Annotated in this window: 51 protein-coding genes, 1 other RNA gene and 2 pseudogenes (1 of these 54 only partly in view); 20 read left to right on the forward strand and 34 right to left on the reverse strand. The window is 62.1% G+C overall.

Annotated elements, in window-relative coordinates:
* Positions 1-64: 64 nt before the first annotated feature.
* The 6 genes from JV201_RS24230 (at position 65) to JV201_RS24255 (ending at position 6,546) form a co-directional block, all read left to right on the forward strand.
* Positions 65-1,630: an MBOAT family protein gene (locus JV201_RS24230; protein WP_087692834.1), complete on the forward strand. Its 1,566-nt coding sequence runs from the start codon at positions 65-67 to the stop codon at positions 1,628-1,630.
* A gap of 11 nt (positions 1,631-1,641) precedes the next feature.
* Complete coding sequence (locus JV201_RS24235) at positions 1,642-2,829, forward strand: alginate O-acetyltransferase (protein ID WP_177040275.1); 1,188 nt, start codon at positions 1,642-1,644, stop codon at positions 2,827-2,829.
* Between the two features lie 16 nt (positions 2,830-2,845).
* Positions 2,846-3,493: an alginate O-acetyltransferase AlgF gene (locus JV201_RS24240; RefSeq protein ID WP_219406134.1), complete on the forward strand. Its 648-nt coding sequence runs from the start codon at positions 2,846-2,848 to the stop codon at positions 3,491-3,493.
* Positions 3,494-3,642: 149 nt separating this feature from the next.
* Positions 3,643-5,094, forward strand: a complete 1,452-nt coding sequence (locus JV201_RS24245; RefSeq protein WP_003216275.1) for a mannose-1-phosphate guanylyltransferase/mannose-6-phosphate isomerase — start codon at positions 3,643-3,645, stop codon at positions 5,092-5,094.
* Positions 5,095-5,248: 154 nt separating this feature from the next.
* Positions 5,249-5,713: a multidrug transporter gene (locus tag JV201_RS24250; protein WP_219406135.1), complete on the forward strand. Its 465-nt coding sequence runs from the start codon at positions 5,249-5,251 to the stop codon at positions 5,711-5,713.
* Between the two features lie 20 nt (positions 5,714-5,733).
* Complete coding sequence (locus tag JV201_RS24255; protein ID WP_177027778.1) at positions 5,734-6,546, forward strand: SDR family oxidoreductase; 813 nt, start codon at positions 5,734-5,736, stop codon at positions 6,544-6,546.
* 161 nt (positions 6,547-6,707) lie between these two features.
* Here JV201_RS24255 and JV201_RS24260 read toward each other — a convergent pair whose 3' ends face one another.
* Positions 6,708-7,571 (reverse strand): LysR family transcriptional regulator, encoded by an 864-nt coding sequence (locus JV201_RS24260; RefSeq protein ID WP_003216270.1) that lies wholly within the window; start codon positions 7,569-7,571, stop codon positions 6,708-6,710.
* A gap of 111 nt (positions 7,572-7,682) precedes the next feature.
* On the opposite strand from JV201_RS24260, the gene JV201_RS24265 reads away from it, so the two are divergent.
* Entirely contained in the window at positions 7,683-8,873 is a 1,191-nt protein-coding gene (locus JV201_RS24265; protein WP_219406136.1) for an MFS transporter, read from the forward strand.
* Positions 8,870-9,268 (forward strand): DUF4440 domain-containing protein, encoded by a 399-nt coding sequence (locus JV201_RS24270; protein ID WP_102606053.1) that lies wholly within the window; start codon positions 8,870-8,872, stop codon positions 9,266-9,268. The genes JV201_RS24265 and JV201_RS24270 overlap by 4 nt, the downstream gene beginning before the upstream one ends.
* Before the next feature lie 102 nt (positions 9,269-9,370).
* On the opposite strand, the gene JV201_RS24275 is transcribed toward JV201_RS24270, so the two are convergent.
* From JV201_RS24275 to JV201_RS24290, 4 genes are read right to left on the reverse strand one after another with little or no spacing between them, the layout of a single operon-like run.
* Positions 9,371-10,231, reverse strand: coding sequence for an HlyD family secretion protein (locus JV201_RS24275; protein WP_177027781.1), 861 nt, complete (start codon positions 10,229-10,231; stop codon positions 9,371-9,373).
* 10 nt (positions 10,232-10,241) lie between these two features.
* Entirely contained in the window at positions 10,242-10,442 is a 201-nt protein-coding gene (locus JV201_RS24280; protein ID WP_003216262.1) for a DUF1656 domain-containing protein, read from the reverse strand.
* Entirely contained in the window at positions 10,432-12,615 is a 2,184-nt protein-coding gene (locus JV201_RS24285) for an FUSC family protein (protein WP_008434187.1), read from the reverse strand. The genes JV201_RS24280 and JV201_RS24285 overlap by 11 nt, the downstream gene beginning before the upstream one ends.
* A gap of 10 nt (positions 12,616-12,625) precedes the next feature.
* Positions 12,626-14,137 (reverse strand): efflux transporter outer membrane subunit, encoded by a 1,512-nt coding sequence (locus JV201_RS24290; protein ID WP_219406137.1) that lies wholly within the window; start codon positions 14,135-14,137, stop codon positions 12,626-12,628.
* Between the two features lie 182 nt (positions 14,138-14,319).
* Here JV201_RS24290 and JV201_RS24295 point away from each other — a divergent pair, with 182 nt between their 5' ends.
* A complete protein-coding gene (locus JV201_RS24295; protein WP_003216257.1) occupies positions 14,320-15,288 on the forward strand; it encodes a LysR family transcriptional regulator in 969 nt (322 codons plus the stop codon).
* Between the two features lie 14 nt (positions 15,289-15,302).
* Here JV201_RS24295 and JV201_RS24300 read toward each other — a convergent pair whose 3' ends face one another.
* Genes JV201_RS24300 through JV201_RS24315 form a run of 4 tightly spaced genes read right to left on the reverse strand, consistent with a single transcriptional unit; the run spans position 15,303 to position 21,624 of the window.
* Entirely contained in the window at positions 15,303-16,667 is a 1,365-nt protein-coding gene (locus JV201_RS24300; RefSeq protein WP_003216256.1) for a heavy metal sensor histidine kinase, read from the reverse strand.
* Positions 16,657-17,334 carry a heavy metal response regulator transcription factor gene (locus JV201_RS24305; protein WP_003216255.1) on the reverse strand — a complete coding sequence of 226 codons (678 nt, stop codon included), beginning with the start codon at positions 17,332-17,334 and terminating at the stop codon, positions 16,657-16,659. The genes JV201_RS24300 and JV201_RS24305 overlap by 11 nt, the downstream gene beginning before the upstream one ends.
* 31 nt (positions 17,335-17,365) lie before the next feature.
* Positions 17,366-20,461 carry a multidrug efflux RND transporter permease subunit gene (locus JV201_RS24310; RefSeq protein ID WP_008434191.1) on the reverse strand — a complete coding sequence of 1,032 codons (3,096 nt, stop codon included), beginning with the start codon at positions 20,459-20,461 and terminating at the stop codon, positions 17,366-17,368.
* Positions 20,458-21,624 (reverse strand): efflux RND transporter periplasmic adaptor subunit, encoded by a 1,167-nt coding sequence (locus JV201_RS24315; RefSeq protein WP_003216249.1) that lies wholly within the window; start codon positions 21,622-21,624, stop codon positions 20,458-20,460. Before JV201_RS24315 ends, JV201_RS24310 begins: the two co-directional genes overlap by 4 nt.
* A 214-nt stretch (positions 21,625-21,838) precedes the next feature.
* Between JV201_RS24315 and JV201_RS24320 the strand changes: the two genes are divergently transcribed.
* The 4 genes and pseudogenes from JV201_RS24320 (at position 21,839) to JV201_RS24330 (ending at position 24,724) form a co-directional block, all read left to right on the forward strand.
* Complete coding sequence (locus tag JV201_RS24320) at positions 21,839-22,081, forward strand: hypothetical protein (protein ID WP_003216247.1); 243 nt, start codon at positions 21,839-21,841, stop codon at positions 22,079-22,081.
* A 169-nt stretch (positions 22,082-22,250) separates the two neighbouring features.
* Positions 22,251-23,042, forward strand: a complete 792-nt coding sequence (locus tag JV201_RS24325; protein WP_008434195.1) for a transporter substrate-binding domain-containing protein — start codon at positions 22,251-22,253, stop codon at positions 23,040-23,042.
* A 107-nt stretch (positions 23,043-23,149) separates the two neighbouring features.
* A pseudogene (locus tag JV201_RS30275) lies at positions 23,150-23,431 on the forward strand (PAS domain-containing protein); the annotation flags it as partial.
* Positions 23,432-23,677: 246 nt separating this feature from the next.
* The gene (locus JV201_RS24330; RefSeq protein WP_371318530.1) at positions 23,678-24,724 is read left to right on the forward strand and encodes a methyl-accepting chemotaxis protein; all 1,047 of its coding nucleotides are present in this window, start codon (positions 23,678-23,680) and stop codon (positions 24,722-24,724) included.
* 3 nt (positions 24,725-24,727) lie between these two features.
* Here JV201_RS24330 and JV201_RS24335 read toward each other — a convergent pair whose 3' ends face one another.
* From JV201_RS24335 to JV201_RS24350, 5 genes and pseudogenes are all read right to left on the reverse strand, one after another.
* Entirely contained in the window at positions 24,728-25,471 is a 744-nt protein-coding gene (locus JV201_RS24335; protein WP_003216242.1) for a YkgJ family cysteine cluster protein, read from the reverse strand.
* 108 nt (positions 25,472-25,579) lie between these two features.
* Positions 25,580-26,062 (reverse strand): N-acetyltransferase, encoded by a 483-nt coding sequence (locus JV201_RS24340; protein ID WP_003216240.1) that lies wholly within the window; start codon positions 26,060-26,062, stop codon positions 25,580-25,582.
* A 3-nt stretch (positions 26,063-26,065) separates the two neighbouring features.
* Positions 26,066-26,968 (reverse strand): chemotaxis protein CheV, encoded by a 903-nt coding sequence (locus JV201_RS24345; protein WP_102369883.1) that lies wholly within the window; start codon positions 26,966-26,968, stop codon positions 26,066-26,068.
* Positions 26,969-27,019: 51 nt separating this feature from the next.
* Positions 27,020-27,118, reverse strand: a pseudogene (locus JV201_RS29975) (outer membrane lipoprotein carrier protein LolA); the annotation flags it as partial.
* Between the two features lie 28 nt (positions 27,119-27,146).
* Positions 27,147-28,121, reverse strand: coding sequence for a D-glycerate dehydrogenase (locus JV201_RS24350; RefSeq protein WP_219406139.1), 975 nt, complete (start codon positions 28,119-28,121; stop codon positions 27,147-27,149).
* Between the two features lie 351 nt (positions 28,122-28,472).
* Between JV201_RS24350 and JV201_RS24355 the strand changes: the two genes are divergently transcribed.
* The 3 genes from JV201_RS24355 to JV201_RS24365 all read left to right on the forward strand — a co-directional run bounded on the left by JV201_RS24355 (position 28,473) and on the right by JV201_RS24365 (position 32,932).
* Positions 28,473-29,795, forward strand: coding sequence for an OprD family porin (locus tag JV201_RS24355; RefSeq protein WP_219406140.1), 1,323 nt, complete (start codon positions 28,473-28,475; stop codon positions 29,793-29,795).
* A gap of 86 nt (positions 29,796-29,881) precedes the next feature.
* Entirely contained in the window at positions 29,882-31,375 is a 1,494-nt protein-coding gene (locus JV201_RS24360) for a sensor domain-containing diguanylate cyclase (RefSeq protein WP_219406141.1), read from the forward strand.
* 51 nt (positions 31,376-31,426) lie between these two features.
* Positions 31,427-32,932, forward strand: coding sequence for a diguanylate cyclase (locus JV201_RS24365; RefSeq protein ID WP_008434209.1), 1,506 nt, complete (start codon positions 31,427-31,429; stop codon positions 32,930-32,932).
* 103 nt (positions 32,933-33,035) lie between these two features.
* Here JV201_RS24365 and lpxC read toward each other — a convergent pair whose 3' ends face one another.
* The 18 genes from lpxC to rsmI all read right to left on the reverse strand — a co-directional run bounded on the left by lpxC (position 33,036) and on the right by rsmI (position 52,544).
* The gene (gene lpxC, locus JV201_RS24370) at positions 33,036-33,947 is read right to left on the reverse strand and encodes a UDP-3-O-acyl-N-acetylglucosamine deacetylase (protein WP_003216227.1); all 912 of its coding nucleotides are present in this window, start codon (positions 33,945-33,947) and stop codon (positions 33,036-33,038) included.
* Positions 33,948-34,059: 112 nt separating this feature from the next.
* Positions 34,060-35,256, reverse strand: coding sequence for a cell division protein FtsZ (ftsZ, locus tag JV201_RS24375; protein WP_003216225.1), 1,197 nt, complete (start codon positions 35,254-35,256; stop codon positions 34,060-34,062).
* 65 nt (positions 35,257-35,321) lie between these two features.
* On the reverse strand, positions 35,322-36,584 hold the full coding sequence (gene ftsA / locus JV201_RS24380; protein ID WP_003216224.1) for a cell division protein FtsA: 1,263 nt from the start codon (positions 36,582-36,584) through the stop codon (positions 35,322-35,324).
* 15 nt (positions 36,585-36,599) lie between these two features.
* On the reverse strand, positions 36,600-37,466 hold the full coding sequence (locus JV201_RS24385; RefSeq protein ID WP_023659197.1) for a cell division protein FtsQ/DivIB: 867 nt from the start codon (positions 37,464-37,466) through the stop codon (positions 36,600-36,602).
* A 4-nt stretch (positions 37,467-37,470) separates the two neighbouring features.
* On the reverse strand, positions 37,471-38,427 hold the full coding sequence (locus JV201_RS24390) for a D-alanine--D-alanine ligase (RefSeq protein ID WP_003216220.1): 957 nt from the start codon (positions 38,425-38,427) through the stop codon (positions 37,471-37,473).
* Positions 38,424-39,869, reverse strand: coding sequence for a UDP-N-acetylmuramate--L-alanine ligase (gene murC / locus JV201_RS24395; protein ID WP_219406142.1), 1,446 nt, complete (start codon positions 39,867-39,869; stop codon positions 38,424-38,426). The genes JV201_RS24390 and murC overlap by 4 nt, the downstream gene beginning before the upstream one ends.
* On the reverse strand, positions 39,862-40,932 hold the full coding sequence (murG, locus tag JV201_RS24400) for an undecaprenyldiphospho-muramoylpentapeptide beta-N-acetylglucosaminyltransferase (protein ID WP_008434228.1): 1,071 nt from the start codon (positions 40,930-40,932) through the stop codon (positions 39,862-39,864). The genes murC and murG overlap by 8 nt, the downstream gene beginning before the upstream one ends.
* On the reverse strand, positions 40,922-42,145 hold the full coding sequence (gene ftsW, locus JV201_RS24405; RefSeq protein WP_003216215.1) for a putative lipid II flippase FtsW: 1,224 nt from the start codon (positions 42,143-42,145) through the stop codon (positions 40,922-40,924). The genes murG and ftsW overlap by 11 nt, the downstream gene beginning before the upstream one ends.
* Positions 42,142-43,488, reverse strand: coding sequence for a UDP-N-acetylmuramoyl-L-alanine--D-glutamate ligase (murD, locus tag JV201_RS24410; RefSeq protein WP_219406143.1), 1,347 nt, complete (start codon positions 43,486-43,488; stop codon positions 42,142-42,144). Before murD ends, ftsW begins: the two co-directional genes overlap by 4 nt.
* Positions 43,489-43,494: 6 nt before the next feature.
* Complete coding sequence (gene mraY / locus JV201_RS24415; RefSeq protein ID WP_008434230.1) at positions 43,495-44,577, reverse strand: phospho-N-acetylmuramoyl-pentapeptide-transferase; 1,083 nt, start codon at positions 44,575-44,577, stop codon at positions 43,495-43,497.
* Positions 44,577-45,947, reverse strand: a complete 1,371-nt coding sequence (gene murF / locus JV201_RS24420; protein WP_087692849.1) for a UDP-N-acetylmuramoyl-tripeptide--D-alanyl-D-alanine ligase — start codon at positions 45,945-45,947, stop codon at positions 44,577-44,579. Before murF ends, mraY begins: the two co-directional genes overlap by 1 nt.
* Positions 45,940-47,403 (reverse strand): UDP-N-acetylmuramoyl-L-alanyl-D-glutamate--2,6-diaminopimelate ligase, encoded by a 1,464-nt coding sequence (locus tag JV201_RS24425; protein WP_177008738.1) that lies wholly within the window; start codon positions 47,401-47,403, stop codon positions 45,940-45,942. Before JV201_RS24425 ends, murF begins: the two co-directional genes overlap by 8 nt.
* The gene (locus tag JV201_RS24430) at positions 47,403-49,145 is read right to left on the reverse strand and encodes a penicillin-binding protein 2 (protein ID WP_166742205.1); all 1,743 of its coding nucleotides are present in this window, start codon (positions 49,143-49,145) and stop codon (positions 47,403-47,405) included. The genes JV201_RS24425 and JV201_RS24430 overlap by 1 nt, the downstream gene beginning before the upstream one ends.
* Entirely contained in the window at positions 49,145-49,438 is a 294-nt protein-coding gene (ftsL, locus tag JV201_RS24435) for a cell division protein FtsL (RefSeq protein ID WP_003216203.1), read from the reverse strand. Before ftsL ends, JV201_RS24430 begins: the two co-directional genes overlap by 1 nt.
* Complete coding sequence (gene rsmH, locus JV201_RS24440) at positions 49,435-50,382, reverse strand: 16S rRNA (cytosine(1402)-N(4))-methyltransferase RsmH (RefSeq protein ID WP_003216201.1); 948 nt, start codon at positions 50,380-50,382, stop codon at positions 49,435-49,437. The genes ftsL and rsmH overlap by 4 nt, the downstream gene beginning before the upstream one ends.
* Complete coding sequence (gene mraZ / locus JV201_RS24445) at positions 50,379-50,834, reverse strand: division/cell wall cluster transcriptional repressor MraZ (protein ID WP_003171868.1); 456 nt, start codon at positions 50,832-50,834, stop codon at positions 50,379-50,381. Before mraZ ends, rsmH begins: the two co-directional genes overlap by 4 nt.
* Before the next feature lie 355 nt (positions 50,835-51,189).
* Positions 51,190-51,543, reverse strand: an RNA gene (rnpB, locus tag JV201_RS24450) — RNase P RNA component class A.
* Positions 51,544-51,638: 95 nt separating this feature from the next.
* Entirely contained in the window at positions 51,639-52,544 is a 906-nt protein-coding gene (gene rsmI / locus JV201_RS24455) for a 16S rRNA (cytidine(1402)-2'-O)-methyltransferase (protein ID WP_161635740.1), read from the reverse strand.
* A gap of 176 nt (positions 52,545-52,720) precedes the next feature.
* On the opposite strand from rsmI, the gene JV201_RS24460 reads away from it, so the two are divergent.
* The 4 genes from JV201_RS24460 to JV201_RS24475 all read left to right on the forward strand — a co-directional run bounded on the left by JV201_RS24460 (position 52,721) and on the right by JV201_RS24475 (position 56,167).
* On the forward strand, positions 52,721-54,532 hold the full coding sequence (locus tag JV201_RS24460) for a penicillin-binding protein activator (protein WP_008434234.1): 1,812 nt from the start codon (positions 52,721-52,723) through the stop codon (positions 54,530-54,532).
* Positions 54,532-54,903 (forward strand): YraN family protein, encoded by a 372-nt coding sequence (locus tag JV201_RS24465; protein ID WP_076014393.1) that lies wholly within the window; start codon positions 54,532-54,534, stop codon positions 54,901-54,903. The genes JV201_RS24460 and JV201_RS24465 overlap by 1 nt, the downstream gene beginning before the upstream one ends.
* A 92-nt stretch (positions 54,904-54,995) precedes the next feature.
* Positions 54,996-55,589: a phosphoheptose isomerase gene (locus JV201_RS24470; protein ID WP_003216190.1), complete on the forward strand. Its 594-nt coding sequence runs from the start codon at positions 54,996-54,998 to the stop codon at positions 55,587-55,589.
* On the forward strand, positions 55,586-56,167 hold the full coding sequence (locus JV201_RS24475) for a BON domain-containing protein (protein WP_003216188.1): 582 nt from the start codon (positions 55,586-55,588) through the stop codon (positions 56,165-56,167). Before JV201_RS24470 ends, JV201_RS24475 begins: the two co-directional genes overlap by 4 nt.
* 73 nt (positions 56,168-56,240) lie before the next feature.
* On the opposite strand, the gene JV201_RS24480 is transcribed toward JV201_RS24475, so the two are convergent.
* Positions 56,241-57,005 (reverse strand): OmpA family protein, encoded by a 765-nt coding sequence (locus JV201_RS24480; RefSeq protein ID WP_219406144.1) that lies wholly within the window; start codon positions 57,003-57,005, stop codon positions 56,241-56,243.
* Positions 57,006-57,223: 218 nt separating this feature from the next.
* Positions 57,224-57,671, reverse strand: partial view of an MBL fold metallo-hydrolase gene (locus tag JV201_RS24485; protein ID WP_177040264.1) — the 3' portion only. The gene runs 197 nt beyond the window's last position; only the last 448 of its 645 coding nucleotides appear in the window; its start codon lies off the right edge, out of view; it ends in the stop codon at positions 57,224-57,226.

The following is a 57,671-nucleotide window of genomic DNA, read 5'->3' on the forward strand; positions in this document are numbered from 1 at the left end:
TTTCGGTGGGGGGTTTGGGGGGGCCGTTGGCCCTTGACTGTTGGTTAAACATGGAGAGATCGGGATGGTTTTCTCGTCCAATGTGTTCCTGTTCCTGTTCTTGCCGATCTTCCTCGGCTTGTACTACCTGAGCGGGCAACGCTATCGCAATCTGCTGCTGCTGGTTGCCAGTTATGTGTTCTACGCCTGGTGGCGAGTGGACTTCCTGGCGCTGTTCGCCGCCGTGACGCTGTGGAACTACTGGATCGGCCTCAAGGTCGGTGCGGCAGGCGTGCGCACCAGGCCGGCCCAGCGCTGGCTGCTGCTGGGCGTGGCGGTCGATCTGTGCATCCTCGGCTACTTCAAGTACGCCAACTTCGGTGTCGACAGCATCAACCTGATGATGAAGTCGGCCGGCCTTGAGCCTTTCATCCTGACCCACGTGCTGTTGCCGATCGGGATCTCGTTCTACATCTTCGAGTCCATCAGCTACATCATCGACGTGTACCGCGGCGACACCCCGGCCACCCGCAACCTGATCGACTTTGCGGCGTTCGTGGCGATCTTCCCGCACCTGATTGCCGGCCCGGTGTTGCGCTTTCGCGACCTGGCCGACCAGTTCAACAACCGCACCCACACCCTCGATAAATTCTCCGAGGGCTGCACGCGGTTCATGCAGGGTTTCATCAAGAAGGTGTTTATCGCCGACACCCTGGCGGTGGTCGCCGATCATTGCTTCGCCCTGCAAAACCCTACGACGGGTGACGCCTGGCTCGGCGCACTGGCGTACACCGCGCAGCTGTACTTCGACTTCTCCGGCTACAGCGACATGGCCATCGGCCTGGGCTTGATGATGGGTTTTCGCTTCATGGAAAACTTCAAGCAGCCGTACATCAGCCAGTCGATCACCGAGTTCTGGCGGCGCTGGCACATCAGCCTGTCCACCTGGCTGCGTGACTACCTGTACATCACCCTGGGCGGCAACCGTAAAGGCACGCTGACCACCTACCGCAACCTGTTCCTGACCATGCTCCTCGGTGGCCTGTGGCACGGTGCGAACATCACCTACATCGTGTGGGGCGCCTGGCACGGCATGTGGCTGGCGATTGAAAAAGCCATCGGCCTCAACACCGCACCGCGCAGTTTCAACGTTGTGCGCTGGGCCTTCACCTTCCTGCTGGTGGTGATGGGCTGGGTGATCTTCCGCTCGGAAAACCTGCACGTCGCCGGCCGTATGTACGGCGCGATGTTCAGCTTCGGCGAGTGGTCGCTGTCGGAACTCAACCGCGCCAGCCTCACCGGCCTGCAAGTGGCAACCCTGGTGGTGGCGTACGCAACCCTGGCGTTCTTCGGCCTGCGGGACTTCTACAGCAACCGCCCACCGGAAAAAACCAAGCCTGCGGTGAACACCCAGGCCGACGGCCCGGCGACTGCGCAACCGGGCTTGATCAAGGCCGTACCGGGCGACAACCCGGGCAGCATCCATGAGCCCGGCTACACCGTGGGCACCGAGGCCACCGTGCAACCGGCCTACTGGAGCGCCACCTGGCCACGCTACGCCATGCGCGCCGCAGTACTGCTGCTGTTCGTGGCGTCGATTCTCAAACTTTCGGCGCAGAGCTTCTCGCCGTTCCTTTACTTCCAGTTCTGAGGGAGCCGACCATGACCCGTTCATTACGCGTCCTCTACATTGCCTTGTTCCTCGCCGTGCTGCTGGCGTTGGGCGCCTGGTCGATGCGCAGTTTCCTGGGCTTCACCACCAACGCCGACGCCACCGTGCTCAACGGCCGCTGGACCAAGGCCGTCGAGACCCACTACGACGACCAGTTCCCGATCAAGCGCCTGGGCACCAACCTCTGGGCAGCGCTGGACTACAAGCTGTTCAACGAAGGCCGCCCTGGCGTGGTGATTGGCCGCGACCACTGGTTGTACAGCGACGAGGAATTCAACCCCATCGTCAACGAAGACCAGAACCTGCAAGGCAACTACGCCTTGGTGGAAGGCGTGCGCCAGAAGCTCAAGGCCCAGGGTATCCAACTGGTGATGGCGATCGTGCCAGCCAAGGTGCGGCTGTACCCGGAACACCTGGGTGAAGTGCAGCCGGCGAGCATCCGCGCCGGTCTGTACCAGGACTTCCATGCCCGCATGGCCGCCGACAAGATCGTCGCCCCTGACCTGATGGGTCCGCTGCAACAGGCCAAGCTGCACGGCCAACAAGTGTTCCTGCGCACCGACACCCACTGGACCCCGGACGGCGCTGAAGTGGCGGCCAAAGAATTGGCCAAGACAATTGCCAACAAAACGCCCCTGAGCGGCGAGCCTCAACGCTTTGTCACCGAAGCCGAGAAGACCGAGCCACACAAGGGCGACCTGCGCCTGTTCCTGCCGCTGGACCCTCTGTTCGAAAACCTGATGCCGCCCAAGGAGCCACTGCAAAAACGCGTGACGCACCTGGCTGAAACCAAAGGCGACGATGCGCTGTTCACCGACAGTGAAACCCCGGTGGCCCTGGTGGGCACCAGTTACAGCGCCAACCCGAACTGGAACTTTGTCGGCGCGCTGAAGCAAGCCCTGGGCAGCGACGTCATCAACTACTCCGAAGACGGCCACGGCCCGATCCTGCCGATGCTCAGCTACCTGAAAAGCGACGACTTCAAGAACAGCCCGCCACAGGTGCTGATCTGGGAGTTTCCCGAGCGTTATCTGCCTGTGAACAACGAAATCGGTGATGCCGACCCGCAGTGGGTTGCGCAGCTCAAACAAGCCGGTATGCGCCAACAGAACATGGCTATCAACACCCCCACCGTTAAAAACATGAACTCCGAGACGCCCGACCGGGCGCAAAACTGAAAGAGAGGTAACTCACATGACTTTCACTACTCACCTCGCAAAAACTTTTGCCCTCGTCGCCGGCATGAGCGTTGTTTCGATGTCCGCCTTCGCCGGTGGCGACGCCGCCCTCTACGGTCCCGTCGCGCCAAAAGGCTCGAGCTTTGTGCGGGTGTACAACGCCAGCAACCAGGAAGTCAGCGCCACCGTCGGCAGCACCAACCTCAACGAGGTTGCACCGCTGGCCAGCAGTGACTTCAGCTTCATGCCGGGCGGTGACTACAGCGCCAAGGTCGGCAGCCAGACCCTGCCGGTCAAGCTCGCCGCCGACCACTACTACACCCTGGTCAGCAGCGGCGGCGGCCAACCGCAACTGATCGAAGAACCGCCGTTCAAGAACAAGCAGAAATCCCTGGTGCGCGTGCAGAACCTCAGTGACAAGTCGCTGACCCTGAAAACCGCCGATGGCAAGACCGACGTGGTCCAGGCCGTGGCCGCCAAGGGCCGTGGCGAGCGCGAGATCAACCCGGTGAAGGTCAGCCTGGCGCTGTATGAAGGCGATAAAAAAGTCGGCGACGTGAAGCCGGTAGCTCTGGAACGCGGTGAGGCCGCAGTGCTGTACGTCACCGGCACCGGCGCCAACCTGTCGCCAGTGTGGGTGAAACGCCCTGTGTCGACCCGCTGATTAGATTTTCAGATTGACGCTGCCCCCTGTGGGAGCTGGCTTGCCTGCGATGCGGACAACTCGGTGTATCAGGTACACCGAGGTGATGCCATCGCGGGCAAGCCCCGCTCCCACAGGCTCTAACCAAATTTGATTCAAGGAGAAACACCATGATCCCAGTAATCCTTTCCGGTGGTAGCGGCTCACGTCTTTGGCCGCTTTCGCGTAAACAGTTTCCCAAGCAGTTCCTGGCCCTGACCGGCGAGCACACCTTGTTCCAGCAAACCCTGGAGCGCCTGGTGTTCGACGGCATGGACGCGCCCATCGTGGTGTGCAACAAGGACCACCGCTTTATCGTCAACGAGCAACTGGCTGCCCGCAAACTGGAAACCCAGCGCATCCTGATGGAGCCGTTCGGCCGCAATACCGCGCCGGCCGTGGCCCTGACGGCGATGATGCTGGTCAACGAAGGCCGCGACGAGCTGATGCTGGTGCTGCCCGCCGACCATGTGCTGGATGACCAGAAAGCCCTGCAACGCGCCCTGGCCCTGGCCACTGTGGCGGCTGAGCGTGGCGAAATGGTGCTGTTCGGTGTGCCGGCCACCCGTCCGGAGACCGGCTACGGCTATATCAAGTCGACCAACGATTCGCTGCTGCCCGAAGGCGTCAGCCGCGTGCAACAGTTCGTGGAAAAACCCGATGAAAAACGCGCCGCCGAATTCGTCAAGAGCGGTGGTTATTTCTGGAACAGCGGCATGTTCCTGTTCCGTGCCAGCCGCTTCCTCGAAGAGCTGAAAAAACACGACCCGGACATCTACGACACCTGCCTGCTGACCCTGGAACGCAGCAACCAAACCGCCGACACCATCGACATCGACGAATCCACCTTCGCCTGCTGCCCGGACAACTCCATCGACTACGCCGTGATGGAAAAAACCCAACTGGCCTGCGTGGTGCCGTTGACTGCCGGCTGGAGCGACGTGGGTTGCTGGGCATCGCTGTGGGACGTGAATGAAAAAGACGCCAACGGTAACGTCAGCAAGGGCGACGTGGTGATCCAGGACAGCAAGAACTGCATGATCCACGGCAACGGCAAGCTGGTGTCGGTGATTGGCCTGGAAAACATCGTGGTGGTGGAAACCAAGGACGCGATGATGATTGCCCACAAGGACAAGGTCCAGGGCGTCAAGCAGATGGTCAACACCCTCAACGAGCAGGGCCGCAGCGAAACCCAGAACCACTGCGAGGTGTACCGTCCATGGGGCTCGTACGACTCGGTGGATATGGGCGGGCGCTTCCAGGTCAAGCACATCTCGGTGAAACCGGGCGCGTGCCTGTCGTTGCAGATGCACCACCACCGCGCCGAACACTGGATCGTGGTCAGCGGCACCGCCGAAGTCACCTGTGACGAGAACGTGTTCCTGCTCACCGAAAACCAGTCCACCTACATCCCGATTGCCTCGGTGCACCGTTTGCGTAACCCGGGCAAGATTCCATTGGAGATTATCGAGGTGCAGTCCGGCAGCTACCTGGGTGAAGACGATATCGAACGCTTTGAAGATATCTACGGTCGATCCACGCCAATCGAGCGTGGCGTTTCGGTGAAAACCATCGCGCAGTAAACAGAGCAGCACAACAAGCCCCCGCCCCACCGACTGCGTCCCCTATCCGCAGCCGGTGGGCCGGGGGCTTTTTCTTTGGGGCCGGGGAACCCGAAGATGGTCAACTCCACCTACGCTTGGTTAGGATGCCCGTTCCGTTTTCGAGGTTGTTGCCATGTTCTTTGGTGTCTTGCTGATTATCACCTGGCTGATCCTCTTGCTGCGCTACCCCGCCAGGGCGTTGCCGGTTTCCCTCGCGGCCGCCGTCGGCCTGGGCCTGGTGGCGGTATGGGTGGTGTGGCTGGACAACCGCGAGGCCCAGCAATTGGCACGCCTGGAACTGCGTACCGTCTACGCGCCGAAAGAATGCCCCGCAGACCGCCCGCTCAAGCTCACCTTGAACAACGGCAACAACGTACCGCTGACCGAACTGCGTTGGCGCATCGCCGCGTATGCGCCGGGCGATACGGTCAACCTGTCAGACAACGTGTACGCTGCCCCGCGCTATCGCGGCCCCGGCGAACTGCAGGCCGGCGCCACCTGGGAAGACTGCCTGCCAGTGCCGCCGCTGCGCCCCGGCTACCGCCCGCAAACCCTGGAATTTCGTGCCGAGCATTTGCAAGGCAGCTTCTCTGACTGATAACAACAAAGGACTGATCCATGCCCAACGTACTGATCACCGGGTGCTCCAGTGGCATTGGCCGTGCCCTGGCGGACGCCTTCAAGCAAGCCGGCTTTGACGTGTGGGCCAGCGCCCGGCGCAGCGAGGATGTGGCGGCACTTGCCAGCGCCGGCTTTAACGCGGTGCAACTGGACGTCAACGACAGCGCTGCACTGGCGCAGTTGGCCGGGCAGGTGGGCGAGCTGGATGTGCTGATCAACAACGCCGGCTATGGCGCCATGGGTCCGTTGCTCGACGGCGGCACCCAGGCGATGCAGCAGCAATTCGAGACCAACGTATTCTCAGTGGTCGGCGTGACTCAGGCGCTGTTCCCGGCCCTGCGTCGCCGTAAAGGGTTGGTGGTGAATATCGGCAGCGTGTCCGGCGTGTTGGTCACACCGTTCGCCGGTGCGTATTGCGCCTCGAAAGCCGCAGTGCATGCCTTGAGTGATGCGTTGCGCATGGAGCTCGCACCGTTTGACGTGCGGGTGATGGAAGTGCAGCCAGGCGCCATCGATACAAGTTTTGCAAAAAACGCCGGCACCCAGGCCGAACTGTTGATCAATGAAAAGTCGCCCTGGTGGCCACTGCGCGAAAGCATCCGCGCCCGGGCCAAGGCCTCCCAGGATCGGCCTACGCCCGCCAGCCAGTTTGCGGCAGACGTGCTCAAGGCCGTGCAACAGGGCACGCCGCCGCGCCTGTTGCGCTCGGGTAATGGTTGCCGGGCACTGCCGTGGATGGCGGCGCTGTTGCCCAAGGGCTTGCTGGAGACTGTCTTGAAAAAACGCTTTGGCCTGAGCGGCCAGCTCTAAGAGCCCCCGCCTCCCCGTGGCGAGGGAGCTTGCTCCCGCTGGGCTGCGCAGCAGCCCCAAAACCACCCATCCAAGTTTCCTGAAAGAATGCGCTGACCTTTTCAGGGGTGCTTCGCCCCCCAGCGGGAGCAAGCGCCCTCGCCACACGGTTTCTCGGCTGATCAGCCTTTCATGAAATCAATGAAGGCCCGCACTTTCAGGGGCAAATGCCGGGTATCCGGGTACAACGCGTACACCCCCTGCGGCGCAAATCGATACCCCGGCAGCAACCGCACCAAACGCCCCGCATCCAGGTCTTCCTGCACCAGCCACTGGGGCAGGATCGCCACGCCATGCCCGCGCACGGCAAACGCCTGGAGAATCGCGGCACTGTCGGCAACCAGTGAAGCCTTGCCGGGGCCTGGACGGTACAGGTGCTCATGGCCGGCCGGGTCGAGCACCGTCAACTCCGTCAGCCGCCCGTGCCCCAGCTTGGGCAGTTGCTCCAGTTCTTCCAGCGTGGCGACCCCGGCAAACCCCGGTGCAGCCACGGCGAGGATTTCGTAGCTCGACAGCTGCACCGCCCGATGATTGGAGTCGAGCATCCGCCCCAATCGAATAGCCACATCGAAGCGCTCGGAGATCAGGTCGGCGTGGCTGGAGGAGGTGGATAACTGGATGTTCAATTCCGGGTGCAGGCCGCGAAAGGTTTCCACTGCCGGCACCACCACCGCCAATCCGTATTCGACGGTGGTGGTGATCCGCAATGTGCCCTTGAGCTGGCTGTGCTCCGAACGGGCTTCTTCCACCGCCAGGCGCGCTTCTTCCAGCATGCGCGTGCAGCGCAGGTAAAAGCGTTCGCCCGCATCGGTCAGTGCCAGTTGCCGAGTACTGCGGGTCAGCAGGGTCACGCCCAGCTCGGCTTCCAGGCGCTTGAGGTTGAAGCTCACCACCGCTCGCGTCTGCCCGAGGACATCAGCGGCTGCCGTCAACGATCCGGCCTCGACCACGGCCTTGAAGGTGTCGAAACGATCCAGGCTGACCATATGCCACGCGCTCCTTTGTCAAAATATTTTTGACAAACTAACAGTCAAACCGCTGTTTCCCAAGTGCCCGCACCCGCCTACCCTGCCGCCATCCACAGCAGGAACCGCGCAATGACCTATCGCTCGAAAGTCACCTGGATCTTTCTACTGGGCTTCGCCCTCGACCTGGTGAACATGTTTGTCGCCACCATCGCTTACCCGGACATCGCCCGCGAGTTGCACGCCTCGGTCACGCAACTGGCATGGATCGGCAACGCCTACATGCTCGGCCTGACCGTCGTCATTCCCCTGAGTGTTTGGCTGGCGGCGCTGCTGGGTGAGCGCCGGTTGATTGCCGTCAGCCTGTTGCTGTTCGGCGTAGCCTCGGTGCTGGTGGGCCAGGCCGCCTCGATTGAAGCGCTGATCGGCTGGCGCCTGTTGCAGGGCTTGGGTGGCGGCTTGTTGATTCCGGTGGGGCAAGCCTTGGCCTATCGGCATTTTCCGCCGGCAGAACGCAGCCAACTGACAGCCAGGGTCATGCTGGTGGCGCTGCTGATTCCGGCGTTGTCGCCAGCATTGGGCGGCCTGGTGGTGGACAGCGTGTCGTGGCGCTGGATCTTTTTCGCCAACCTGCCGCTGGCGCTGATCACCGTGATGCTGACCTTGCGCTGGCTGGTGGCAGACACGCCCGCGTCCACACGCCCGGCGCTGGAGCTCGGTCACGTATTGGGCCAGGCTCGCCGCCCGATGCTGCGGGTCGCGATGCTGGTTTACCTGTTCATCCCGGGGGTGTTTATCGGCACCAGCCTGGTGGCGATTCTTTATCTGCACGGTCTTGGCTTTACCGCCAGCCTCATCGGCGCGCTGATGCTGCCGTGGGCGCTGGCCTCGGGGCTGGCGATTGCCTTGAGCAAAAAACTGTTCAATCGCTGCGGGCCGAGGCCGCTGCTGCTGGCGGGCATGCTGCTGCAAGCCCTCGGCATCCTGTTGCTGATCGAGCCGCACCCGGTTGTCGTGGTGCTCGCCTTCCTCCTGATGGGCCTGGGTGGCAGCCTGTGCAGCAGCACCGCGCAAACCCTGGCCTTTCTCGACATTCCGGCCGAGCGCATGGGGCATGCCAGCGCCTTGTGGAACATCAATCGGCAATTGAGTTTTTGCCTCGGTGCCGCCGTGCTCAGTGGGGTGCTGGCTGCGCTGGACTCGTTCACCGTCACCTTCGCGATTGCCGCAGCCTTGACCCTGTTTCCGTTATTTGCCGTACTGTGCCTGGATGCGTCCAAGGTACGGACACTGCTTCACCCTGCCAGCGAGCCCACACGATGATTGACTACCGCGATTTTTTTGATGAAGTGATCCAGGCCCATGTCGAGATCGAACAATGGTTTGCCGGCACAGCCCCCGAGGGAACACTGGAGGTTTTGCTGAAGCGTTTTTCGCCGGACTTTTCCATGATCACCCCGGCGGGCAAACAACTGGATTTTGCACTGCTCAACCAGCTGTTCAGCCAGGCTGGCGGCAAGCGGCCCGGGTTCAGGATCAGCCTCAGCGAGTTTGCCGGGATTGACCGACACGCCCGTGGCGCGACGGTAAGTTATCGCGAACAGCAGGTGGATGGCAGCGGTGCCCAAACCGATCGGCGATCGACCGTGGTGTTTGAAAAGCAGGCCAGTGGCGCCCTGCTGTGGCGCCATTTGCACGAGACGTTTCTACAGGCCTGACACGGTAAAAATGTGGGAGCGGGCTTGCTCGCGAATGCGGTGGATCAGTCGATATTTTCGTTGACTGACACACTGCCTTCGCGAGCAAGCCCGCTCCCACATTCAGTTCTGTGTTTGGTTGACGATCACGGTGCAGGTGATCCCCGCCGCCAACAGCACACCTTCCGGCACTTCATCGATATGAATCCGCACCGGCACCCGCTGGGCCAGGCGCACCCAGTTGAACGTCGGGTTCACATCGGCGATCAACTCGCGGCTCTCCGGGTTGTCCCGGTCGTAGATGCCGCGCGAAATGCTTTCCACGTGGCCCTTGAGGGTTTCGCCGCTCATCAACTGCATGTCGGCCTTGTCCCCGACTTTGACGTGGGGCAGCTTGGTTTCTTCGAAGAAGCCGTACACCCAGAACGAGTTCATATCCACCACCGCCATCTTCGCCTCGCCGATGCGTGCATAGTCGCCGCGGTGCACGTTGAGGTTGGTGACGTAGCCGTCCACCGCCGCCACCACCTGGGTGCGCTTGAGGTTGAGTTCGGCCGCTTCCAGTTGCGCCAGCGCATGCTGGTAATCCGCCAGGGCCGAGTCGGCGATATTGCTGGCGTCGTCGCGGTTTTCCTTGGAGATCACCAGGGCGTCGAGGTCGGCGCGGCGGTGGGCGTTGACCTTGCGCATCTCCCAGGTGGCCTTGCGGGAAGCCACCAGGGATTGCGCCTGCTTGACCGCAATCTGGTAATGCTCGGGGTCGATCTGCATCAGCAGGTCGCCCTTTTTCACCAACTGGTTGTCACGCACCGGAACGTTGACCACTTCGCCGGTGACGTCGGCGGCGACGTTGATGATGTCGGCGCGCACCCGGCCATCGCGGGTCCAGGGAGTTTCCATGTAGTGCACCCACAACGTGCGGCCAATCCAGATCGCCAGGGCCAGTACCAGCAAGGTCGCGAGCAGGCTGAAAAACTTTTTCATCGGGGCATTCTCAACGGTAGACGGTCAGCGCCAGGGCGCCGAACAAGCAAGCGAACAGGCTCAGGCGCAGCAGCGCCGGGTGCCAGAAAAAACGGTACAGGTCAAAGCCGGCCAGAAACCGGTCGAGGGCCCAGGCCAGGCCCGCCGCGATCAGAAACATCAGGGTCATGGTGGGCATGTAGACGCCGTGGAAGGCGATTTCACGAGGCATGGGCGGGTCCTTCGGGCTTGAGGGCAGCCAGGGGTGATTGCGGGTCCAGCAATGAGGTGCGGATAAAGTGCAGGTAGCTTTTCACCCGGCGCAGGGCCGAGGTGTCGAAGTGCGGGGCGAACGGTTCGTCGGTGGCCTGCACGCGGCTGATGGCGTGGTCCACGGCGATCAGGCTGCGCTCCAGGTTGCTGGCGCTGGGTTGCAGGAACAGCCGCACCAACGAACGGCCCATCACCCGGATCGCCTGGCGCCACGGCTGGGACTCGGCATACGCCGGGTGCACCGGCAGGATCGCCTGTTCCTTGCGCAACTCGATGATCGCGTGGCCGACTTCCAGCACCACGAACATCCAGCGCAGCAGGTTGCGTTGCACCTGGGGTTGCCCGGCGGCAAAGCCGTAGGCCTGGTGCAGCAGGTCGCGGGTGCGGCTTTCGAAACCCGACGCCAGGCCCTTGAGTTTGCCGCTGATGGCGAACACCACTTGCTCGCGCAAGTCCTGCTCCAGCCGACGCCACAACCAGCGGCTGTTGGGCGGCAGGATGATCGCGCCCGCCGCCGCACACACCAGCATGCCGATGACCATGGCGATGTAGTCGTTGATGAAGGTGTAGGGGTTGTAGATCGTGAGGTTGTCCGGCACCGAGCCGGTGCTGAAGAAGATCAGCAACCCGACGCCGACTCCCGCGTACTGCGGGCGTGAAGCCAGGAACGAACCGAAGATGATCACCGGCGCGAGCATCACGCACAGCAACGGGAAACCGTCGATCCAGGGAAACACGAAGAACATTTCGACAAAGCCCACCAGCGCCCCGATCAAGGTACCGCAAGCCATTTGAAAGGCCATGCGCTTGGGGTTGGGGGTGGCGGCCGACAAACCCACCGTCGCCGCGGCGATCAGGGTCATGGTGGCGCCACTGGGCCAGGCCGTGGCCACCCAGTAACTGCCGAGCACGATCAGGATAAACGAGGCGCGAATCCCCGAGGCGGCGCAGGCCAGCCAGTTGGTTTTTGGGGTGTAGGGTTCGTCCCAGTGTTCGCGCTCGTGGCTGTGATCCGCCAGGGATGCATGGGTCTGGGCGTAGTTGTGCAAGTCGTCGACGAAGCGGTACAGCAGCTCATAGGCGGTGTGAAAGTCCAACAGTTCGGCGTCGCTGGGGGCGCTTTCCTGGAAGCGGGTGCGCAGGCTGCGCACCTTGGCGGGCAGGCCTTCCTTGTAGGCGTTCAACTGATTGGCCAGGCGCGCCGCATCGGGGCTGGTGAGCGCACGGCCGGAGAAACCGTCGAGCAGTTCCGCCAGGTCTTGCAGGCCCGGCTTGATCGCAGCCACCACGTGATCGGCCTCCTGGCTGCGCAGGCGCTCGAGCAATTGGTGCAAGGCGTTGAAGCGCGTGGTGATGCCCATGAACTCGCTGTTCAAGCGCGTCAGCCGGCCATTGCGCCGACGCATGTGCGGGTCTTCGAACACGGTGATGCTGCGCAGCCCTTCCAGGCCCACGGCTTCGGCGATAAAGCGCACGTTGCTGCGTTCAAAGCCTTCGCGCTCGCTGCGACCGCGCAGGCCGTCGGTGACGAACAGCGCGAACACACCGAAGCGCTGGTACAGGGCGTTGCGCATCGCAGCGCTGGAGGTTTGCGGCAGGATCGCGGCGCTGACCAGCGTGGAGCAGACAATCCCCAACGAGATTTCCAGGACTCGCCACACCGCCGCCATAAACGCGCCGTCGGGATGGGCCAGGGCCGGCAAGCCAACCATCGCCGCGGTGTAGCCGGCCAGCACAAAACCGTAGGCGCGAAAGTTGCGATTGCGGGTCGCGCCAGCAGTGCAGATGCCGACCCAGATCGCCAGCGAACCGAGGAACAGTTCAGTGTTCTGCGCAAACAACGCGATCAGGAACACCATCACCGCCGAGCCCGCCAGGGTGCCCAGGAAGCGGTAGAAACTCTTGGCGAACACCTGGCCGCTTTGCGGTTGCATCACGATAAAGACGGTGATCATCGCGGTACGCGGTTGCGGCAATTCCAGGCGCATCGCCAGCCACAGCGTCAGGAAGGCCGCGATCAGCACCTTGAAGATATAGACCCAGGTCACGCCATCACTGCGTGCCCAATCGAAGAAACCACGGCGCCACTCAAGCGAGTGCAACCAGCGCAGCGGTGCAGGCAAGGGAGTCATCGCATCCTACTCAGTGATCAAACACGGCGAGGGCCGCCGGGGTCTTGCTCGGTAAGGTCTGGCTGTCCTGAGGCACATCGCTGCCGGCACCGAGGCCACCGCCCAACGCGGTCACCAGTTCGGCGTGGGCACTCAGGCGTGCAGCCTGGACCTGCTGCTGCACCTGCTGCTGGCGGAACAACAGGCTCTGGGCATTCAGCACGTTGAGGTAGTCGGTGAGGCCGCGCTGGTAGGCGATCATCGCGATGTCATAGGTTTTCTGCGCCGAGGCCACGGATTCGGCGGCGAAGGCTTGCTGCTTGTCCATCGACTCGCGGCGGATCAACTGGTCGCTGATGCCCTTGAGCGCGTTGACCAGGGTCTGGTTGTAGTGCGCGACGGCGATGTCGTAGCCGGCGCTGGCTTCACCCAGTTGCGAGCGCAGGCGGCCACCGTCGAAGATCGGCAGGCTGATGGCAGGGCCGGCGGTGTAGTTGAGTTTCTTGCCGGTCAGGAAACTCAGCATTCCGCCGCCGGTGGCGACGTAGCCGAGGCTGCCCACCAGGTCGACGTTGGGGTAGAAACCGGCGTGGGCCACATCAATGCCACGGGCCTGGGCCGCCACTTGCCAGCGGCTGGCGACCACGTCCGGGCGCTGGCCGAGCAGTTCGGCGGGCAAGCTCGACGGCAGTTTCAGCGGCGCGGCCAGGGACAAGGTGGGCCGCTGCAACTGCGCGCCCGCCCCCGGCCCTTTGCCCGCCAGCGCGGCCAACTGGTTGCGACTCAGGGCGATCTGTTCATCCAGGGCGTCCAGCTGCCGATGGGTTTCCGGCAGCGGCGTCTCAGCCTGGCTGACTTCGAAGTGGGTGCCGATCCCACCATTCAAACGCTTTTGCGCAAGGTCGAGAATCTGTTGTTGCTGGGCCAGGGTGGCGGCCACGATATCGCGCTGGGCGAAGTGCAACGACAGCTGGATATAGGCGCGCACCACGTTGTTCTGCAATTCGAGCTGCGCCTGGCGCGCTTCGGCGGCGCTCATGTGGGCCATGTCCACGGCGCGCTCGGTGGCGTTGCTTTCGCGGCCCCAGAGGTCGAGGGCATAGCTCAAGCCCAGGGACGCGTTGTTGTCCCAGGTGGTGGAATTGTCTAGCGCGCCTGGGCCGTAGAATTGGTCGCTCGGCCAGTTATGGCGCTTGAGCGCGGCGTCGCCATTGATCTGCAACGACTCGGCCGACTCGGCGATCCCGGCCATGGCCCGGGCTTCACGCACACGTGCAGCGGCCATGGCCATGCTCGGGCTGCCTTGCACGGCGAGGTCGATCCAGTGGTTGAGTTGCGGGTCGCCGTAGGCTTGCCACCATTGCGCGGTGGGCCAGTGGGCGTCCTGGGCGGCGCTTTTGATCGCTTCGTCGGTGGCCAATGTATTGGCGACGAGTGACTGGCCTTGAGGGGCGATTCCTCCGGTTCCGATGCAGCCGCTGATTGCTAACGATAAGGCCCAAACACTGAGAGTCTTCAGCTCTCTGCTGATGCGACGCGGCACTGCTGCGAATTCCTGAGAGGGTGTTGCGGGGAAGGTGGCGCAATTCTAAGGGGCGGGCCGGATGGCGATAAGGTGGGATTCTTGTGAATCTTTGTTACCGTTCAGGCGATAATCCGTTCGTAGGGATCACTGGATCCTGCAACTTCGTGTCACAATTTGCCATCTCCCCTGAGAGCACCTTAATGGACACCTTGCAAAACATGCGCGCCTTCAGTTGTGTGGCCGAAGCCGGCAGCTTCACCGCCGCCGCCGTGCAACTGGATACCACCACGGCCAACGTCTCGCGCGCGGTCTCCAACCTTGAGGCCCATCTGCAAACCCGTTTGCTCAACCGCACCACCCGCCGCATCGCCCTGACCGAGGCCGGCAAGCGCTATTTGCTGCGTTGCGAGCAGATCCTGGCGTATGTCGAGGAAGCGGAAGCCGAAGCCAGCGACGCCCACGCCCGCCCCGCCGGGCAGCTGAAAGTGCACACCATGACCGGCATCGGCCAGCACTTCGTGATCGATGCGATTGCCCGCTACCGCCGCACCCACCCGGACGTGACCTTTGACCTGACCATGGCCAACCGCGTGCCGGACCTGCTGGATGAGGGTTACGACGTGTCCATCGTGCTCGCCAGCGAGTTGCCGGATTCGGGGTTTGTCTCGCAGCGCCTGGGGATAACTTACAGCATCGCCTGTGCCTCGCCGGCCTACGTCAAGGCCAACGGCTGCGCGCAACGGCCCAGCGACCTGCTCAACCACGCGTGCCTGCGCCTGGTCAGCCCGGTGATTCAGCTGGATAAATGGTCGTTCAATGGCCCTGAAGGCCAGGAAAGTGTGGCGATCAACAGCTCACCGTTCCTGGTGAACTCGGCGGATGCGATGAAGACCGCGATCACCAGCGGCATGGGCGTTGGCCTGTTGCCGGTGTATGCGGCGATTGAAGGGCTGCGCAACGGCACCCTGGTGCGGGTGATGCCCAACTACCGCTCCCAGGAGCTCAACCTGTACGCCATCTACCCGTCGCGCCAATACCTGGATGCGAAGATCAAGACGTGGGTGGAATACCTGCGCAGCTCCCTGCCGGAAATCATGGCCGCGCATCAGGCGGAACTGGCGGCCTATGAGCTAAGTGGCAGTTTGGGCGGGGTACGACTGAGTAACTGAGGGGGGGGCAGGCGCTACACCGGCAGCGTAATGCCAAAGGTGTTGCCGCCGCCCTCGCTGCGCACAAACACATCTCCGCCGTGCATCAACGCGATCGCCTTGACGATCGCCAGTCCCAACCCGTGATTCGCCCCACTATTGCTGCGGGACGCGTCCACCCGATAGAACCGCTCGAACAACCGGGGCAGGTGCTCGCTGGCAATCTCATCGCCCGGGTTGGTCACCCCGATCGCCACGTGGTCCTCCAGCACTTCGATCTTCACCTCGATCACCTGGCCAGGCGCCGTATGCTGCACCGCATTGCTCAACAGGTTGATCAACGCCCGGCGCAAGTGCGCCTTCTCGATCTGCACCTGGGCATCGCCGGTCACACGCACCTGCACCTGGGCGTCCTCGAGGATAAAGTCCAGGTAATCCAGGGTGGTCGCCACTTCATCCGCCAGCGAACTGGTGATCAGCTTGGTGGCCTTGCTGCCCTGGTCTGCACTGGCCAGGAACAGCATGTCATTGATGATCGAGCGCAGCCGTTCCAGCTCTTCGAGGTTCGATTGCAGCACCTCGAAATAATGCTCGGCCGAACGCCCACGGGTCAGCGCCACCTGGGTCTGGCCGATCAGGTTGGTCAGCGGCGAGCGCAGCTCATGGGCCACATCGGCGTTGAATGACTCCAGGCGCGAATAGGCCTGTTCCACCCGGTCGAGGGTCGAGTTGAAGGAGTTGACGAACTGCTTCAGCTCCGGCGGCAATGGCGACAATTGCAGGCGCCCGGAGAGTTTCGGCGGTGCAAGTTTCTGCGCCTCGTCCGACAGCTTGATCAGCGGCTTGAGACCGATGCGCGCCACCCAGAACCCCAGCAGCGAGGCCAGCAGCACGCCGACAAACGCCAGGCCGATCAGCGCCACCAGCAGTTGATGCTGGGTGGCGCGGAAGTTCTCGGTGTCGACCGCGATCAGGAAACGCAGCGGCGGGCGCTGCTCCTTGGCTGGAAACTGGCTGACCAATACTTTGAACGGGTAGGCATGGCCCGGCAGGCGCAAGTCGCGCTTGCCGGTCGGGCCGGCGGCGAAGGCGCGAATCTGCGCGTCCGGGTTGCCGTATTCGTAGGTCGGGTCGCTGCTCACCACCCAGAAGCGAATGCGCTTGTCTTCCTCTCCCAACAACTTGAGCTTGGCGGTGATCTTCGCCCAATGGTCCGGCGTACCGAAGCGATTGACCGAAGACTCCAGCACGCTGTAGCGCGCATCCAGCTCGGCCCCGGGCAGCAGGCCCAGGCCTTTGTCCACCTGCTGGTACAGCGCGCCGCCGATCAACAGGAAGATCAGCAGCGCCACCAGGGTGAACATGCCGCTCAGGCGCAGGGCGATGGAGTTAGCCGACACTGCGGTTCTCCAGCACGTAACCCATGCCACGGATGGTGTGCAGCAGTTTCTGTTCGAACGGCCCGTCGAGCTTGGCCCGCAGGCGTTTGATCGCTACTTCCACCACATTGGCGTCACTGTCGAAATTGATGTCCCAGACCATTTCCGCAATCGAGGTCTTGGACAGGATTTCACCCTGGCGCCGGGCCAATACGCTGAGCAGCGAGAACTCCTTGGCGGTCAGGTCCAGGCGAACGCCATTGCGACTGGCCTTGCGGCTGATCAGGTCGATCCACAGGTCGGCGATGGTCACCTGCACCGGCTCATGCCCGCCGCTGCGACGGGTCAGCGCTTGCAGGCGCGCCACCAGTTCGAGGAACGAGAACGGCTTGCCGAGGTAATCATCCGCGCCTTCGCGCAGGCCGCGAATACGGTCTTCCACGCGCTCGCGGGCGGTGAGCATGATCACCGGCGTCTGCTTGCGCGCCCGCAGCGCGCGCAATACGCCAAAGCCATCCAGGCCGGGCAGCATCACGTCGAGCACGATGACCGCGTAATCGTTCTCCAGGGCCAGGTGCAACCCTTCGACGCCTTCACGGGCGACGTCGACGGTATAGCCTTGCTCCGTCAGGCCGCGGTGCAGGTAGTCGGCGGTTTTTTCTTCGTCTTCAATAATCAGTACACGCATGAGCCTTTTGTTCCAGGACGGGGCCTCAGCCTCAGTGTGTGATTGCCAGCTGGGGAGCTGGTTTGGGTCTGTGGAAAAACTTCTCGAGGTACAAGTATATGACCGGTGTGGTGAACAGCGTCAGCGCCTGGCTCACCAGCAACCCGCCCACCACAGCGATACCCAGCGGCTGGCGCATTTCCGCGCCGGGGCCGGAGCCCAGCATCAGCGGCACCGCACCCAGCAGGGCAGCCAGGGTGGTCATGATGATCGGCCGGAACCGCGTGACACACGCCTCATAAATCGCTTCCTCGGGCGGCAGGCCGCGTACGCGCTGGGCGTCCAGGGCGAAGTCGATCATCAGGATACCGTTCTTCTTCACGATCCCGATCAGCAGCACCAGGCCGATCAACGCCATGATCGAAAAGTCCTGGCCCATCAGTGACAACATGATCAGCGCCCCCAACCCCGCCGATGGCAAGGTGGAGATGATCGTCAGCGGGTGCACGAAGCTCTCGTACAGCACACCCAGGATAATGTAGACCGCCACCAGTGCCGCGAGGATCAGCCAGGGCTGGCTGGCCAATGAACTCTGGAACGCCTGGGCCGCGCCCTGGAAGTTGCCGATGATAGTGGTCGGCATGCCGATTTCATTCTTCGCCTGGTTGAGCAGGATCACCGCATCGCCCAACGCGACGCCGGGTGCCAGGTTGAACGACAGGTTGGCCGCCGGGAACATGCCGTCATGGCTGATGGACAAGGGCCCGACGGTGGGCGGGTCGACCTTGGCCACCGCCGACAGCGGCACCATCTCGTTGGTCAGCGGCGAGCGCAGGTAGAAGTAGTTCAGGCTTTCGGCCTTGCCGCGTTGCTGGGTGTCCAGTTCCAGCACCACCTGGTACTGGTTGATCTCGGTCTGGAACTCGTTGATCTGGCGCTGGCCGAAGGCGTCGTACAGCGCCTGGTCCACATCGGTGGCGGTGAGGCCAAACCGCGCGGCGGCCTGACGGTCGATGCTGATGTGGGTGATGCTGCCGCCCAGTTGCAAGTCGTTGGACAGGTCGCGGAACGCCGGGTTGGCCCGCAGTTTTTCGGTGAGGCGCTGGGTCCAGGTATTCAGGGTCGGGCCGTCATTGCTCTTGAGCACGTACTGGTACTGGGCGCGGCTGGGGCCGGAGCTCAAGTTGATGTCCTGGCCGGCCCGCAGGTACAGGACGATGCCCGGCACTTTCGCCAGTTTCGGGCGGATCCGGTCGATAAACTGGCTGGCCGACACGTCGCGATCCCCGCGATCTTTCAAGGCAATCCAGAACCGGCCGTTGGCGATGGTCTGGTTGCTGCCGGTCACGCCCACCGAATGGGAGAACGCTTCCACCGCCGGGTCATCCTTGACGATCTCGGCGATTGCCTTGTGCTTGGCGACCATGTCCGGGAACGACACGTCGGCCGCCGCTTCGCTGGTGCCGAGGACGAAGCCGGTGTCTTGTACCGGAAAGAAACCCTTGGGGATAAACACGTAGCCGACCACGGCCAGGGCCAGGGTCACCATGAAGATCGCGGCCATGGTGCGTTGATGGGCCAGGGCGCGGCGCAGATTGCGCGCATAGCCGGCCAGCAGGCGTTCGCTGAAACCGGGTTTGTCGTGGGCATGATGGGTTGGTGCGCGCATGAACAATGCGGCCAGGGTCGGCGCCAGGGTCAGCGAGACCACCACCGAAATCAGGATGGTCGAGGTGGCTGTCAAGGCAAACTCCTTGAACAACCGCCCCACGACACCGCCCATGAACAGCAGCGGGATAAACGCCGCCACCAGCGAGAAGCTGATGGAGACCACGGTAAAACCGATTTCACCCGCGCCCTTGATCGCGGCTTCGCGCTTGTCGAGGCCCGCTTCCAGGTGGCGGTGAATGTTCTCCACCACCACGATCGCATCGTCCACCACAAACCCCACGGCGATCACGATCGCCACCAGGGTCAGGTTGTTCAGGCTGAAGCCCATCAGGTACATCAGGGCAAAACTGGCTACCAGCGACACGCCGAGCACGCTGGACACGATCAACGTGGCCGACAGCTGGCGCAGGAACAGCGCCATCACCGCCACCACCAGCAGGATGGCGATCAGCAGGGTCACTTCCACTTCATGCAGGGACGCGCGGATGGTCTTGGTGCGGTCGGTCAACACGCTGACCTGCACCGAGGCCGGCAGCATGGCTTGCAGGCGCGGCAGTTCGGCTTGAATGCGGTCCACGGTCTCGACGATATTCGCGCCGGGCTGGCGGGAGATCACCAGGTTGACGCCTGGGGTGTCGCCGGACCAGGCCTGCACGTAGGCGTTTTCCGAGCCGTTGATGACTTTGGCGATATCCCGCAGCTGTACAGGTGCCCCGTCCTTGTAGGACACGATCAGTTGGGCGTAATCCTCGGGGTGGAACAACTGGTCGTTGGTCGAGAGGGTCGACACGCTGTTCTCGCCGTAGATCGCGCCCTTGGCCAGGTTCAGGCTCGATTGCTGGATCGCCAGGCGCACGTCCGCCAGGGTCAGGCCGATGGCCGCGAGTTTATCGGCCGACGCCTGCACCCGGATGGCCGGGCGTTGCTGGCCGGTAATGTTGATCTGGCCGACCCCGTCGATCTGGCTGATCTGCCGGGCCAGCAGGGTTTCCACGTAGTCGCTCAGCTCGGTGCTGGGCATGCTGTCGGAGCTGACGCTGAGGATCAGCACCGGGCTGTCCGCCGGGTTGACCTTCTTCCAGGTCGGCAGGCTAGGCATGTCGCTGGGCAGTTTGCCGGACGCGGTGTTGATCGCCGCCTGCACTTCCTGGGCGGCGGTGTCGATGCTCTTGGTGAGGGTGAATTGCAGGGTCAGCAGGCTGGAGCCCAAGGCACTGCTGGAGGTCATCTGGGTCATGCCGGGGATGGCGCTGAATTGCACCTCCAGCGGCGTTGCCACGGATGAAGCCATGGTGTCCGGGCTGGCGCCGGGCAGCGTGGCACTGACCTGGATCGTCGGAAATTCCGCTTCCGGCAGTGGGGCGATGGCCAGGCGTGGAAAGGCAATCATCCCGAGCAATACCAAAGCGAAGGTCAGCAGCAAGGTGGCGACCGGGTGGTCGACGCACCAGGCCGACGGCGAACGACTGCCACTCATGGCTGCACCTTGGCATCAACGGTCTGGATCACCTGCGGCGGCTCCTTGAGCACATCGACCTGGGCGCCCGCCTTGAGCCGTGACTGGCCGTCGCTGACCAGCACATCGCCGGCCTGCACACCCTGGAGGATGTTCATGTCGCTGTTCTGGTACAGCACCTGCACCGGCACCACCTCTACCTTGTCACCCTTGAGCCGGTACACGAAGTGCGAATCCAGGCCGCGTTGCACCACGGTAGGCGGCACCACCAGGGCATTCTTGTGCAGGGCGGTCTGGATGCGGATCGTCACCAACTGCCCCGGCCAGAGTTTCTGAGCGCCGTTGCTGAACTCGGCCTTGGCGCGGATGGTGCCGGTGGTGCCGCTGATCTGGTTGTCGATCAGGCTCAGGCGGCCCTCCCCCAGCAGGTCGCCGGTCTGGCCGTCGGTGTCGGCGCCCATGTAGGCGTTGACGTCGGCGGGCAGTTGCGCGGCGATCAGGCCTTGCAGGGTCGGAAGCATCTGTTGCGGCAGGGAGAACTCGACGGCAATCGGGTCGATCTGGGTCACGGAGAACAAGCCCTGGGTGTCGCTCATGCGCAGGAAGTTGCCTTCATCCACTGTGCGAATCCCGACGCGACCGGTAACCGGCGAGCGAATCTGGGTGTACGAAAGCTGCACCTGCGCCGAATCAATCGCGGCCTGGTTGCCTTGGGCCGTGGCCTTGAGCTGGTTGACCAGGGCTTGTTGCTGGTCATAGGTCTGCTTGGACACGCCGTCGTCGATGCTCAGTTCCTTGTAGCGCTTGAGGTTGACCAGCGCGACTTGCAGTTGCGCCTGGCTTTCCCCGAGTTGCGCCTTGGCCTGGTCCAGGCTGGCGCGGATCGAGCGGTCATCAATGGTCGCCAGCAGGTCGCCGGCCTTCACCAGTTGACCTTCCTTGACCAGCAATTTGGTAAGGATGCCGTCGATCTGCGGGCGAATCACCACACTGTGCAACGACAGCACCGAGCCGATGCCGCTGACAAACCGCGGGATGTCCTGCTGTTTGACGCTGATCACCCGCACCGGGATCGCCGACGATGCGGTCAGTTTGGTCTTGGCCGGGCGGGTCACCACCCAGGCAACTACGGCCAGTACCACAAGGACGCCCACGATCAAGGCAGGTTTTCGTTGAATGTGCATGGGGTGAGGCGCCAGGGCAAAGGATCGGAAGAATGAAGGCTCTTTATAGCCCGCCAACCGGGTCAGCAAAGTGACTGCTAACTGACAGCGCCGTCAGTAAAGTCCGACCATTCGTACGAGCAGTGGTTAAAGATCCGAGGCGCGCAGGTATACTGCGCGGCGGTGTGGCCTGCAAGTCGGGCCCGCGTCATTTTCAGTACTCCCCGGAGCTTCCATGAATTCCCCGACACAACCCGCTGTTGAAGCGGTCGACATCGACCAACAGGCCAACCCTGACAGCGTCGAAGGCGAAACCAAGGCCGAGATCCCGGCGTTCAAGTTTCCGTTCAAGCCGGGCGAACTGGCCGGGGCGAAAAACGCCAGCCAGCCGTGGTACAAAAACGGCGCCAAGAACGGCCACACCAAGAGCCCGGGCATGGCGCCTCCCGGCACCCGTCGCTCGATGGGCAAGCGCTGACCGGTAATAAATCCTCCGTAATGGAGATTTATGCCTACAACAGTTACTGACGTTTCGCCTTGTAGGCCTGCGGCCAATTCTTGAAAGCTTGCATGACACCCGCTTGCCCCGACTCTTTCGCTCGGGGCTGGACGTGGTAAAGCTGGTTTTCTGGAAAAGGACGTCCCCTGTGGTTCTGATACGCACCTGTGTCGTGCTGTTGTTGTCGCTGATGGCCAGCGTTTTCTCCACCACTGCGGCCAGCGGTCAACCACGGCATGAAATTCGTTTCGCCGTTGCTGCGCAATTTCCACCCTTCCAAAGCCGCAATCAACATGGCCAGCTTGCAGGGCTGAACATCGAGCTGGGCAATGCCCTGTGCATACAGCTCAATGTGCGGTGTACCTGGGTCGACCAGGTCCTTGTGGAAAACTTCCCCGCCCTTGAAGCCAGGCAATTCGACGCGATCATGGGCATGGCCCCTACACTGAAACGGCGCCAGCGGGTGAATTTCACCGATAACCTTTATCCGATCACCACGCGCCTGGTGGCCCGCAAGACATCGGGGTTGAAGCCGACCCCACGGTCACTGAAGGGCAAGCGCGTGGGCGTTCTGGTGGGCAGCAACCGCGAAGCCTTCGCCCTGTCGAAGTGGGCGCCCAAGGGGGTCATCGTCAAGGCATTCTGGCGCAATGACGAGTTGATCCGCAGCCTGCTGGCAGGCGACATCGATGCAACATTGCAAGGTACCGTGGAAATCCGTGAGGCGCTGCTCGACACCGCTGATGGTCAGGTTTTCGACTTCCTCGGCCCTCACGTCTCCACCGAACTGCTGGGTAACGGCGTGGCAATCGCACTGCGCAAGCCCGACACCGCTTTGCGCAGCGCCCTCAATCACGCCCTCGAGCAACTGAAGCAGAGCGGCGAATACCAACGCATCATCGAGCCCTACCGGCTGGACGCGCCGCTCTCCAGACCGTAATGGCCAATTAATTGCGCGGAACATGAGCTGGATCAGTATTTGCCCAACCGGTGCGCTTAGAGTCGACGCCCTGCCGACTCCTCCAACAATCACGAGCGCGCTTTTCCATGAAGATCAATCTGCCGGTCACCGGTCGAAATGTGGATTTTGCCCCCGACGCCAATATCCTCTCGACCACCGACCTGACCAGCGCAATTACCTACGCCAACCAGGACTTCATCGATATCAGCGGCTACACCCGCGAGGAGCTGCTGGGCACGCCGCACAACCTGCTGCGTCACCCGGACATGCCGGCCGCGGCGTTTGCGCACATGTGGCAGGTATTGAAAAGCGGTCGCTCGTGGATGGGCATGGTGAAAAATCGCTGCAAGAACGGCGATCACTATTGGGTCAGTGCCTATGCCACGCCGGTCACCCGGGACGGCGTGACGGTGGAGTATCAATCGGTGCGCACCAAGCCCGATGCACGGCGGGTGCATCGGGCCGAACGGGCCTATGCCCGCCTGCGTGCCGGCACTCGGCGAGCACGGCCCGTGGTGGGCATGACCTTCAAGCTGTCGGCATGGGTCCTGGGGGCTTGCGCCACAACCTGGGCATTGGGCCTTGGGCTCGCGCCTTATTCGCTGACCTGGCAACTGCTGGCGGGAACGGCGGCCTGCGCCGTGGGGGTAGCGGGTGTGCATGGCTTGTTACGGCCCCTGGCACAGTTGAACCAGCGGGCACGGCTGATTGCCGATAACCCGCTGAGCCAGGGGATCTACACCGGGCGCAAGGACGAGTTCGGGCGTATCGAGTTTGCCATGCAGATGCTGGAGGCCCAGGTGGGCGCGGTGGTCGGCCGGATTGGCGATGCATCGCAACGTCTGTCCGGCCATGCCGCGGCGCTGGTGCAACAACTGGACAGCAGCCACACCAGCAGCCTCGGCCAACAGACCCAGACGGATCAGGTCGCCGCTGCGATCAATCAAATGGCCGCCAGCGTGGCGCAAGTCGCCGAGCACGCGTTGCAGGCGTCCAGGGCCGCAGACCAGGCCGGCAGCGAAACCCGCGAGGGCCATCAACGAGTGGATGAAAGCCGCGACGCGGTGCTGCGTTTGTCCGAGGAACTGGCGCGGGCCACCGCAGTGATCCATCAACTGGAAAGCCACAGCGGCGATATTTCCGGGGTGCTGGAAGTGATCCGGGCGATTGCCGAACAGACCAACCTGCTGGCGCTGAATGCCGCCATCGAAGCGGCGCGGGCCGGGGAGCAAGGACGCGGGTTTGCTGTGGTGGCCGATGAGGTACGAGGCCTGGCCCAGCGTACGCAGGATTCGACCAATGAGATCCAGCGCATGATCAGCACCCTGCAAGGCGGCGCCCGGGATGCGGTGCAGGCGATGGCGCAAAGCAGCCAGCATGTGGAGGCCAGCGTCGATCAGGCCCAGCGCGCCGCTGCCGCACTGGATGGGATCAGCCAGCGAGTGACCCGAATTACCGCCATGAGCCAGCAGATCGCGGCGGCGGTGGAAGAACAGAGTGCGGTGAGCGAAGACATCAATCGCAACATCATCGGCATTCGCAATGCCGGGGAAGTGACGGTCAGCGCTGGCCAGCAGAGCCAGCTCAGCTCAGGGGACGTGGCGGGGCTAGCGGATGACTTGCGGCGGTTGGCGGAGGAATTCTGGGGCAAGCGCCGCTAGCGCTTAAGCCGCCCGCAATGAAATGAAGGCGTAGTTGGCCGGCACCTCGGTGGCAATCCGGGCGCCGGCATCCAGCAGTTGCTCGGCAATGTCCATCCCGGACACATGAAACACCCACTCATTGGCCTGCACGACTTCTTGCGTCGCCAACTCGATCGCCTGGGCAAACAGGCCCATGTCGGGCAAGTACGCGGTAAACCCATCGCCCTTGAGCGCCGTGGTATGGATGCCCAGCAACCCGCACACGGCTTCCTTGGCCTGGATATCATCGCGGTCAGCCTGGCGTGAGCGGCGGATCAACTCGGCCAGCTCCTTGTCCATCAACTCGCCCCCCACGATCAGCGCCGGCCCCTGCTCCCAGGATTCCGGCGGGCAGTCCTTGGCTGCCGGGTTCAACGGGATGTGCGGATTGATCTCCATCGGGTAGATGCGGCACACCAACGGCCGCCGCTCGTAAATGCGGCAACGGTCGTCTTCGTCAAGATTCCGGCAGCGCCCGGCGTTATAGGCGGCAAAGGTGATTGCCACATACGCCTCGGTATTGCCGCTGGGCACGATGGCGGAACGGCGTTGTGCGTGGTCACGTTGCAACTCGGGCAGCCCCAGGCCACTGCCCAGGAAACCTTCCACCAGCACGATGACATTACCGCCGTCAGCCGCCCAGCTGCGGGCTTCTTCGAGGGTCAAGGGCACATGGTGGTCGGTGCAGCATTTGCCGCAACCGACGCAGGAAAAATGGGTATTCATGGAGGATCTGTCACCAGGCAAGGTCAGAAGGCACTCATGAACGGTGGCGGGTTTTTGCCTCTGTTCACCGTTCTGCCTCTGTGCAAAGCAAGTTATGCGCCAGCGCCGTCAGTCCTCGGGGACAAGGTCGCGAAGCACAAACACCATGCCCACACGTTCATACAGCCGCCGTGCCCGCAAGTTGGACTCCAGCACCTTGAGGTCGACAAACGCTTCGCCGCGTTGCTTGAACACCTGGAAGGTGTGCAGCAATAACGCACGGCCCAACCCCATGCCCTGGGCACAGGGGTGAATGGCCAGGTTCTTGATGTAGGCGCTGGTCCAGCATTGGGACACACCCAGAATGCCGCTGGCGTTACTCGCCACCAGGCACAGTTTTGGGTCGAACTCGGCATCGGTAACGAACTGCTGGCGCCAGTGCTCAAGGGAGCCGACGCGTCCGCCGCCTTGTTCCTGGGCCAGGCTCAATACCGCGTGGATCGCCGGGGCCATGGCTTCGCGGTAATGATCCAGCTGGATATCCGCCGGCCATTGCGGGGCGGGCAGGCTGCCGGTGAGGTCGCGGCGCAGCAGCTGGAAATATTCACCCATCGGTCACAGGCCCTGTTGCGCCACGGTCTGGGCGGCTACCACCAGGCACTTGGTCAGTTCCGGCGAAGAAAACTTGGTGAGTACCGCATTGGCACCGGCCAGGCGGGCTTTTTCGCTGTTCATCGCACTGTCCAGGGAGGTGTGCAGCAGCACATAGAGGTCCTGGAAGTCCGGGGTTTCCCGCAGGGTGCGGGTAAAGGCGTAGCCGTCCATTTCGGACATTTCGATGTCCGAGACCACCACGTTGATTTGCTCGACGGTGCCTTGCAGCTCCAGCAAACGGTCAATGGCTTCCTTGGCGCTGCGGGCGGTGTGGCACGTGAGGCCGAGGTTGCGCAGGGTGTGCACCGATTGCTGCAGGGCCACCTGGCTGTCGTCCACCACCAGGATTCGGGCGTTGCCCAGCACTTCGGCCTCTTCCATGGTCAGGTCGGTGGGCGCCGCTTCGATCTGCGCCGGGGCGATGCCGTGGATGACTTTCTCGATGTCCAGCACTTGCACCAGGGCGCCTTCGACCTGGGTCACGCCGGTGATAAACGAACGCGTACCGCCGGAACCAAACGGCGGCGGGCGAATGTCGGTGGTCAGGCAGTGCACGATCTTGCTCACCGCCTGCACATGCAGGCCCTGCTTGGAACGGCTCACGTCGGTGACGATCAGGCAGCCGCCGTCCGGGTCTTGCAGGGGCATCTCCCCCAGGGCGCGGCTCAGGTCGATCACCGACAACGCGGTGCCGCGCAAGGTGGCGATGCCTTTGACGTGGGGGTGCGACTCCGGCAGCTTGGTCAGCGGTGGGCAGGGAATGATTTCACTGACTTTCAGCAGGTTGATCGCCATCAGCTTGCCGCTGCGCAAGGTAAAGAGCAGAAGCGAGAGTGAATCTGCGCGGGCTTTGGTGGTGGACATAAAAACCTTCTGTGGATCAGGGATAACGATCTATAGACCGTTATCGACTTGCACGCGAAAAACTGTAGGAGCGAGCTTGCTCGCGAAAAACCTGAGGGCGCTGTGTTTATCCAGGCTGCCCGCGTTATCGTTGACGCGTTTCGCGAGCAAGCTCGCTCCTACCTACAACAAGCAGTCGTCAGCCCTTCCACACCTGCGGGTTTACCAGATCCTGCGGACGCTCGCCCAGCAAGGCGCTGCGCAGGTTTTCCAGGGCGCGGTTGGCCATGGCTTCGCGGGTCTCGTTGGTGGCCGAGCCGATGTGCGGCAGGGTCACCGCATTGCTCAGTTGGAACAGCGGCGACTCGGACAGCGGCTCCTGCTCGTACACATCCAGGCCGGCACCACGGATTGTGTGGTTTTGCAGGGCCTGGATCAGCGCCGGCTCATCCACCACCGGGCCACGGGAGATGTTCACCAGGATCGCACTGGATTTCATCAGGCCCAGCTCGCGATGGCTGATCAGGTGGCGGGTTTTCTCGCTCAGTGGCACCACCAGGCAGACGAAGTCGGCTTCGGCCAGCAACTGGTCGAGGCTGCGAAACTGCGCGCCGAGTTCCTGTTCCAGTTCGGTCTTGCGGCTGTTGCCGCTGTACAGAATCGGCATATTGAAACCCAGGCGACCCCGACGCGCGACGGCCGCGCCGATGTTGCCCATGCCGACGATACCCAGGGTCTTGCCGTGTACATCACAGCCAAACAACGGCGCGCCGACGCTGGCTTTCCACTGGCCGGCCTTGGTCCAGGCGTCCAGTTCGGCGACGCGGCGGGCGCTGCTCATCAGCAGGGCGAAGGCCAGGTCGGCGGTGCTTTCGGTGAGCAGATCCGGGGTGTTGGTGAGCATGATCCCGCGCTCATTGAAGTACGCCAGGTCGTAGTTGTCGTAGCCCACCGACACGCTGGAAACCACTTCCAGTTTGCTCGCACCTTCCAGTTGCGCGCGGCCCAGTTTGCGGCCTACGCCGATCAGGCCGTGGGCATGGGGCAAGGCTTCGTTGAACTGGGCGTTGATGTCGCCCTGCTTGGGGTTGGGGGCGATGACATCGAAATCCTGTTGCAGGCGTTCGATCATTTCCGGGGTGACGCGGCTGAAGGCGAGGACGGTCTTTTTCATGGAAGGCAGGCTCATCGACTACGTGGGAATGGCAAGCACGCTAACATTCTTGGGTAGGGCTTGTCAGGCCGGCCCTCACACCCCACAGCCAGACTGTTGCGATTTGGGCAACAGTCATTATCTTGTTACACTCTGTATCGCACCGCTCACCTGCGCTAATTTGTCGCATCGATGAGCGCAGCGGTTAAGACCGACCCGCTCTCCCCCGATTTCCCTCGACTTATTTCCAGGGCTCTACACTGGGAATCTGTCTTAAAGCCGCTGAGTTCAGCGGCTTTTTTTTGCGCTGAAAAAAGGCCAGGAACCCCAACAACACTGGCCGGTTTCGATTGACCCAAAGGAGCTCCACCGGTGAAAACCTCGCTGACGTTCACCCCGTTATTCCTCGCGATTGCTGCAACGATCGTTCCCCTTGCCCACGCGGCAGACACCCCGGCCACCGACGGCTTCGTCGAAGGTTCCAGCTTCAAGATCAACACCCGCAACTACTACATGAACCGCGACCGTCGCGACATTCACACCGATGACAGCAAGGAATGGGGCCAGGGCTTCATCGGCATCTTCGAATCCGGCTACACCCCCGGCATCGTCGGCTTCGGCCTGGACGCCAACGCCATGCTCGGCCTCAAGCTCGACGGCGGTGGCGGCACCGACGGCTCGAGCATCCTGCCGGTAAGCTCCGGCAACGGCAAAGCGCCCGGCTCGTTCTCCACCGCCGGCGCCACCCTGAAAATGCGCGCCTTCGACACCGAACTGAAAGCCGGCGACCTGTTCCTCAACAACCCGGTGATTGCCGGCGGCATGACCCGCATGCTGCCCCAGACCTTCCGCGGCGTGAGCCTGACCAACCACAGCCTGGACGGCTGGATGTTCGAGGGCGGCCAGGCCAGCTTCACCAAGCTCTACAACCAGAGCGGCCGTCGCCGCATCGGCACCAGCTACGGCGCATTGCCCAATGGCGAAGACAGCCGCCACCTGGACTGGGCCGGCGTGTCCTTCAGCGGCGTGCCGGGGCTGACCAGCAACCTGTACGCGTCCGAACTCAAGGACATCTGGAACCAGTACTACTACGACCTCGACTACACCTGGCAGTTGAACGAGCTGGTCAGCCTGAACCCGGGCCTGCACTACTACCACACCCAGGAGACCGGCAAAGCCTTGCTGGGCAACATCGACAACAACACCTACAGCCTGCATTTCACCGTGGGCGTGGGCAATCACAGCGTTACCGCCGCCTACCAGCGGGTCAACGGCAACACGCCGTTCGACTACATCAGCCAGGGCGACAGCATCTACCTGGACAACTCCCAGCAATACTCCGACTTCAACGGCCCCAACGAGCGCTCGTGGAAGCTCAAGTACGCCTATGACTTCGTCGGGCTGGGCCTGCCGGGCCTGAACTCGGCAGTGTCTTACATCAGCGGCAAGACCGACCTGACCACGGTCGATCCGGACAGCCGTGGTTACTCATCCTGGTACAGTGCCGACGGCAAGAACGCCAAGCACTGGGAACGGGACATCGACCTCAAGTACGTGGTGCAAGGCGGCAAGGCCAAGGATCTGGCCGTGCGCCTGCAATGGGCGACCAATCGTGGCGGCAATGGCTACGCGGCAGTGGACCGGGACGTGGATGAGTACCGCGTGATCGTCGACTATCCGATTGACGTTTTTTAACCTTCAGGCTTTCTTTTAGCGGCGACGACTTATTTTTCACAGCATGGAACTAAACTGCCAGCATCTTGAGTGCCGAAGCCAGTCCCATGAGTCAACGCCGCGCCTTCACCCTGCCTGCACGCCCGGAGCTTTTGCTGATTCTGGGCAGTGGCCTTACTGTCGTGCTGATCGTGGTCATCGTTGCCGTACTGCTGATCCGCGAACACGCCAGCGCCTTGCAGGCAGCCAAGCGTTCCACCAGCAATATCACCCAACTGATCAATGCCGATGTGCTGCGCAACGTCGAGCTCTACGACCTGGCGCTGAACGGCCTGATCACCGCAACCACTCGCGATGACCTGCCCCAGGTTTCCGCCGAAGTCCTGCATATGGTGCAGTTCGACCAGTCCACGGCCGCCCCTTTCAAAGGCGAAGTCCTGCTGCTGGACAAAACCGGCGCGGTCACCGCCGACTCTTCCACGCTGACACCCACACCCCGCAACTTCGCCAATCGCGATTATTTCCAGGTGCACCAGCAAAACCCCGATGCCGGGCTGTTCATCAGCCGTCCCTTCAGGATTCGTTGCGACTGCGATCAAGTCTGGCGCATCGCCTTCAGCCGCCGGGTGCCCGGACCCAATGGCGAGTTTACCGGTGTGGCGGTGGCAACCATGCGCCTGGCGTATTTCGACCAGTTGTTCAACAGCCTGACCATCGGCAGCGGCAGCAGCATCAACCTGCTGAATAACGACGGCATCCTGTTGGCCCAGCAGCCGCTGCTCGAAAGAGACATGATCAACAAGGACCTGAGCGCGCGGCCCAACTTCAAGCGAATGCTGCGCGAAGGCAGCGGCAGTTTCAGCGCCATCTCCGCCATCAGTAGCGCGCAACGGCTGTACACCTTCACCAGCGTCGGCGCGCTGCCGCTGATTGTGGTGGTAGCGTTGTCGAGCGATGACGTGTTTGCCGCCTGGAAGCGCGCCGCCCTGCTGATCAGTGGCGCCACCGGCGTGCTGTGTGTGGGGCTGTTGTGGCTGACCTGGATGCTGCGCCTGGAACTGCGCCGCCGCTATCGCGCCGAGAAGGTGTTGTCGGAACTGGCGGCCACCGACGGCCTCACCGGCCTGGCCAACCGCCGCACCCTCGACCAGCGCCTGCGCCTGGAATGGGAGCGCGCGCAACGCTCAGGCGAGCCACTGGCCTTGCTGATGATTGATGTCGACCACTTCAAGGCCTTCAACGACCGCCATGGTCACCAGGGTGGCGACGAGGCCTTGCGCAACGTGGCCCGGGTCATCGGCAGCAATATTCGTCGCCCCGCCGACCTGGCTGCGCGCTACGGCGGCGAAGAGTTCGCGGTGATCCTGCCGGATACCGACGGCGAGGGTGCGAGCACCATCGCCGAACATATCCGCAGTGCGGTGGAGCACTTGCCACCGGCGGACGGCGACGCGCTGTCGGTCACCGTCAGCGTCGGGCTCAGTACCTGGGACAAACGCAGCCGTGGCTCGCTGGAAGAGCTGCTGCTGAGTGCCGATCGGGCGCTGTATGACGCCAAGCATTCCGGGCGCAACCGCATCGTTCACAGCCAGGCCACATAAGCCGTTATCAGCAACTACGCTAAGGGCATCCTCGAAGCAGAAGTACGCCCGATGAGCCCAGGCACTACCCGCCCGCCCCGCCCCACCCACCGCCCGGAGCTGCTGCTGATCATCGGCAGTTGCGTCACGGTGCTGCTGATCATGCTGGTGGTCGCGGTGCTGCTGATTCGCGAACACGCCAACACGTTGCAGGCGGCCCAGCGCACGGCCAATAACATCACCCAACTGATCGACGCCGACGTGCTGCGCAACGTCGAGCTGTACGACTTGTCGATCAAAGGCCTGATCGCCGCCACCGAACGCACTGATTTGGCTGGGGTATCGGCCGGCATCCGTCACCTGGTGCTGTTCGACCGTTCGGAAGCGGCGCCCTACAAAGGCGACATCCTGTTGCTGGACAAGGATGGCAACGTGATCGCCGACTCAGCCCTGCAGACGCCCAAATCCGCCAACTTCGCCGACCGCGACTACTTCCAGGCCCATCGGCAGAATCCCGACCTGGGGCTGTTCATCAGCCGGCCCTTCATGGCGCGCTGCGTGTGTGATGACCAATGGCGTATCGCTTTCAGCCGCCGGGTTTCCGGGCCGGATGGGCGATTCCTCGGCGTGGCCGTGGCAACCATGCGCCTGTCGTACTTTCAGCAACTGTTCCGCAGCCTGAATATCGGCAGCGACAGCACCATCAACCTGATCAACCAACAAGGCATCCTGCTGGCCCAGCAGCCGTTGCTGGAACGGGACATGATCGACAAGGACCTCAGCCAGCGGCCCAACGTCGCGCGCATATTGCACGAGCGCGACGGCAACTTTCGCGGCACCTCCAGTGTGGATGAGGAGCACCGCCTGTATACCTTCTCAACGGTGGGCGATTTACCGCTGATCGTCGTCGTGGGGCTGTCCACGAATGACATATTCGCCCCCTGGAAGCGCGCAGCACTGGTGATCAGCGGCGCTACCGGGATTTTGTGCATCGGCCTTTTGTGGCTGACCTGGATGCTCTGCATGGAACTGCGCAGGCGCCACCGTGCCGAACAGGTGCTGTCAGAACTGGCAGCCACCGACGCGCTCACCGGCCTGGCCAACCGCCGCACCCTGGACCAGCGCCTGCGCCTGGAATGGGACCGCGCCCAGCGTTCGGCCGAGCCGTTGACGGTGCTGATGATTGACGTGGACCACTTCAAGGCGTTCAACGACCGACATGGCCATCAAGGTGGCGACGAGGCACTGCGCACGGTGGCGCAGGTGATCGAGGGCAATATCCGCCGCCCGGCTGACCTCGCTGCTCGCTATGGCGGGGAAGAATTTGCAGTGGTGCTGCCGCATACCGACAGCCAGGGTGCACGCGTGATTGCTGAACATATCCGCAGCAGTGTCGAACACCTGCCGCGAGTGAGCGGGGATACGGTGCCGATTACCGTCAGCATCGGCCTCAGTACCTGGACCAAAAACAGCCGCACCACGCTGGAGGAATTACTGCTCAACGCCGACCAGGCGCTGTATGAGGCCAAGCATACCGGGCGTAATCGCGTTGTTGATGCCGGCGCTTTAAAGCCGTGACGCAAAGCGTCACAGGAGGCGTTACCACGCAGAGCGTGGGAACGATCAAAAAAAAGGCCACCCGAAGGCAGCCTTTAAAAACAAAAGGAAAGAGAGTTGTTACTTACACCGCCGCGACGGGACGCATGTAAGAGATCGGTGCGGTGCTGGCATCTTCGAAGGTCACGACTTCCCAGGCATCTGTCTGTGCAATCAGCTTGCGCAGCAGTTGGTTGTTCAGGGCGTGGCCAGACTTGAAGCCTTTGAACTCGCCTATCAGGCTATTGCCCAGCAGGTAGAGGTCACCGATTGCATCGAGGATCTTGTGCTTCACGAATTCGTCTTCATAGCGAAGGCCGTCTTCGTTCAGTACACCATCCGCGTCGACCACAATGGCGTTTTCAACGCTGCCGCCGAGTGCGAGGTTGTGCTTGCGCAGGTACTCGATGTCACTCATGAAACCAAAGGTACGGGCGCGGCTGACTTCTTTTACGAACGAAGTGCTGGAAAAATCCACGCTTGCACTTTGGGTGCGGTCACGGAATACCGGGTGATCAAAATCGATCTCAAAGCTCACTTTAAAGCCTTCGAACGGGACGAAGGTGGCGCGCTTGTCGCCGTCTTCTACTGTCACTTCCCGCAGAATGCGAATGAACTTCTTGGCTGCGTCCTGTTCTTCCAGGCCGGCAGATTGAATCAAGAATACGAAGGGTCCGGCGCTGCCATCCATGATCGGGACTTCGGACGCGGAGAGCTCGACGTAGGCGTTATCGATGCCCAGACCGGCCATGGCCGAGAGCAAGTGCTCCACCGTGTCCACTTTGACGTCACCGTTGACCAACGTGGTCGACATCGTGGTTTCGCCAACATTTTCCGCGCGAGCAGGTATCTGCACCACAGGGTCCAGGTCGGCACGAACAAACACGATGCCGGTGTCGACAGGTGCGGGCTTGAGGGTCAGGTATACCTTCTCCCCGGAGTGCAGACCTACACCTGTGGCACGGATAATATTCTTCAGGGTGCGTTGTTTAATCATGGCTTGGACCGCTTCAGCGCAAATTGCGAACTGGTATCAACAAAGGCTGGCGATAATAGCAGACCAGACCTTTGCTGAACACCAATCACCTTCATAGCCCTGATACATTCCATTAATCGGCCTGACGACGCAGGAAAGCCGGGATGTCCAGGTAGTCCAGGTCATCTTGCGGATTCGGGCTGCGGGATGCAGCAGCACCGGCCTGAGCCTGGTTGCGCATCACGGTCGGACGATCCAGGTCACGATAGTTCACAGACGGCAGTTCCTGGCGCGAAGGCGCTGGAGCGGCAGCTTGCTGGCTGGCGTGGCTGGTATGGACGGTGTTGTCGATGACCTTTACAGGCTTCTCGATTTTCGCACCCAGGCCGGTCGCAACAACGGTCACGTGCAGTTCGTCGCGCATGTCCGGATCGATAACGGTACCGACCTTGACCATGGCGTGCTCGGAAGCGAAGGCTTCGATGATGCTACCCACGTCGGAGTACTCACCCAGGGACAGGTCAGGACCGGCGGTGATGTTCACCAGGATGCCGCGTGCGCCTTGCAGGTTCACGTCTTCCAGCAATGGGTTGCGGATGGCCGCTTCGGTAGCTTCACGTGCACGGTTCGGACCGCTGGCGCAGCCAGTGCCCATCATCGCCATGCCCATTTCGCTCATCACGGTACGTACGTCGGCAAAGTCGACGTTGATCATGCCCGGACGCTTGATGATGTCGGAGATACCGCGAACGGCACCGGCCAGTACATCGTCAGCCTTGGCAAACGCAGACAGCAGGCTTGCGTCCTTGCCGAGGATGGTCAGCAGCTTCTCGTTGGGAATGGTGATCAACGAGTCGACGCTTTCGGACAGCAGACGGATGCCTTCATCGGCGATCTGCATGCGCTTGCGACCTTCGAACGGGAATGGACGGGTCACGACGGCAACCGTCAGGATCCCCATTTCCTTGGCCACTTCGGCAATGATCGGCGCAGCACCGGTACCGGTACCACCGCCCATGCCCGTGGTGATGAACACCATGTTGGTGCCTTGCAACACTTCAGCGATGCGCTCGCGGTCTTCCAGGGCGGCTTGACGGCCGACTTCCGGATTCGCGCCGGCACCCAGGCCCTTGGTCACGGCTGTGCCCAATTGCAGGATGGTGCGTGCACCGATGCTTTTGAGGGCCTGGGCGTCAGTGTTGGCGCAGATGAATTCAACGCCTTCAATGTTGCTCTTGACCATGTGGTTGACAGCGTTGCCGCCGCCACCGCCGACGCCGATCACTTTGATGACCGGGCTTGCGGGGATGTTGTCTACGAGTTCGAACATTTTCCCTCTCCTTTCATTTCTCTAGTTTTTTCGCCTACTACTTGAAACGGTGTTGCGGTAAATCTTTAGAAATTGCCTTTCACCCAAGCCTGCAACCGCTCGAACAACGGCGCTTTCGCTTCGTCGTCGCTTCTGTAGCTGTCGCGGTTGCTCGGGCCCGACAGGGAAATGCCGTCGGTCTGCTTTTGCAGCCCGTACAACAGCAAGCCCACACCGGTGGAATAAATCGGGTTGCGCACTACGTCGCCCAGGCCTTTCACGCCATGGGGCACGCCCAGGCGGACCGGCATGTGGAAGATTTCCTCGGCCAGTTCGACCGCGCCTTCCATCTTCGAGGTGCCACCGGTCAGCACGATGCCGGCCGGAATCAAATCTTCGTAGCCGCTGCGGCGCAGTTCAGCCTGGATCAGGGTGAACAGTTCGTCGTAGCGCGGCTCGACCACTTCGGCCAATGCCTGGCGCGACAGTTCGCGCGGTGGACGGTCGCCCACGCTTGGCACCTTGATGGTTTCACCGGCACCGGCCAGCTTGGCCAGGGCGCAGGCGTAACGGATCTTGATTTCTTCGGCGTACTGGGTCGGTGTGCGCAACGCCATGGCGATGTCGTTGGTCACCTGGTCACCGGCAATCGGGATCACGGCGGTGTGACGAATCGCACCCTCGGTGAAGATCGCGATGTCCGTGGTGCCGCCGCCGATGTCCACCAGGCACACGCCCAGTTCTTTTTCGTCGTCGGTCAGTACCGAGTAAGCCGAAGCCAACTGCTCGAGAATGATGTCGTCGATTTCCAGCCCGCAGCGGCGCACGCATTTTTCAATGTTCTGTGCAGCGTTGACGGCGCAGGTCACTACGTGAACCTTGGCTTCCAGACGTACGCCCGACATGCCCAGGGGCTCGCGAACGCCTTCCTGGTTATCGATCACGTAGTCCTGCGGCAGGGTGTGCAGCACGCGCTGGTCAGCCGGGATCGCCACGGCTTGCGCTGCGTCGAGTACCCGCTCCAGGTCGGCCGAGCTGACTTCGCGGTCGCGAATCGCCACGATGCCGTGGGAATTCAGGCTGCGGATGTGGTTGCCGGCAACGCCGACAAATGCCGAGTGAATCCGGCAACCGGCCATCAGCTGCGCTTCTTCGATGGCGCGCTGGATCGATTGCACGGTGGATTCAATATTCACCACCACGCCCTTCTTCAGGCCCCGGGACGGATGCGTGCCGATTCCGACGATTTCCAGCGTGCCGTCGTCCGCGACCTCGCCTACCAGCGCCACCACCTTGGAGGTGCCGATATCCAGACCGACGATCATTTTGCCGCTTTGCACGTTTGCCATGGGTCCTGCCTCTTCTTAATTCTTCGCGACAGCAGGTTGCGCTGCCGTGGGCGCCGCAGGGGCCCGCCAGCCGACGGCAAGGCCGTTGGCGTAACGCAGGTCGATGCTCGCAATGTTCGTAATCTGTTCTTTCAAGGTCTTTTCATAGATGGCGATAAAACGGCGCATCTTTTCCACCAGGTTGCCGCGTCCCAGCAACAACTCGATGCCCGGGCCGGAACTGCCTGCACCCGTGGTCAAAAACCAGCTGCCCCGCTCGCGCAATTCCAGTCGCGCAATCGAGAAGCCCAACGGCCGCAGCATCTGGCTCAACGCCTGGTACTGCTGCATCACTTGCTGCTGCGCCCGCTGCGGTCCGAACAACTGCGGCAGGTGCTCGTAATTCGCCACTTCGCGAGGTGCAAACGCCTGGCCCTGGTTGTTCAACAGCGCACCATCACCCCAACGGGCCACGGGCAGTTGTTCTTCCAGGCGGATCGTCACTTGATCCGGCCACACGCGACGTACTTCGGCGTGGGCAATCCATGGCATCTGTTCCAGCTCGGAGCGCATGCCTGCCAGGTCGATGGTGAAGAAGCTCGACGCCACAAACGGGGCGATTCGCTGCTGCACGGCTTGCTGGCTGATGTAGCTCAAGTCGCCCTGCACGCTGATCTTGGTTATCGGCCGGTCGGCATACGGCAGCAGGCGCTGGGCGCCTTCATACGTACCGAACCCCAGGGCCACCAGGATCACCGGCCAGAACAGCGCCTTGAGAAAACCAAAGTTGGCTTTCGGCATGCGCGCCGACATCGGCTCTTTAGCCACCATTCGGCTGGCACCACGCGGCACCGGCTTGCGGCCGGGAGCGGGTTGCTGATGACGAAGCGATGCGCCGTTCATGGTCTTAGCCTCGTGGCTCTATGCTTGCTGCCAGGATCGCCAGCACCAACTGCTGGAAATCCAGGCCGGCGGCACGAGCGGCCATGGGTACCAGGCTGTGGTCGGTCATCCCGGGTGCAGTGTTGACTTCCAGGAACCAGAAGTTCCCCTGGTCATCCTGCATCACGTCTGCCCGCGCCCAACCGGCGATACCCAGCGCCTCACAGGCTTTCGCCGTGAGGTCCATCAATTCCTGTTCCTTGGCTGCGTCGAGGCCGCACGGGATCCGGTACTGGGTATCGGAGGCCACATACTTGGCGTCGTAGTCGTAAAAGGTGTGGGGCGTGCCCAATGCGATGGGCGGCAATACCTGGCCACGCAGAGTAGCGATGGTGAACTCGGGACCTTGAATCCACTGTTCCACCAACACTTGCGAATCGTAGGTACTGGCCGCTTTCCATGCGTCAATCAATTCGGCGGCTGAGTTCACTTTAGCCATGCCGATACTGGAGCCTTCATGGGCTGGTTTGACGATCAAAGGCAGGCCCAGTTCCTTGGCTGCAGAAATACAATCGTCTTCGCTGCACAGCACGCTGTGACGCGGGGTCGGAATACCCAGGCTGTGCCACACCTGCTTGGTGCGCAACTTGTCCATGGCCAGGGCCGAAGCGAGGATGCCGCTGCCGGTATACGGAATGCCCAGGCACTCCAGCAGGCCCTGCATGCTGCCGTCTTCACCGCCACGGCCGTGAAGAATGATGAAGGCGCGGTCGATCTTCTCGGCCTGCAGGCGCGACAGGAAGTCATCACCCACGTCGATGCCGAACGCATTCACACCGGCACTTTGCAGCGCTTCCAGCACGGCATTGCCGGACTTCAGCGACACTTCACGCTCAGCGCTCTTGCCACCGAACAGCACCGCAACCCGGCCGAAGTCGGCAGGTTGAATGGTCGAGAACAGGGAGCCGTAGTCAGTGGTCATTTCGACTTCCCCTGTGCGGCGGCAAACAGCGGGCTTGCCAGCAATTTAGGGGCGAGGCCACCGATGTCACCGGCACCCTGGCACAGCAGGATGTCGCCGGCACGCAGCAGCGGCTTGACGATCGGCGCCAGGTCCACACCACGCTCGATGTAGATCGGGTCCAACTGGCCGCGTTGACGGATGCTGTTGCACAGCTTGCGGCTGTCGGCACCCGGGATCGGTTCTTCACCGGCCGGGTAGACTTCCATGAGCAGCAACACGTTGGCATCCGCCAGTACATTGACGAAATCGTCGTACAGGTCGCGGGTACGGCTGTAGCGGTGCGGCTGGTACACCATCACCAGGCGGCGTTCCGGCCAGCCACCGCGTACGGCCTTGATCACCGCTGCCACTTCGGTCGGGTGGTGACCGTAGTCGTCCACCAGCATCACGTTGCCGCCGTCCACCGGCAGTTCGCCGTAGACCTGGAAGCGACGACCCACGCCGGCAAAACCCGACAGGCCTTCGACGATGGCTTCATCGCTGACGCCTTCGTCGGAGGCGATGCAGATGGTCGCCAGGGAGTTGAGTACGTTGTGGTTGCCCGGCATGTTCACCGAGACATCCAGCGGCTCGCGGTCAGGACGCAGCACGGTGAAGAAAGTCTGCATGCCTTGCTGGCGCACATTGATCGCGCGCACGTCACAGTCTTCGCTGAAGCCGTAGGTCACGGTCGGACGCTTCACCAGCGGCAGGATTTCGCGCACCACCGGATCGTCCAGGCACACCACGGCCAGACCGTAGAACGGCAGGTTGTGCAGGAACTCGACGAAGGTTTTCTTCAGTTTGTTGAAGTCACCGTCGTAGGTCGCCATGTGGTCGGCGTCGATGTTGGTCACCACGGCCACCAGCGGTTGCAGGTGCAGGAAGCTGGCGTCGCTTTCATCGGCTTCGGCGATCAGGTAACGGCTGGTCCCCAGTTGTGCATTGGTGCCGGCTGCATTCAGGCGGCCACCGATGACGAAAGTCGGGTCCAGGCGACCGGCGGCGAACACCGAGGCGATCAGGCTGGTGGTGGTGGTCTTGCCGTGGGTACCGGCGACGGCGATGCCGTGGCGGTAGCGCATCAGCTCAGCCAGCATTTCGGCACGCGGCACTACGGGAATGCGGCGTTCAAGGGCGGTGGCCACTTCCGGGTTGGAGGTGTTCACAGCGCTGGAGACCACCAGCACGTCGGCTTCGGCAGCGTTCTCGGCGCGGTGGCCGATAAAGATTTTTGCGCCAAACGATTCCAGGCGCTCGGTGACCGGCGACATTTTCAGGTCGGAGCCGGACACCTGGTAACCCAGGTTCAGCAACACTTCGGCGATCCCGCACATGCCCACGCCGCCGATACCGACGAAGTGGATGCGACGGATGCGGCGCATTTCCGGTTGCGGCATGGCTTTCTGATTCTCAACCATGGGCCACCTCCAGGCAGATATCGACCACGGTGCGGGTTGCGTCAGGTTTGGCCAGGCGGCTTGCGGTGCTCGCCATGCTGTTCAGTCGTTCCGGTTGCATCAAAACCTCGGTCAGGCGTGCGGCCAAATCGGCGGCGCCAGTCGTTCTTTGCGGCAGCAGGAAGGCAGCGCCCTCCCCGGCCAAATATTCGGCGTTGCGGGTCTGGTGATCGTCGATCGCGTGGGGCAAAGGCACCAGCAAGGACGGCAGACCGGCGGCAGCCAGTTCACTGACGGTCAACGCACCTGCGCGACAGACCACCAGGTCGGCCCAACCATAGGCTTGGGCCATGTCTTTGATGAAGGGCTGCACATTCGCCTCCACACCCGCTTCGCGGTAGCGCGTGGCGGTCACTTCATCGTGGTTCTTGCCGGCCTGATGAAAGATCTCGGGGCGCAGCTCCACGGGGAGTTGCGACACCGCTTCAGGCAGCAATTTGTTCAACGGTTCGGCGCCCAGGCTTCCGCCCAGGATCAACAGGTGCGCCTTGCGACCGGCCAATGGCTGGCGGGCGATGTCCATGAACAGTTCGGTACGCACCGGGTTGCCGGTGGTACGCAACTTGTCCGCGGCACCAAAGGTCTTCGGAAACGCCTCGCATACCCGTGCAGCCAAGGGCACCAGCAGGCGATTGGCAGTGCCGGCCACGGCATTCTGCTCGTGGACGATCACTGGCACGCCGGCGAGTCTTGCCGCAACACCGCCCGGGCCGGTCACGTAGCCACCAAAGCCCAGCACGCATACCGGCTTCACTTCACGGATCACCTTGCGCGCTTGCCACACGGCCTTGAGCAACACGAACGGCGCCTTCAGCAGGGACAATTTGCCCTTGCCACGCAAGCCGGTGACGTTGATCAAATGCAGCGGCAAGCCGGCATTCGGTACCAGATCGTTTTCGATGCCGCGCGGCGTACCGAGCCAATGCACGGTGTAGCCACGGTTCTGGAACTCACGGGCACAGGCCAGCGCCGGGAACACGTGGCCACCGGTGCCGCCTGCCATGATCAGCACGTTAGCGCCCATGGTTCGGCTCCTCGGCGAAGTCGCTTTCGCTGAACTCCATCTCTTCGCTGCCCAGGTGGGTCCGACTCTCCCACTCGATGCGCAGCAACAACCCGAGACAGGCGCAGCAAATCACCAACGAGCTGCCGCCGTAACTGAGGAACGGCAAGGTCAGGCCCTTGGTCGGCAGCAGGCCGACGTTCACCCCGATGTTGATCAGGAACTGGCCGATCCACAGGAACGACAAGCCGTACGCCACGTAGGCGGCGAAATATTGCTTGGCCTTTTCGGCCCACAAGCCGATGTACATGCCGCGAACACACACGAACACGAACAGCGCGACGGTGCACAGCGAACCGACCACGCCCAGCTCTTCGGCGAGTACCGAGAACACGAAGTCGGTGTGGGCTTCCGGCAGGTAGAACTGCTTCTGCACGCTGTTGCCCAGGCCCACGCCCAGCCACTCACCGCGACCGAAGGCGATCAACGCCTGGGTCAACTGGTAGCCGGAACCGAACTGATCGGACCACGGGTCGGTAAAGGTAATCAGACGGGCCATCCGGTAGGGTTGCGCCTGCACCAGAATGGTCACGGCGGCCACCGCCAGCACCACCATCAGGGTGAAGCGGAACAGGCCGACGCCACCGAGGAACAGCATCGCCGCCGCCGCGCCCATCATTACAACGGTGGCACCGAAGTCCGGCTCCATCAGCAACAGGCCGGCCATGGGCAGCAGCACGATGAACGGCTTGAAGAAGCCCATCCAGCTTTCGCGTACTTCTTTCTGGCGCCGCACCAGGTAGCCGGCGAGGTAGATCACCACGAACACCTTGGCGATTTCCGACGGCTGCACGTTGAACGCACCGAAGCCGATCCAGCGCATCGAACCGTTCACCTCACGCCCGATGCCGGGCAGGATCACCATCACCAACAGGCCGAAGGCGCCCACCAGCATCAGCCAACCCAGGCGCTGCCAGGTGGCGATCGGGATCATCATGGTGACGATGCATGCGCCAAGGCCAATCACCAGGTACACCAGGTGACGGATCATCATGTACAGGGTGTTGCCCGATTGCACCGCAGCCACTTCCGAGGAGGCCGAGGTGATCATCACCAGGCCCAGGCCCAGCAGCGCGAGGCAACCGGCGAGCATCGGGAAGTCCAGGTCGATACCGCGCCCGGTAATGATCGGCGACGGGTACGGCTTGATGATGTTACGGAAATTGATACTCATGCCAAGGCCTCCACGGCGCGGGCGAACAGCTGGCCGCGCTCTTCGTAGTTCTTGAACATGTCGAAACTGGCGCAGGCAGGCGACAGCAGCACCACGTCGCCCGGCTGAGCCAAGACTTTGGATTGGGCGATGGCATCGTCCAGGGACTGCGCGCGCACCTGCGGTACGGCGTCGCCCAGGGCATCGGCGATCAGGCCGGAATCACGGCCCATCAACACCACGGCGCGGCAGTTGGCGGCGACCGGGCCTTTAAGGTCCTTGAAGTCGGCACCCTTGCCGTCGCCACCGGCGATCAGCACGACCTTGCCCTGAATGTCGGCACCCAAGCCTTCGATGGCAGCGAGTGCCGCACCGACGTTGGTGGCCTTGGAATCGTTGTAATAGCCAACACCAGCCAGCTCGCGAACCCATTGGCAGCGATGCTCAAGGCCGGCAAAGCTGCGCAGGGCCGAGAGCATGGCGTCGAACGGCAAGCCAACTGCGTGACCGAGCGCCAGCGCCGCCAGGGCGTTGGCCTGGTTGTGGGCACCACGGATTTTCAGTTCGCGCACCGGCATCAGGTTCTGGAATTCGAAGGCCAGGTATTTCTCGCCGTTCTCTTCCCGAAGGCCGAAGGCCTTGAAGTCAGGCTTGTTCAGGCCGAAGGTCCAGCACGGCAGACCTTCGCCGATCAGCGGACGGCTCAGGGCATCCTGACGGTTCACCACCACTTGCCGCGCGCCACGGAAGATCCGGTGCTTGGCCAGGTGATACGCCGGCAGGCCGCTGTAGCGGTCCATGTGGTCCTCGCTGACGTTGAGCACGGTGGCCACCTCGGCGTTGAGCTGGTCAGTGGTTTCCAGCTGGAAGCTCGACAGCTCCATCACGTACAGCTCGACGTCGTCGTTGAGCAGGTCCAGCGCCGGCGTGCCGAGGTTGCCGCCCACGGCCACGCGCTTGCCGGCCGCAGCCGCCATCTCGCCCACCAGGGTGGTCACGGTGCTTTTTGCATTGGAACCGCTGATAGCCACGATCGGCGCCTTCGCGTTACGCGCGAACAGCTCGATATCGCCGGACAACTTCACGCCACGGGCCGCCGCCGCTTGCAGGGCCGGGGTCGCCAGGGCCAGGCCGGGGCTCACGTAGAGCTCATCGGCACGGCACAGAAACTCGACATCCAGCTCGCCACAACGCACTTCCACGTGCGGGTAGTCACGGCGCAGCGTGACCAGCTCCGGTGGATTTTCCCGCGTATCGGCCACGGCAAACGACGTGCCCCGGTTCGCCAGGAAGCGAACCAGGGACATGCCGCTCTTGCCGAGGCCGACAACGATGCGGAAGTGGTCTGAAGCGATCAGGGACACTCGTTTCTACCTCAGTTTCAGGGTGGCAAGGCCGAACAGAACCAGAATCACGGTGATAATCCAGAAACGGACAATCACCCGCGGCTCAGGCCAGCCCTTGAGTTCAAAGTGGTGGTGAATCGGCGCCATGCGGAATACGCGGCGCCCGGTCAATTTGAAGGAGGCAACCTGGATCACCACCGACAGGGTTTCCATCACGAACACACCGCCCATGATGAACAGGACGATTTCCTGGCGGACGATCACCGCGATGGTGCCCAGGGCCGCGCCCAGCGCCAGTGCCCCGACGTCGCCCATGAAGACTTGTGCGGGGTAGGTGTTGAACCACAGGAAGCCCAGGCCCGCACCGATCAACGCACCGCAGAACACAATCAGTTCGCCCGCGCCCGGTACATACGGGATCAGCAGGTATTCAGCGAATTTCACGTTACCCGACAGGTAGCAGAAGATGCCGAGGGCGCCGCCCACCATCACCGTCGGCATGATCGCCAGGCCGTCGAGGCCGTCCGTCAGGTTGACCGCGTTGCTGGAGCCGACGATCACGAAGTAGGTCAGCACCACGAAGCCGACGCCCAGTGGAATGCTGGCGTCCTTGAGCATCGGGATGATCAGGGTGGTTTCCACCGCGCTTGGCGCAGTCATGAACAGGAAGATCGCCGCGCCGAGGCCGAACACCGACTGCCAGAAATACTTCCAGCGGCTAGGCAGCCCCTTGGAGTTCTTCTCGATCACCTTGCGGTAGTCATCTACCCAACCGATGGCGCCGAACAGCAGGGTCACCAGCAGCACGGTCCAGACATAACGGTTATGCAGGTCAGCCCACAGCAGCGTACTGATGCCGATGGACGACAGGATCAACGCACCGCCCATGGTCGGGGTGCCGGACTTGGACAGGTGCGACTGCGGGCCGTCGTTGCGCACGGACTGGCCGATTTGCAGGTTTTGCAGGGTACGGATCATCCATGGCCCGAGGAACAGCGACAACGACAGCGCGGTCAGCACACCCAGGATCCCGCGCAGGGTCAGGTACTGAAAGACCGCGAAGCCTTTGTGGAACTGTTGCAGATACTCAGCCAGCAGCAGCAGCATTAATGTTTCTCCGTACTTGAGCCACACAAGGCCGCGACGACGTTTTCCATCACCGCGCTGCGCGATCCCTTGATCAAAATAGTGGTGTGTTTGTCTTGTTCAGCCGCACTCAGTGCCTGGATCAGTTCGGCCTGGCTGGCGAAATGCCTGGCGCCCGGCCCGAAGGTGTCCACGGCGTGCAGCATGTTCGGGCCAACGGCGTACAGGGCATCGACCTTGCCAGTTGCGTACGCGCCGACTTCACGGTGAGACTGTTCGGCCCACTCGCCCAGCTCGGCGATATCCCCCAGCACCAGCACCTTGCGACCGTCGAAGCTGGTCAGCAGGTCGATGGCGGCACAGATCGAGGACTGGTTGGCGTTGTAGGTGTCATCAATCACGCGCATGCCGTTGCTGGCCAGTTGCGCGACGGTGCGGCCCTTGACCGGTTGCACGGCGCCAAGGCCGGTGGCGATGCCAAACAACGACACGCCCAGCACGTGGGCGGCGGCGGCGGCAGCCAGGGCATTGGCGACGTTGTGGTTGCCCAGCAGGTTCAGTTGTACGTGCTCGTCACCTTGCGGGGTATGCAGGGTGAAGGACGGGCAGCCACGGGCGTCGGCCTTGATATTCGAGGCATGGAAATCGGCAGCGGCGTTGTGCACCGCGAAGCTCAACACCTTGCGACCGGCGGCACGTACACGCCAGGTTTCGAAGGCCTTGTCATCGAGGTTCAGCACGGCAGTGCCGGATGCGTCGAGGCCTTCGATGATTTCGCCCTTGGCTTCGACGATCTTTTCAGGGCCGCCAAACTCGCCGACGTGGGCAGTACCGGCGTTGCTGATCACCGCGACATGAGGCTTGGTCATGGCCACGGTGTAGGCGATTTCGCCGATGCGCGAAGCACCCAGCTCAATGACGGCCGCCGTGTGTTCCGGGGCCAGTTCGAGCAGGGTCAGCGGAGCGCCGAAGTCATTGTTCAGGTTGCCACGGGTCGCCAGGACCGGGCCGCGCGTGCGCAGGATGCCGGCCAGCAGCTCCTTGACCGTGGTCTTGCCGCTGGAACCGGTGATCGCCGCAACAGGCTTGGTGAAGGCGGCACGGTTCAGCGCCCCCAGTTGGCCGAGGGCCAGGCGGGTGTCGGCGACCAGCAATTGTGGCAGCGTCGAGTCAGCGACTTCGCGCTGCACCAGAGCGCCGACAGCGCCTTTGGCAGCGACGTCATTCAGGTAGTCATGGCCATCGAAACTCGGGCCGGCCAAGGCGACAAACAGTTGCCCGGGCTTGATCGTCCGGCTGTCGATGCTGACGCCATCAAAGCTGCAATCAGCCGACAGCACGCGGGCCGACAAGGCCTGGGTCAGTTCGCTGAATTTAAGCGGCTTAAGCATGGGCCACCTCCCACGCGGTCAGGGCGTGATCAGCCTCGACCAGATCGGAGAAGGCGTGGCGTTCGCCGTTGATTTCCTGATAGTCCTCGTGGCCTTTACCGGCCAGCACCACCACGTCGTCAGCACTTGCGCCGGCGATCAATTGGGCGATGGCTGCACCGCGACCGGCAACGAACGTCGCCTTGGACGCATCTTTAAAGCCGACACGAATGTCATCGAAAATCTGGCTTGGGTCTTCGCTGCGCGGGTTGTCGTCAGTGACAAGCACACCGTCGGCCAGTCGCTCGACGATTTCCGCCATCAGCGGGCGCTTGCCACGATCGCGGTCACCGCCACAGCCGAACAGGCACAGCAATTTACCTTTGGCGTGGGGGCGCAGGGCCTGCAGGATTTTTTCCAGGGCGTCCGGCGTGTGGGCGTAATCGACCACCACCAGCGGCTGGGAGCCGCCGCCAAGACGCTGCATGCGACCGGCCGGGCCTTCCAGCTTCGGCAACACCCGCAGGATTTCGTCGAGGGCGTAATCCAGGCCGAGCAAGGCACCCACAGCGGCCAACACGTTGCTCAGGTTGAAACGCCCGAGCAAGGTGCTGCGCAAATGGTGCTCGCCCTGTGGCGTAACCAGCGTGGCGCGCACGCCTTCGTCATCAAAGGTGGCTTCACGGCAATACAGGTAGGCGCTGGAGTCTTCCAGGCTGTAGCTGATCAGGCGGCCGTCGCCTTGGGCGGCGGCCAGTTGGCGACCGAATTCGTCGTCCAGGTTGACCACCCGGCACTTCAGGTCATTCCAGGCAAACAGCCGGGCCTTGGTGGCGGCGTAGGCCTCCATGGTCCCGTGGTAATCCAGGTGATCGCGGGACAGGTTGGTCATCACCGCCACGTCGAACGCCAGGGCAGTCACGCGCCCCTGGTCCAGACCGTGGGACGAGACTTCCATGGCAACCGCCTTGGCACCGGCCTTTTTCAGGTCGGCCAGGGTCGCTTGCACGGCAATCGGGTTAGGCGTGGTGTGCAGCCCGCTTTGCAGCGCTCCGTAGAAACCGGTGCCCAGGGTGCCCACGATGCCGCAATGCTGACCCAGCAGGTCAAGCGCCTGGGCGACCAGTTGGGTCACGCTGGTCTTGCCGTTGGTACCGGTCACGCCCACCAGGTTCAGGGTGCGGCTCGGGTCGCCATAAAAGCGCCCGGCGATGTCCGACAATTGCGCAGCCAGGCCCTTGACCGGAATCAAAGGCACGTCGGTGATCGGCAGCACGGTGGCGCCTTCCACTTCATAGGCTACTGCCGCAGCGCCGCGTTGCAGCGCGTCGGCGATATGGTCACGGCCGTCGAACTTGCCACCCGGCACTGCCAGGAACAGGTCGCCGGCACGCACATTACGGCTGTCCAGGGTCAACTCGCGAATCAGCAGATCGCGGCCGGCGTGGGCAAAAATCTTGTTCAGGCTCAGAGACATCAGCCGCGCCCTCCATTGGCTTTTACAGCAGCGGCCGGCGGGCCGGCGTTCGCTTGTTGGGTAGCCGGCAGGTTGTCCGGCGTGATGTTCATCAGGCGCAACGTCCCGGACATCACCTTGCTGAACACCGGCGCCGATACCAGGCCACCGAAGTAACCGGCTTTGCTCGGCTCATCGATCACCACGACGATGGCGTAGCGCGGATCGCTCATCGGGCCGAAGCCTGCGAACAGCGAGCGGTAGGAGTTTTCGGCGTAGCCCTTGGTACCCACGGCGGTTTTACGCGCGGTACCGGACTTGCCTGCCACGTGATACGCCGGCACCTGGGCACGGAACACGCCACGTGGTGCTTCGATCACTTGTTGCAGCATGCCTTGCATGGTCTTCGCGACGTTTTCCGGGATCACCTGGGTCGCAGGCGGCGCCTCGTCCAGGTGGATCAGGCTCAGCGGCACCATGCGGCCGTTGTTGGCCAGCACCGAGAAGGCGTGGGCCAGTTGGATGGCTGTTACCGACAGGCCATAACCGTAGGAAAGCGTGGCGGTCTCGGCTTTTTTCCAGTCACGGTAGTTCGGCAGGTTGCCCACACGTTCGCCCGGGAAGTCCAGGCCGGTGGGTTGCCCCAGGCCGACTTTCTGCGCGAGGTGGTAGATGGCTTCGCCGCCGATATCGAAGGCGACTTTACTCATGCCCACGTTACTGGAGTTGATCAGGATACCTGTCAAATCCAGCACCGGACCTTCGGTGCGCGACACGTCACGAATGGTGTATTTGCCCAGCTGCAATGTGCCCGGGTAAACCTCGACCTTATCGGCCGGTTTCCAGCGCCCGGTTTCCAGGGCGGCACTCATGGAAATGGCTTTCATGGTCGAACCCGGCTCGAACACGTCGATCATGGCGCGGTTGCGCATCATCGCCGGCTGCAGGTTGCGACGGTTATTCGGGTTGTAGGTCGGCTGGTTGACCATGGCGAGAATCTCGCCGGTCTTCACGTCCATGATCACCAGGCTGCCGGCTTTCGCACCGTTCTCGATGATCGCGTTACGCAGCTCACGGTTGGCCAGGTATTGCAGGCGCAGGTCAATCGACAACGCCAAGGGCTTACCGGCCTTGGCGTTTTTGGTGACCTGGACATCCTTGATCAGTCTGCCGCGCCGATCCTTGATGACCTGTCGTTTGCCGGGAACCCCGGCCAGCCATTCGTCGTAGGCGAGTTCCACACCTTCGCGACCGTGATCATCAATGTCGGTGAAACCCACCATATGGGCGGTGGTTTCGCCGGCCGGGTAGAAACGCCGAAATTCCTCGATGCCGTAGACACCGGGGACTTTAAGGTCGAGTACTTGCTGGCCTTGTTCGGGGGTGAGCCCGCGAACCAGGTAGATGAATTCTTTATTGGCCTGGGCTTCGAGGCGTTCGCTCAGGGCTTTCGGGTCCTGGCCCAGGGCGGCAGCCAGTTCCGGCCATTTGTCCTTGGCGGTCTGCATTTCCTTGGCATTGGCCCACAGGGTGGTCACCGGGGTACTGACGGCCAGGGGCTCGCCGTTACGGTCGGTGATCAGGCCGCGGTGTGCAGGAATCGGGATATGCCGCAGGCTACGGGCATCGCCCTGGCCGATCAGGAAGTCACGGTCCACCACTTGCAGGTCGATAATCCGCCAGGCAATCGCGCCCACCATCAGTGCCAGCAACCCCAGCACTACGCGGAAACGCCACGGGTAGAGTGCGCCCTCGAGTTTCATCATGGCGCCACCATGCGAACTTCTGCAGCGCCCGGGATGTGCATCTTCAGTTGTTCAGTGGCCAGCACTTCGATGCGGCTGTGGGCCGTCCAGGTACTTTGCTCGAGGATCAACCGGCCCCACTCCGCCTGCGCCTTGTCGCGCACGCTCAACTCCCCGTACAGGGTATTGAGCAGTTGGCGGTTGTAATGGGCGCTGTAGGACACCGCAATCGCGGACACCAGCACGCCAACAAATAGCAGCAACATAAAGAAGCTGCCGCCCGGGAGGGGCTTGGCGAAAAGCTTGCTCACCGCAACTTCTCCGCAACGCGCATGACAGCGCTACGGGCACGTGGGTTGGCCTTGAGTTCGGCTTCGGAAGCGAACTGCGCTTTGCCATGGATTTTGATTTTCGGCACAAAAGCTTCGTAACGCACCGGCAGGTTGCGCGGCAGGTTGTCGGACTCGCCCTTGACCAGGCGACGCATGAACAATTTGACGATGCGGTCTTCCAGGGAGTGGAAGCTGATCACCACCAGGCGACCGCCCACTTCCAGAGCTTCCAGGGCGGCTTCGAGGCCGGCTTCCAGGTCGCCCAATTCGTTGTTGACGTGAATACGCAGGCCCTGGAACGCACGGGTTGCCGGGTTCTTGCCCTTTTCCCATGCAGGGTTGGCGACTTTCAGCACCTCAGCCAGGTCGGCCGTGCGCTCGAACGGCTGGATTTCCCGGCGTTCGACCACGGCACGCGCCATGCGGCCAGCGAAGCGCTCTTCGCCGTATTCCTTGAACACACGGGTGATTTCTTCGTGGGGAGCGGTAGCGATGAACTGCGCGGCGCTGATGCCACGGCTTGGGTCCATGCGCATGTCCAGCGGGCCGTCGTTCATGAAACTGAAGCCACGCTCAGGGTCGTCCAGCTGTGGGGAAGACACGCCCAGGTCCAGCAGAACCCCGGCCACCTTGCCCGCCATGCCACGTTCGGCGACTTCTGCACCGAGCTCGGCAAAGCTGCGCTGCACAACGACAAAGCGGCCGTCTTCGGCCGCTAGCGCTTGCCCGGTGGCAATCGCTTGAGGGTCTTTGTCGAACCCGAGGAGCTTACCGTCCGGACCCAGCTGGCTGAGGATCAGCCGACTGTGCCCGCCCCTGCCGAAGGTGCCATCCAAATAGCAGCCATCCGCGCGTACGGCGAGAGCCTCAACGGCTTCGTCAAGCAGTACGGTGATGTGGTTAAAGCCGCTATCAATAGTCACAGGATCAAATCACGCAGTTCATCAGGCATGGCGCCCGGTTGTTGAATAGCAGCCAGGTCAGCTGCAGAAACAGCATCCCAGGCATCTTCGTCCCACAATTGGAACTTGTTCAGTTGGCCTACCAGCATCGCGCGCTTGTCCAATTTGGCGTATTCGCGCAGACGCGGTGGAACCAGGAAACGACCACTGCCATCGAGTTCGAGGTCGACGGCATTACCAATCAGCAAGCGTTGCAGGCGGCGGTTCTCTTCACGCAGTGAAGGCAGTGCACGCAACTTGGTTTCAATCAGCTCCCACTCATCGAGCGGGTACACACATAAACAGGGATCAACGGCATCGATGGTGATGATTAATTGCCCGGAACTTCGCGAAATGAGCTCGTCACGATACCGGCTCGGCATGGCGAGACGGCCTTTTGCATCGAGACTGATAGCGTTAGCTCCGCGAAACACAGATGCGTTTCTCCAAATTTTAGCGTTTTACGTTCAAAAAACCCACTTTGTGCCACTTTCCGCCACTTGCGCACACTATAGGAATGCGCCCACCACACCGTCAAGGCGCGGATTCAAGGAAAAGCCTTACAGAACGGAGATTTAGGAAGGTAAAGGGAGGAGAAACGAGAGTTTGACGGCGATTTTGACTCAACAACACCAAATAGCTCAAAGAGCTAAGGCTTAAAGTTAAAGTAATTTATTAAGAGTAAGATTTTTTCGGTATTACGAAGACGCATCTGCTGACGATTCAGCAGGGAGGGATTCTCGCGTTACTACCAGGTTCCTGCCCGAGATTCGGACAGAAGGAAAAAAGGTGGAGAGTCGATCTGTAAGCCGGGTTCTGTCTTGAACAGTCATTCGTCTACGATGGCCATCACTGGACATCTTTAGCAACCTACCCGGTCCCAGCGCGGGCCACGCCTTGGGACCCTATTTGGTCTTGCTCCAAGTGGGGTTTACCTAGCCACGAACTGTTGCCAGTCGTGCGGTGCGCTCTTACCGCACCTTTTCACCCTTACCGGTACCGAAGTACTTAGGCGGTTATTTTCTGTGGCACTTTCCGTAGGCTCACGCCTCCCAGGCATTACCTGGCACTTCGCCCTATGGAGCCCGGACTTTCCTCCCCCCTCTAATTTTCATAGAAGGCAGCGACTGTCCAATCGACTCTCCGCCGCGCAGGTTAACGGCACGGCGGCGTTAGAACAAGTATTAAAAGACACTAATGCCATCATGTTCAGACGGAGTGCAGGTTAGAACCCGGAACTATTCGCCCTTTTGTTTATCCAGCGCCACTTGATACAGGACGTTCTTGCGTACGCCGGTTATTTCCGCGGCCAATGCAGCGGCGCGCTTCAATGGCATCTCCTTGAGCAGCAGGTCAAGAATGCGCATTGCCTCGCTGCCCACGGCATCTTCGCTTTCCGGCGCCGACCAGCCGGCTACCAGCACCACGCACTCGCCGCGCTGCTGATTGCTGTCGCCCTCGACAAATTCGCGCAGTTCCTGCAGCGGCAAGCCCTTGAGGGTTTCGAAGGTCTTGGTGATTTCCCGCGCCAGCAGTGCCAGGCGATCGCCGCCGAACACCAGCTCCATATCTTGCAGGCACTCAAGGATGCGGTGCGGGGCTTCGTAGAAGATCAGCGTGCGTGGCTCTTCCTTTACCAGTTCCAGGCGCGCCCGGCGCCCGACGGCCTTGGCAGGCAGGAAGCCTTCGAAGATAAACCGGTCCGACGGCAAGCCGGCAGCAGACAATGCAGCAATCAGCGCGCACGCTCCCGGAACAGGCACTACATTGATACCAGCCGCCCGCGCCTGGCGAACCAGATGATAGCCAGGGTCGGAAATCAGCGGCGTACCCGCATCCGAGATCAACGCCACGTCATCACCCGCCAACAAACGAGTGATAAAACGACTGCCTTCTTCACGCTCGTTGTGTTCGTGACAGGCGGCCAAGGGGGTCGGAATACCGAAATGCTGCATCAACCGCTGGGAGTGCCGAGTGTCTTCAGCCGCGATCAGTTTTACGTCGCGCAACACTTTCAGCGCACGCGCACTGATGTCGTCCAGGTTGCCAATGGGCGTCGCCACGACAAAAAGCGAGCCTGCAGTGGAATTCAAAGGACCTGGAGCAGTCAAAACGCACACCTCGATGGTTGGCAAAAGCCACATTGTAGCGCGTAGACGCCTTGAATATATGCCCTCGGGGCGGGTTCGATTTCAGCCGCGTATTGGGTCCTGCAACATTTACACGACCTAAATAGACGGTTTCACGCCAGTAACATCGCGCCCCGGCCAGTGCTTGGGTACAATTCCACGCTAATTTGATCGGTATCAGGAACACTTACATGATCGCTTGCCTGCGGCTGTTCTCTGCCCTCTGCCTCGCTGCCCTGTTGGCGGCTTGCGCCAGCTCGCCCTCGTCCAGCCTTGGCGACCTCCCCCGGACTCCGGATGCCAGCATCGAGCAACTGCTCGAACAGGCGACTTCGGCCAAGACTCCGGAAAAAGCCGCGCTGTTGCGCTTGAGTGCGGCTGACCTGGCGTTCCACCAAAACAATCCGGGACGCTCGGCGCAGATTCTTGCCCAGGTGCCACTGGACGTCCTGAAACCGGCGGCGCAGGTATTTGCCAGCACCCTGTCGGCTGAACTGGCGATGGCCCGCAACCAGCCCAAGGCAGCGTTGACGGCCTTGAATCACCCGAGCCTGCAAAGCCTCAAGGAACTGCCGCCTGAACAGCAGATCCGCACGGGCACCGTGCATGCCCGCGCCTATGAGGCCGACGGCCAGACCCTGGCCGCCGCCCGCGAGCGCGTCGCCATGGCCCCGCTGCTGACGGGCGATGCCTACAACAGCAACCACGAAGCCATCTGGGCACTGATTGCCGCCTTGCCTGCCGATCAACTGCAAGCCAGCGGCAACCCGACGCTGGACGGCTGGATCAGCCTGGCCCAGGCAGTCAAGGGCGCCGGTACTCTGGAGCAACAGCAGGCGGCCATCGACACCTGGCGCGCCCAGAACCCTGGCCACCCGGCAGCTTCGCAATTGCCGCAGCCGCTGACCAAGCTCAAGGAACTGGCCAGCCAGCCGCTGAACAAGATCGCCCTGCTGCTGCCGCAGGAAGGTCCGCTGGCCGGCGTTGCCAAGGCGCTGCGCGAAGGCTTCATGGCCGCGCACTACCAGGCTGAACAAGCCGGGCAGAAGCCGCCGGTGATCGAGTTCTACGACAGCTCGCGCCTGACCTCCATCGACGACTTCTACGCCAAGGCCCAGGCCGCCGGCGTACAACTGGTGGTCGGCCCGCTGGAGAAACCGCTGGTCAAGCAACTCAGCGCACGCCCGCAATTGCCGATCACCACCCTGGCCCTGAACTACAGCGAAGCCGACCAGAACCCGGCGCAACTGTTCCAGTTTGGCCTGGCCGCTGAAGACGAAGCCCGTGAAGTGTCCCGTCGTGCTCGCGCCGATGGCCTGCACCGCGCTGCCGCCATGGTGCCGAAAGGCGAATGGGGCGAGCGCGTCTACAAGGCATTCCGTCAGGATTGGGAAGCCAATGGCGGCACCGTGGTGGGCGTCGAGTACGTTGACCAGCCAGTAGCCCTGGCCCAGCAGATTGCCGACCTGTTCCAGCTGCGCAAGAGCGAAGGCCGCGCCAAGAGCCTGCAAAGCACGGTAGGTTCGGATGTTTCCGCCCAGCCATCGCGCCGCCAGGACATCGAGTTCATCTTCCTGGCCGTGACTCCGCAACTGGCCCAGCAGATCAAGCCGACCCTGAACTTCCAATACGCTGGCGACGTGCCGGTGTATGCGACGTCCCACGTATTCAGCGCCAGTGGCGACAAGAACCAGTACCTGGACATGACCAACGTGATGTTCTGCGAAACCCCTTGGCTGCTGAACACCACCGACCCGCTGCGCAACCAGGTCGCTGCCCAATGGCCACAAGCCAACGGCAGCCTTGGCCGCCTGTACGCGATGGGTGTGGATGCCTACCGCCTGGCGCCGCGCCTGGGGCAGCTCAAGGCACTGCCGGACACTCGTGTCGACGGCCTGTCGGGCAACCTGGGCGTCAGCGCCAGCCAGCGTGTCGACCGCCAGATGCCATGGGCGAAGTTCGTCGGTGGCGAGATCCAGCGCCTGCCTGATACCCCGCGCTGATGCCCGAGCGGTCAAGCGCACAAAGCGGCAAGGACGCCGAACTTCAAGCTCTCGAGTACCTGCAACAACAAGGTCTGCGCCTTCTGGCGCAGAACTGGTTATGCAAACGCGGCGAGCTTGATCTGGTCATGCTTGACGGCGATACAGTAGTATTTGTCGAAGTCCGCTACAGAAAACACGCACAATGGGGTGGCGCGCTCGCCAGTATCGACGGGCGCAAGCGCCAGAAGTTGATACTCGCCGCGCAGTTTTTCCTGCTCAAGGAGCGTCGCTGGGCCGATCATCCCTGCCGTTTCGATGTGGTTGCCATAGAAAGCACTCCCCGGGGAACAGCCGACCTGAACTGGCTGCAAGATGCCTTTGACAGCTGATTCGCCGGACATCTACACCGCACACTTTTGCTCTTTGCTTTGCGGGCTGCACATTCCTGTGCCAAACAGCCGCGCTACTTAAGGTCACACAGATGGACATGCAATCCCGAATTCGCCAGCTTTTCCAGGCCAGTATCGATACCAAGCAACAGGCGATGGACGTACTTGCACCGCACATCGAGCAAGCTAGTCAGGTCATGGTCAACGCCTTGCTCAACGAGGGCAAAATGCTTTCGTGCGGCAACGGCGGTTCGGCCGGCGATGCCCAGCATTTCTCCTCCGAGCTGCTCAACCGCTTCGAGCGTGAGCGCCCGAGCCTGCCGGCCATCGCCCTGACCACCGACACCTCGACGATCACCTCGATCGCCAACGACTACAGCTACAACGAAATCTTCTCCAAACAGATCCGCGCCCTTGGCCAGCCGGGGGACGTCCTGCTGGCGATCTCCACCAGCGGTAACTCGGCGAATATTATTCAAGCAATCCAGGCCGCACATGATCGTGAAATGATTGTCGTAGCATTGACCGGACGCGACGGCGGCGGCATGGCCTCGCTGCTGTTGCCCGAAGACGTGGAAATCCGCGTCCCGGCCAATGTCACCGCACGTATCCAGGAAGTCCACCTGCTGGCGATCCACTGCCTGTGCGATCTGATCGACAGCCAACTGTTCGGGAGTGAAGAATGACCGTTAAACGCCTTAGCCTATTGGCAATCACGCTGTGCCTAGGCATCAGCGGCTGCAGCTCGGTAATCGAAGCGAGCCGCGACACGCCCATCCAGGACGATAAAGGCACCCGCACTTTCGGCAGCAAAATCGATGACTCACTGATCGAGACCAAGGTTTCCGTCAACGTGTCCAAGGCCGCTCCAGACCTGGGCAACGGCGCGTCGCGCATCGTGGTCGTCAGCTTCAACGGCGTGGTGCTGCTCACCGGCCAAACCCCGCGCGCCGACTTGAAGGCCCAGGCTGAACAAGCTGCCGCCACTGTGCAGCGGGTCAAGAAGGTTCACAACGAACTGCAGGTGATGGACCCGATCACCCTGCTGGCAATCAGCAACGACGCCCTGCTGACCACCAAGATCAAGACCCAGATGCTGACCGACAGCGCCATTCCCGGCTCTCGGATCAAGATCGTCACCGACAACGGCATCGTCTACATGATGGGCCTGCTGACCCAGGCAGAAGCCACCCGCGCCGCCAACCTGGTACAAAGTGTGTCCGGCGTACAGAAGATCGTGAAGCTGTTCGAATACATCGACTGATTTATCGTCAGCCACAAAAAAGGGCGCCATGCATGGATTGCACGGCGCCCTTTTTATTGACTACAGGTTACTCTTACTGCTGGTACGGGTTGCCCTGGAACTGGTTGTTCTGCTGCGGCGCCTGTTGCTGCTGGGCGGCAGGCTGACCGTACTGCTGGCCCGGGATCGGGCCCAGGTTGACCTCCACACGACGGTTCTGGGCACGGCCATTGACATCGGCGTTGCTGGCGATCGGGTTATCCGGGCCGGCACCGCGGGCACTCAGGTTGGTCGGGCTGACACCTTGGGAGGTCAGGTAATTGGCCACGCTCTGCGCACGACGCTGGGACAGGTCCATGTTGAGCTGACGGCTGCCGGTGCTGTCGGTGTAGCCAACGATCTGGATGGTGTTCTGGTTGAACTGCTTCAGCGAGTTCGCCAGGTTGTTCAGCGGCGTGTAGAAGCTGCTGGAGATCGCATCCGAGTTGGTGGCGAAGGTGATGTTACCCGGCATGATCAGCTTGATCTGGTCGCCCTGGCGCTGCACTTCGACACCGGTGTTGGCCATGCTGGCGCGCAGTTTCTTTTCCTGCTGGTCGGCGTAGTAACCGTAGCCCGCACCACCGATACCGGCGACGGCAGCGCCGATCAGCGCACCCTTGCCGCGGTTGTTGTGGTCGATGGCTGCACCCGCCAACGCACCGGCCAGGGCGCCCAGGCCACCATACTTGGCGGTGTTGCTCACACCGGAAGAGCCACCACCCTGTGCCTGGCTGCCGTCATAAGGATTAGGTGAAGCGCAGCCCGACAACAGGGCTACGGCAGTAGCAACAACAAGCAGACGACGAGAAGTGAACATGAAGGAAGCTCCTACTTTTGCATTCGGTGATGCAGAGGACATTGGCATTGGACCTGTGCCGAGCTTGGAACACGACAAACGGTAAAAATTCCATCTCCACACAAGCCCGGCCACACTCAAACCCTAGCAGAGACTTCCTGAACGGTGATTGTCATTTTCTCTATATGTTTCGTCTGATAGTTGCCACTTGGTATCCGAAAAACTACCCACATTGTGCTTCACGCGCGGACAAACGGATTCTCACGCATTTCATCTCCCAGGCGCGTGTCCGGACCGTGCCCTGTCACCACCACCGCCGCCTCATCCAGGGTGTAGAGCCGTTGCTTGATCGAGCGCACGATGGTCGCCTGGTCACCGCCCCACAAATCCGTACGGCCCACGCCGCGCCGAAACAGGGTATCGCCGGCAATCAGCAACTTCGCGTCGGCGAACCAGAAACTCATCGAGCCGGGTGTGTGTCCAGGTGTATGCAAGGCAACCCCGCAACCACAGGCCAGCTCTTCTTCATCCTCCAGCCAACGATCCGGCGACGGCACTGGCGTGTAAGGCACGCGGAACATCTGGCACTGCATTTCCAGGTTGTCCCACAGAAACTGGTCGTCCTTGTGCAAGTGCAGGGTAGCGCCGGTTTTTTCCTTCAACTGCCCGGAGGCCAGGAAGTGATCG

Origin of the sequence: Pseudomonas sp. Colony2, assembly GCF_019382755.1 — a bacterium.
GTDB lineage: Bacteria > Pseudomonadota > Gammaproteobacteria > Pseudomonadales > Pseudomonadaceae > Aquipseudomonas.

Bases quoted from the DNA above. Each gene is read 5' to 3' on its own strand.
- JV201_RS24265 (WP_219406136.1), top strand. From the start codon at position 7,683: ATGACCTATCGCTCGAAAGTCACCTGGATCTTTCTACTGGGCTTCGCC.
- JV201_RS24270 (WP_102606053.1), top strand. From the start codon at position 8,870: ATGATTGACTACCGCGATTTTTTTGATGAAGTGATCCAGGCCCATGTC.
- ftsW (WP_003216215.1), bottom strand. From the start codon at position 42,145: ATGAGTATCAATTTCCGTAACATCATCAAGCCGTACCCGTCGCCGATC.
- JV201_RS24480 (WP_219406144.1), bottom strand. From the start codon at position 57,005: ATGTTCACTTCTCGTCGTCTGCTTGTTGTTGCTACTGCCGTAGCCCTG.
- JV201_RS24310 (WP_008434191.1), bottom strand. From the start codon at position 20,461: ATGAGTGGCAGTCGTTCGCCGTCGGCCTGGTGCGTCGACCACCCGGTC.
- JV201_RS24335 (WP_003216242.1), bottom strand. From the start codon at position 25,471: ATGAATACCCATTTTTCCTGCGTCGGTTGCGGCAAATGCTGCACCGAC.
- JV201_RS24280 (WP_003216262.1), bottom strand. From the start codon at position 10,442: ATGCCTCGTGAAATCGCCTTCCACGGCGTCTACATGCCCACCATGACC.
- lpxC (WP_003216227.1), bottom strand. From the start codon at position 33,947: ATGATTAAACAACGCACCCTGAAGAATATTATCCGTGCCACAGGTGTA.
- mraY (WP_008434230.1), bottom strand. From the start codon at position 44,577: ATGCTGCTGCTGCTGGCTGAGTATCTGCAACAGTTCCACAAAGGCTTC.
- JV201_RS24390 (WP_003216220.1), bottom strand. From the start codon at position 38,427: ATGACCACTGACTACGGCTCCCTGTTCTCGACCATTCAACCTGCCGAC.
- JV201_RS24340 (WP_003216240.1), bottom strand. From the start codon at position 26,062: ATGGGTGAATATTTCCAGCTGCTGCGCCGCGACCTCACCGGCAGCCTG.
- JV201_RS24360 (WP_219406141.1), top strand. From the start codon at position 29,882: ATGAGTCAACGCCGCGCCTTCACCCTGCCTGCACGCCCGGAGCTTTTG.
- JV201_RS24430 (WP_166742205.1), bottom strand. From the start codon at position 49,145: ATGAAACTCGAGGGCGCACTCTACCCGTGGCGTTTCCGCGTAGTGCTG.
- JV201_RS24245 (WP_003216275.1), top strand. From the start codon at position 3,643: ATGATCCCAGTAATCCTTTCCGGTGGTAGCGGCTCACGTCTTTGGCCG.
- JV201_RS24470 (WP_003216190.1), top strand. From the start codon at position 54,996: ATGGACATGCAATCCCGAATTCGCCAGCTTTTCCAGGCCAGTATCGAT.
- JV201_RS24350 (WP_219406139.1), bottom strand. From the start codon at position 28,121: ATGAAAAAGACCGTCCTCGCCTTCAGCCGCGTCACCCCGGAAATGATC.
- JV201_RS24240 (WP_219406134.1), top strand. From the start codon at position 2,846: ATGACTTTCACTACTCACCTCGCAAAAACTTTTGCCCTCGTCGCCGGC.
- rsmI (WP_161635740.1), bottom strand. From the start codon at position 52,544: ATGTGGCTTTTGCCAACCATCGAGGTGTGCGTTTTGACTGCTCCAGGT.
- JV201_RS24235 (WP_177040275.1), top strand. From the start codon at position 1,642: ATGACCCGTTCATTACGCGTCCTCTACATTGCCTTGTTCCTCGCCGTG.
- murF (WP_087692849.1), bottom strand. From the start codon at position 45,947: ATGCTTAAGCCGCTTAAATTCAGCGAACTGACCCAGGCCTTGTCGGCC.
- ftsZ (WP_003216225.1), bottom strand. From the start codon at position 35,256: ATGTTCGAACTCGTAGACAACATCCCCGCAAGCCCGGTCATCAAAGTG.
- JV201_RS24285 (WP_008434187.1), bottom strand. From the start codon at position 12,615: ATGACTCCCTTGCCTGCACCGCTGCGCTGGTTGCACTCGCTTGAGTGG.
- JV201_RS24315 (WP_003216249.1), bottom strand. From the start codon at position 21,624: ATGCACATTCAACGAAAACCTGCCTTGATCGTGGGCGTCCTTGTGGTA.
- JV201_RS24255 (WP_177027778.1), top strand. From the start codon at position 5,734: ATGCCCAACGTACTGATCACCGGGTGCTCCAGTGGCATTGGCCGTGCC.
- JV201_RS24320 (WP_003216247.1), top strand. From the start codon at position 21,839: ATGAATTCCCCGACACAACCCGCTGTTGAAGCGGTCGACATCGACCAA.
- JV201_RS24295 (WP_003216257.1), top strand. From the start codon at position 14,320: ATGGACACCTTGCAAAACATGCGCGCCTTCAGTTGTGTGGCCGAAGCC.
- JV201_RS24465 (WP_076014393.1), top strand. From the start codon at position 54,532: ATGCCCGAGCGGTCAAGCGCACAAAGCGGCAAGGACGCCGAACTTCAA.
- JV201_RS24305 (WP_003216255.1), bottom strand. From the start codon at position 17,334: ATGCGTGTACTGATTATTGAAGACGAAGAAAAAACCGCCGACTACCTG.
- JV201_RS24260 (WP_003216270.1), bottom strand. From the start codon at position 7,571: ATGGTCAGCCTGGATCGTTTCGACACCTTCAAGGCCGTGGTCGAGGCC.
- JV201_RS24230 (WP_087692834.1), top strand. From the start codon at position 65: ATGGTTTTCTCGTCCAATGTGTTCCTGTTCCTGTTCTTGCCGATCTTC.
- JV201_RS24250 (WP_219406135.1), top strand. From the start codon at position 5,249: ATGTTCTTTGGTGTCTTGCTGATTATCACCTGGCTGATCCTCTTGCTG.
- JV201_RS24365 (WP_008434209.1), top strand. From the start codon at position 31,427: ATGAGCCCAGGCACTACCCGCCCGCCCCGCCCCACCCACCGCCCGGAG.
- JV201_RS24475 (WP_003216188.1), top strand. From the start codon at position 55,586: ATGACCGTTAAACGCCTTAGCCTATTGGCAATCACGCTGTGCCTAGGC.
- murC (WP_219406142.1), bottom strand. From the start codon at position 39,869: ATGGTTGAGAATCAGAAAGCCATGCCGCAACCGGAAATGCGCCGCATC.
- JV201_RS24385 (WP_023659197.1), bottom strand. From the start codon at position 37,466: ATGAACGGCGCATCGCTTCGTCATCAGCAACCCGCTCCCGGCCGCAAG.
- JV201_RS24345 (WP_102369883.1), bottom strand. From the start codon at position 26,968: ATGTCCACCACCAAAGCCCGCGCAGATTCACTCTCGCTTCTGCTCTTT.
- JV201_RS24275 (WP_177027781.1), bottom strand. From the start codon at position 10,231: ATGAAAAAGTTTTTCAGCCTGCTCGCGACCTTGCTGGTACTGGCCCTG.
- JV201_RS24460 (WP_008434234.1), top strand. From the start codon at position 52,721: ATGATCGCTTGCCTGCGGCTGTTCTCTGCCCTCTGCCTCGCTGCCCTG.
- murG (WP_008434228.1), bottom strand. From the start codon at position 40,932: ATGGGCGCTAACGTGCTGATCATGGCAGGCGGCACCGGTGGCCACGTG.
- JV201_RS24425 (WP_177008738.1), bottom strand. From the start codon at position 47,403: ATGTCTCTGAGCCTGAACAAGATTTTTGCCCACGCCGGCCGCGATCTG.
- ftsA (WP_003216224.1), bottom strand. From the start codon at position 36,584: ATGGCAAACGTGCAAAGCGGCAAAATGATCGTCGGTCTGGATATCGGC.